General features: G+C 35.1%; 54 protein-coding genes and 1 riboswitch (1 of these 55 running past the window's edge). Of the genes, 14 read left to right on the top strand and 40 right to left on the bottom strand.

What is annotated here, in order from left to right:
• Positions 1 to 119 precede the first annotated feature (119 nt).
• The 3 genes from EPA86_RS07630 to EPA86_RS07640 all read right to left on the bottom strand — a co-directional run bounded on the left by EPA86_RS07630 (position 120) and on the right by EPA86_RS07640 (position 2,503).
• On the bottom strand, positions 120 to 953 hold the full coding sequence (locus tag EPA86_RS07630; RefSeq protein WP_140602843.1) for a LytR/AlgR family response regulator transcription factor: 834 nt from the start codon (positions 951 to 953) through the stop codon (positions 120 to 122).
• A gap of 14 nt (positions 954 to 967) precedes the next feature.
• Entirely contained in the window at positions 968 to 2,032 is a 1,065-nt protein-coding gene (locus EPA86_RS07635) for a sensor histidine kinase (RefSeq protein WP_140602844.1), read from the bottom strand.
• Between the two features lie 120 nt (positions 2,033 to 2,152).
• Positions 2,153 to 2,503: an HIT domain-containing protein gene (locus EPA86_RS07640; protein WP_140602845.1), complete on the bottom strand. Its 351-nt coding sequence runs from the start codon at positions 2,501 to 2,503 to the stop codon at positions 2,153 to 2,155.
• Between the two features lie 236 nt (positions 2,504 to 2,739).
• Here EPA86_RS07640 and EPA86_RS07645 point away from each other — a divergent pair, with 236 nt between their 5' ends.
• The gene (locus tag EPA86_RS07645; protein ID WP_140602846.1) at positions 2,740 to 3,813 is read left to right on the top strand and encodes a M14 family metallopeptidase; all 1,074 of its coding nucleotides are present in this window, start codon (positions 2,740 to 2,742) and stop codon (positions 3,811 to 3,813) included.
• A 97-nt stretch (positions 3,814 to 3,910) separates the two neighbouring features.
• On the opposite strand, the gene EPA86_RS07650 is transcribed toward EPA86_RS07645, so the two are convergent.
• Together EPA86_RS07650 and EPA86_RS07655 are read right to left on the bottom strand one after the other, a co-directional pair.
• The gene (locus EPA86_RS07650) at positions 3,911 to 5,089 is read right to left on the bottom strand and encodes a cystathionine beta-lyase (protein ID WP_140602847.1); all 1,179 of its coding nucleotides are present in this window, start codon (positions 5,087 to 5,089) and stop codon (positions 3,911 to 3,913) included.
• Between the two features lie 142 nt (positions 5,090 to 5,231).
• On the bottom strand, positions 5,232 to 7,643 hold the full coding sequence (locus tag EPA86_RS07655) for a DNA polymerase II (protein ID WP_140602848.1): 2,412 nt from the start codon (positions 7,641 to 7,643) through the stop codon (positions 5,232 to 5,234).
• A 123-nt stretch (positions 7,644 to 7,766) separates the two neighbouring features.
• Between EPA86_RS07655 and dinG the strand changes: the two genes are divergently transcribed.
• Complete coding sequence (dinG, locus tag EPA86_RS07660) at positions 7,767 to 9,899, top strand: ATP-dependent DNA helicase DinG (protein ID WP_140602849.1); 2,133 nt, start codon at positions 7,767 to 7,769, stop codon at positions 9,897 to 9,899.
• Between the two features lie 73 nt (positions 9,900 to 9,972).
• Here the strand turns inward: dinG and EPA86_RS07665 are convergent, their stop codons facing one another.
• The 5 genes from EPA86_RS07665 to pdsO all read right to left on the bottom strand — a co-directional run bounded on the left by EPA86_RS07665 (position 9,973) and on the right by pdsO (position 16,588).
• Complete coding sequence (locus EPA86_RS07665) at positions 9,973 to 11,586, bottom strand: di-heme oxidoredictase family protein (protein ID WP_246058305.1); 1,614 nt, start codon at positions 11,584 to 11,586, stop codon at positions 9,973 to 9,975.
• A 95-nt stretch (positions 11,587 to 11,681) separates the two neighbouring features.
• Positions 11,682 to 12,830: an imelysin family protein gene (locus tag EPA86_RS07670; protein WP_140602850.1), complete on the bottom strand. Its 1,149-nt coding sequence runs from the start codon at positions 12,828 to 12,830 to the stop codon at positions 11,682 to 11,684.
• 36 nt (positions 12,831 to 12,866) lie between these two features.
• A complete protein-coding gene (locus EPA86_RS07675; protein ID WP_211664915.1) occupies positions 12,867 to 14,207 on the bottom strand; it encodes a hypothetical protein in 1,341 nt (446 codons plus the stop codon).
• Between the two features lie 245 nt (positions 14,208 to 14,452).
• A complete protein-coding gene (locus EPA86_RS07680) occupies positions 14,453 to 15,484 on the bottom strand; it encodes a tetratricopeptide repeat protein (RefSeq protein WP_140602851.1) in 1,032 nt (343 codons plus the stop codon).
• A 324-nt stretch (positions 15,485 to 15,808) separates the two neighbouring features.
• Positions 15,809 to 16,588: a sortase-associated OmpA-like protein PdsO gene (gene pdsO / locus EPA86_RS07685; RefSeq protein ID WP_170309594.1), complete on the bottom strand. Its 780-nt coding sequence runs from the start codon at positions 16,586 to 16,588 to the stop codon at positions 15,809 to 15,811.
• 209 nt (positions 16,589 to 16,797) lie between these two features.
• Between pdsO and pdsR the strand changes: the two genes are divergently transcribed.
• Entirely contained in the window at positions 16,798 to 17,490 is a 693-nt protein-coding gene (gene pdsR / locus EPA86_RS07690; RefSeq protein ID WP_140602853.1) for a proteobacterial dedicated sortase system response regulator, read from the top strand.
• 1 nt (position 17,491) lies between these two features.
• Positions 17,492 to 19,711 carry a proteobacterial dedicated sortase system histidine kinase gene (pdsS, locus tag EPA86_RS07695; RefSeq protein WP_140602854.1) on the top strand — a complete coding sequence of 740 codons (2,220 nt, stop codon included), beginning with the start codon at positions 17,492 to 17,494 and terminating at the stop codon, positions 19,709 to 19,711.
• Between the two features lie 15 nt (positions 19,712 to 19,726).
• Here pdsS and EPA86_RS07700 read toward each other — a convergent pair whose 3' ends face one another.
• Positions 19,727 to 20,269, bottom strand: a complete 543-nt coding sequence (locus tag EPA86_RS07700; RefSeq protein ID WP_140602855.1) for an XRE family transcriptional regulator — start codon at positions 20,267 to 20,269, stop codon at positions 19,727 to 19,729.
• A gap of 247 nt (positions 20,270 to 20,516) precedes the next feature.
• Here EPA86_RS07700 and EPA86_RS07705 point away from each other — a divergent pair, with 247 nt between their 5' ends.
• Positions 20,517 to 20,705 (top strand): hypothetical protein, encoded by a 189-nt coding sequence (locus tag EPA86_RS07705; RefSeq protein ID WP_118958777.1) that lies wholly within the window; start codon positions 20,517 to 20,519, stop codon positions 20,703 to 20,705.
• A gap of 92 nt (positions 20,706 to 20,797) precedes the next feature.
• Here the strand turns inward: EPA86_RS07705 and EPA86_RS07710 are convergent, their stop codons facing one another.
• The 5 genes from EPA86_RS07710 to EPA86_RS07730 all read right to left on the bottom strand — a co-directional run bounded on the left by EPA86_RS07710 (position 20,798) and on the right by EPA86_RS07730 (position 25,639).
• Positions 20,798 to 21,706, bottom strand: a complete 909-nt coding sequence (locus EPA86_RS07710; protein ID WP_246058306.1) for a kinase — start codon at positions 21,704 to 21,706, stop codon at positions 20,798 to 20,800.
• Between the two features lie 56 nt (positions 21,707 to 21,762).
• On the bottom strand, positions 21,763 to 23,034 hold the full coding sequence (locus EPA86_RS07715) for a DUF3300 domain-containing protein (RefSeq protein ID WP_140602856.1): 1,272 nt from the start codon (positions 23,032 to 23,034) through the stop codon (positions 21,763 to 21,765).
• A 166-nt stretch (positions 23,035 to 23,200) separates the two neighbouring features.
• On the bottom strand, positions 23,201 to 24,580 hold the full coding sequence (locus EPA86_RS07720; RefSeq protein ID WP_342777395.1) for an ATP-binding protein: 1,380 nt from the start codon (positions 24,578 to 24,580) through the stop codon (positions 23,201 to 23,203).
• Positions 24,581 to 24,633: 53 nt separating this feature from the next.
• Entirely contained in the window at positions 24,634 to 25,311 is a 678-nt protein-coding gene (locus EPA86_RS07725) for a response regulator transcription factor (protein ID WP_140602858.1), read from the bottom strand.
• A 1-nt stretch (position 25,312) separates the two neighbouring features.
• Positions 25,313 to 25,639: a PepSY domain-containing protein gene (locus EPA86_RS07730; RefSeq protein ID WP_140602859.1), complete on the bottom strand. Its 327-nt coding sequence runs from the start codon at positions 25,637 to 25,639 to the stop codon at positions 25,313 to 25,315.
• A 229-nt stretch (positions 25,640 to 25,868) separates the two neighbouring features.
• On the opposite strand from EPA86_RS07730, the gene EPA86_RS07735 reads away from it, so the two are divergent.
• Together EPA86_RS07735 and EPA86_RS07740 are read left to right on the top strand one after the other, a co-directional pair.
• Positions 25,869 to 26,792: a choice-of-anchor H family protein gene (locus tag EPA86_RS07735; protein WP_140602860.1), complete on the top strand. Its 924-nt coding sequence runs from the start codon at positions 25,869 to 25,871 to the stop codon at positions 26,790 to 26,792.
• Between the two features lie 82 nt (positions 26,793 to 26,874).
• Complete coding sequence (locus tag EPA86_RS07740) at positions 26,875 to 27,825, top strand: DUF808 domain-containing protein (RefSeq protein WP_140602861.1); 951 nt, start codon at positions 26,875 to 26,877, stop codon at positions 27,823 to 27,825.
• Positions 27,826 to 27,841: 16 nt separating this feature from the next.
• On the opposite strand, the gene EPA86_RS07745 is transcribed toward EPA86_RS07740, so the two are convergent.
• The 12 genes from EPA86_RS07745 to EPA86_RS07800 form a co-directional block, all read right to left on the bottom strand.
• Entirely contained in the window at positions 27,842 to 28,849 is a 1,008-nt protein-coding gene (locus tag EPA86_RS07745; protein WP_140602862.1) for an NAD(P)H-quinone oxidoreductase, read from the bottom strand.
• 29 nt (positions 28,850 to 28,878) lie between these two features.
• Positions 28,879 to 29,703 (bottom strand): substrate-binding periplasmic protein, encoded by an 825-nt coding sequence (locus tag EPA86_RS07750; protein WP_140602863.1) that lies wholly within the window; start codon positions 29,701 to 29,703, stop codon positions 28,879 to 28,881.
• A 113-nt stretch (positions 29,704 to 29,816) separates the two neighbouring features.
• Positions 29,817 to 30,497 (bottom strand): peptidylprolyl isomerase, encoded by a 681-nt coding sequence (locus tag EPA86_RS07755; RefSeq protein ID WP_140602864.1) that lies wholly within the window; start codon positions 30,495 to 30,497, stop codon positions 29,817 to 29,819.
• Positions 30,498 to 30,557: 60 nt separating this feature from the next.
• Entirely contained in the window at positions 30,558 to 30,914 is a 357-nt protein-coding gene (locus tag EPA86_RS07760; protein ID WP_140602865.1) for a HopJ type III effector protein, read from the bottom strand.
• 19 nt (positions 30,915 to 30,933) lie between these two features.
• Positions 30,934 to 31,194: a DUF2999 family protein gene (locus EPA86_RS07765; protein ID WP_140602866.1), complete on the bottom strand. Its 261-nt coding sequence runs from the start codon at positions 31,192 to 31,194 to the stop codon at positions 30,934 to 30,936.
• An 88-nt stretch (positions 31,195 to 31,282) separates the two neighbouring features.
• Complete coding sequence (locus EPA86_RS07770) at positions 31,283 to 32,329, bottom strand: CNNM domain-containing protein (RefSeq protein WP_140602867.1); 1,047 nt, start codon at positions 32,327 to 32,329, stop codon at positions 31,283 to 31,285.
• Between the two features lie 117 nt (positions 32,330 to 32,446).
• Positions 32,447 to 33,568, bottom strand: coding sequence for a PD-(D/E)XK nuclease family protein (locus EPA86_RS07775; protein ID WP_140602868.1), 1,122 nt, complete (start codon positions 33,566 to 33,568; stop codon positions 32,447 to 32,449).
• A 44-nt stretch (positions 33,569 to 33,612) separates the two neighbouring features.
• A complete protein-coding gene (locus tag EPA86_RS07780; RefSeq protein ID WP_140602869.1) occupies positions 33,613 to 34,164 on the bottom strand; it encodes a hypothetical protein in 552 nt (183 codons plus the stop codon).
• A 26-nt stretch (positions 34,165 to 34,190) separates the two neighbouring features.
• Positions 34,191 to 35,024 carry a hypothetical protein gene (locus EPA86_RS07785; RefSeq protein ID WP_140602870.1) on the bottom strand — a complete coding sequence of 278 codons (834 nt, stop codon included), beginning with the start codon at positions 35,022 to 35,024 and terminating at the stop codon, positions 34,191 to 34,193.
• A gap of 89 nt (positions 35,025 to 35,113) precedes the next feature.
• On the bottom strand, positions 35,114 to 35,374 hold the full coding sequence (locus EPA86_RS07790) for a hypothetical protein (protein WP_140602871.1): 261 nt from the start codon (positions 35,372 to 35,374) through the stop codon (positions 35,114 to 35,116).
• A 57-nt stretch (positions 35,375 to 35,431) separates the two neighbouring features.
• The gene (locus EPA86_RS07795) at positions 35,432 to 36,175 is read right to left on the bottom strand and encodes a hypothetical protein (RefSeq protein WP_140602872.1); all 744 of its coding nucleotides are present in this window, start codon (positions 36,173 to 36,175) and stop codon (positions 35,432 to 35,434) included.
• Positions 36,176 to 36,189: 14 nt separating this feature from the next.
• Positions 36,190 to 37,170 carry a helix-turn-helix transcriptional regulator gene (locus tag EPA86_RS07800; protein ID WP_140602873.1) on the bottom strand — a complete coding sequence of 327 codons (981 nt, stop codon included), beginning with the start codon at positions 37,168 to 37,170 and terminating at the stop codon, positions 36,190 to 36,192.
• A gap of 552 nt (positions 37,171 to 37,722) precedes the next feature.
• Between EPA86_RS07800 and EPA86_RS07805 the strand changes: the two genes are divergently transcribed.
• Positions 37,723 to 37,917: a hypothetical protein gene (locus tag EPA86_RS07805; RefSeq protein ID WP_140602874.1), complete on the top strand. Its 195-nt coding sequence runs from the start codon at positions 37,723 to 37,725 to the stop codon at positions 37,915 to 37,917.
• 30 nt (positions 37,918 to 37,947) lie between these two features.
• Here EPA86_RS07805 and EPA86_RS07810 read toward each other — a convergent pair whose 3' ends face one another.
• The 7 genes from EPA86_RS07810 to EPA86_RS07840 form a co-directional block, all read right to left on the bottom strand.
• Positions 37,948 to 38,976, bottom strand: a complete 1,029-nt coding sequence (locus tag EPA86_RS07810; RefSeq protein ID WP_140602875.1) for a hypothetical protein — start codon at positions 38,974 to 38,976, stop codon at positions 37,948 to 37,950.
• The gene (locus tag EPA86_RS07815; protein WP_140602876.1) at positions 38,969 to 40,954 is read right to left on the bottom strand and encodes a DUF2779 domain-containing protein; all 1,986 of its coding nucleotides are present in this window, start codon (positions 40,952 to 40,954) and stop codon (positions 38,969 to 38,971) included. The genes EPA86_RS07810 and EPA86_RS07815 overlap by 8 nt, the downstream gene beginning before the upstream one ends.
• A 76-nt stretch (positions 40,955 to 41,030) precedes the next feature.
• Positions 41,031 to 42,200, bottom strand: a complete 1,170-nt coding sequence (locus tag EPA86_RS07820) for a WYL domain-containing protein (RefSeq protein WP_140602877.1) — start codon at positions 42,198 to 42,200, stop codon at positions 41,031 to 41,033.
• Positions 42,193 to 42,513, bottom strand: a complete 321-nt coding sequence (locus tag EPA86_RS07825) for a hypothetical protein (protein WP_140602878.1) — start codon at positions 42,511 to 42,513, stop codon at positions 42,193 to 42,195. Before EPA86_RS07825 ends, EPA86_RS07820 begins: the two co-directional genes overlap by 8 nt.
• A gap of 83 nt (positions 42,514 to 42,596) precedes the next feature.
• Positions 42,597 to 42,902 (bottom strand): hypothetical protein, encoded by a 306-nt coding sequence (locus EPA86_RS07830; RefSeq protein ID WP_140602879.1) that lies wholly within the window; start codon positions 42,900 to 42,902, stop codon positions 42,597 to 42,599.
• Positions 42,903 to 42,911: 9 nt separating this feature from the next.
• The gene (locus EPA86_RS07835) at positions 42,912 to 43,625 is read right to left on the bottom strand and encodes a MazG nucleotide pyrophosphohydrolase domain-containing protein (protein WP_140602880.1); all 714 of its coding nucleotides are present in this window, start codon (positions 43,623 to 43,625) and stop codon (positions 42,912 to 42,914) included.
• 44 nt (positions 43,626 to 43,669) lie between these two features.
• On the bottom strand, positions 43,670 to 44,233 hold the full coding sequence (locus EPA86_RS07840; RefSeq protein ID WP_140602881.1) for a hypothetical protein: 564 nt from the start codon (positions 44,231 to 44,233) through the stop codon (positions 43,670 to 43,672).
• A 164-nt stretch (positions 44,234 to 44,397) separates the two neighbouring features.
• Here EPA86_RS07840 and sbcB point away from each other — a divergent pair, with 164 nt between their 5' ends.
• Positions 44,398 to 45,849, top strand: coding sequence for an exodeoxyribonuclease I (gene sbcB, locus EPA86_RS07845; RefSeq protein ID WP_140602882.1), 1,452 nt, complete (start codon positions 44,398 to 44,400; stop codon positions 45,847 to 45,849).
• Between the two features lie 502 nt (positions 45,850 to 46,351).
• Here sbcB and EPA86_RS07850 read toward each other — a convergent pair.
• Positions 46,352 to 47,215 carry an NAD(P)-dependent oxidoreductase gene (locus EPA86_RS07850; protein ID WP_140602883.1) on the bottom strand — a complete coding sequence of 288 codons (864 nt, stop codon included), beginning with the start codon at positions 47,213 to 47,215 and terminating at the stop codon, positions 46,352 to 46,354.
• Positions 47,216 to 47,362: 147 nt separating this feature from the next.
• On the opposite strand from EPA86_RS07850, the gene EPA86_RS07855 reads away from it, so the two are divergent.
• On the top strand, positions 47,363 to 47,848 hold the full coding sequence (locus tag EPA86_RS07855) for a glutathione peroxidase (protein ID WP_140602884.1): 486 nt from the start codon (positions 47,363 to 47,365) through the stop codon (positions 47,846 to 47,848).
• A 76-nt stretch (positions 47,849 to 47,924) separates the two neighbouring features.
• Here EPA86_RS07855 and lysC read toward each other — a convergent pair whose 3' ends face one another.
• Positions 47,925 to 49,298, bottom strand: coding sequence for a lysine-sensitive aspartokinase 3 (gene lysC / locus EPA86_RS07860; protein ID WP_140602885.1), 1,374 nt, complete (start codon positions 49,296 to 49,298; stop codon positions 47,925 to 47,927).
• Between the two features lie 115 nt (positions 49,299 to 49,413).
• Positions 49,414 to 49,619, bottom strand: a riboswitch (Lysine riboswitch).
• Positions 49,620 to 49,759: 140 nt separating this feature from the next.
• Positions 49,760 to 50,215, bottom strand: coding sequence for a DUF4124 domain-containing protein (locus tag EPA86_RS07865; RefSeq protein ID WP_140602886.1), 456 nt, complete (start codon positions 50,213 to 50,215; stop codon positions 49,760 to 49,762).
• A gap of 417 nt (positions 50,216 to 50,632) precedes the next feature.
• On the opposite strand from EPA86_RS07865, the gene EPA86_RS07870 reads away from it, so the two are divergent.
• The gene (locus EPA86_RS07870) at positions 50,633 to 51,214 is read left to right on the top strand and encodes an ElyC/SanA/YdcF family protein (RefSeq protein WP_246058307.1); all 582 of its coding nucleotides are present in this window, start codon (positions 50,633 to 50,635) and stop codon (positions 51,212 to 51,214) included.
• A gap of 24 nt (positions 51,215 to 51,238) precedes the next feature.
• Here the strand turns inward: EPA86_RS07870 and EPA86_RS07875 are convergent, their stop codons facing one another.
• Positions 51,239 to 51,997, bottom strand: a complete 759-nt coding sequence (locus EPA86_RS07875) for a Nif3-like dinuclear metal center hexameric protein (protein ID WP_140602888.1) — start codon at positions 51,995 to 51,997, stop codon at positions 51,239 to 51,241.
• 308 nt (positions 51,998 to 52,305) lie between these two features.
• On the opposite strand from EPA86_RS07875, the gene EPA86_RS07880 reads away from it, so the two are divergent.
• Positions 52,306 to 54,891: a TonB-dependent receptor plug domain-containing protein gene (locus EPA86_RS07880; RefSeq protein ID WP_140602889.1), complete on the top strand. Its 2,586-nt coding sequence runs from the start codon at positions 52,306 to 52,308 to the stop codon at positions 54,889 to 54,891.
• A 48-nt stretch (positions 54,892 to 54,939) separates the two neighbouring features.
• On the opposite strand, the gene EPA86_RS07885 is transcribed toward EPA86_RS07880, so the two are convergent.
• The gene (locus tag EPA86_RS07885) at positions 54,940 to 55,704 is read right to left on the bottom strand and encodes a class I SAM-dependent methyltransferase (RefSeq protein ID WP_140602890.1); all 765 of its coding nucleotides are present in this window, start codon (positions 55,702 to 55,704) and stop codon (positions 54,940 to 54,942) included.
• A gap of 105 nt (positions 55,705 to 55,809) precedes the next feature.
• Between EPA86_RS07885 and gloB the strand changes: the two genes are divergently transcribed.
• Positions 55,810 to 56,607, top strand: coding sequence for a hydroxyacylglutathione hydrolase (gene gloB, locus EPA86_RS07890; RefSeq protein WP_140602891.1), 798 nt, complete (start codon positions 55,810 to 55,812; stop codon positions 56,605 to 56,607).
• A gap of 136 nt (positions 56,608 to 56,743) precedes the next feature.
• Positions 56,744 to 57,671, top strand: the 5' portion of a protein-coding gene (locus tag EPA86_RS07895) for a lytic transglycosylase (RefSeq protein ID WP_140602892.1). It continues 710 nt past the right edge of the window; the window shows 928 of its 1,638 coding nt (coding positions 1–928); its start codon is at positions 56,744 to 56,746; the stop codon falls past the right edge of the window.

Consider the following 57,671-nt stretch of genomic DNA (forward strand, 5'->3'; position numbering starts at 1 on the left):
CTCATATGGCCTTAAAATACAAAACGCCTGATGAAATTCATCAGGCGTTTTAGAAAAAAAGTGTCAACCTATATCAGGACAACACACTTTAATTTTATATTTCTTTTTTAACAGGCTATTTAACTATTTATGGCCTGTTTCACTTTATCTTTGTAACTTCTACTTACTTTTAACTCTTTACTATTTTTCATCACTAAAAAGTATTCACCATTAACCTGGCTACAAAACTTATCAATAAACGCTTTATTAACAATAGTTGAGCGGTGATTTCTTATAAATTGCTTTGGATCAAGAGCTTCTTCAAGCTCTTTCATTGTCTTACGTAGAATGTGAGTTGTTTCATTTTTAGATGTATCTAGCGCATGAACACACATATAATCACCTGCAGCATCAATCCATAGAATATCTTTAACAGGTACTCGACTGACTTCACCACCATCTTTAATCGGCAAAATATCTGAATAATTCGACATACTCAATTCTTGATTATTCGCTAGTTCAGATAAAATTTGCTGGTAATCATTGCCAGTAACGTCACTAACCAGCTTAACGAGCTTTGTTTTATGTGCTCTATCAGTTGAGCCTTGAAAATGTAGTTTTATTTTATCAATAGTTTGTGCAAGTCTTTCTTCATCGGCAGGCTTCATTATGTAATCTAGGGCATGAACATCAAATGCTTTAATGGCATATTGATCAAAAGCGGTAACAAAGACAACAACGGGCATTTTCAAACCTTGATCAATGATACTTTCAAGTACTTCAAAGCCATTCAATCCAGGCATTTGAATATCTAAAAACATCAAATCAACTTGATATGCTCTGATAGCTTCTATCGCTTCACGTCCATTTGAGCACTGGGTAATTAAATCTATTTCTGGGTGCTCTTGTAAACGAACAGCCAATCCTTTTCGAGCAAGGGGCTCATCATCAACAATAATGGTTGATAACAACATGCATATTTCCTTTACTAAGTTAATTCAAACGGCATACGAATATTAACTTTAACACCTGAAGGCTTATTATGGGAGACAACTAAAGAATATTTTTTATTATATAGGGCTTGCAGTCGCTCTTTCGTGTTAACTAAACCTACACCGCTTTCTCGATGTAAATTTCCATTAACTATTTCTGCGCCGGGGCCGTTATCAGCTACTTCAATTAACAGATCATTAGCAAATTGTGACACTGTAATTGCTATTTCCCCCCCCTGCTCTTGTACTGCCACTGCATATTTAATGGCATTTTCCGCAAGTGGTTGCAATATCATACTAGGTACAAGCGCTTTTTGGCATGCTTCATCGATATTAAAGGTTACCGTTAATCTATCTTCAAAGCGTACTTTTTCGATGGCCAAGTACAATTCTAGTGCTTGAATTTCACTTTCTAATGGTACTTTTTTCATCGGATCTTTATCTAGAGAATATCGTAAAAATTCGCTGAGCTTTGTCACCATACTATTGGCTGTTTTATTTTCCTTAACTAGAATTAACGTTGAGATAGCATTAAGGGTATTAAATAAAAAGTGAGGATTAAGTTGATACCTTAACATTTTTAATTGTGCTTGATGAGCAACGGTATTTGCTTTCAGAACATTTTGTTTTTCAACTTGCAGCATTTGATAATACTTAGTACCAAAATATAAACAGCTCCAACTTAATACAATGTAAAAAGACCATAAACTCGATTGAGTATACATTAAGAGAAAATCTGGTTTATAACCGTGCTTATAAATCTCCCAATAATTAATATTTTTAACAATTTGCCACAATACACCTGTGACATAAGATGAAATGATAACAACTAAAGCAATTTTAATCGGAGAGAAATTCCAGACACGGCGATATATATAACGAAGCGGAACGGTGAATAACCAACCAGCGTAAGCATTTAAAAATATAATCACTACAAAGATATCACGTAGGTCATGTAATAATGACCCTAGGTAGTGTACCAAAGCAAACCCAAACCAGCCTGCTGAATGTACAAACCAAAAAAGTCGTGTTCTATCTTCTAAAAATTCTTTCCAGTTCACTCAATATATCCATTTAACTATTACATAGGTAAGTATGAGCTAGTAAAAATATAAGTCATTGCCTTTAATCGTATCATTCCATCCACTTATCGCATTTTAGACAAAACGATATGTAGAAAATTAAACATTTAGCATAGAGCCCAATGGTTGACCACCCAATAGGTGCATATGTATGTGAAATACTTCCTGACCACCATGTTCATTACAATTAATAATTAATCGGTAGCCATCTTCATCAATACCTTCTTCTTTAGCTAATCGTTTTGCCACAGTTATCATACGACCTAATGTCAACTCATCATGTTCAGTAACATCATTAATTGTTGGGATTAACTTATTGGGTACAATAAGAATATGTGTTTCAACACGAGGAGATATATCGCGAAATGCAGTCACTAAATCATCTTGATAAAGCAATGGGGTTGGTATTTCTTGACGTATTATTTTAGAGAAAATTGTTTCATCTGACATGGCTGAGCCTCTCAAAGTATAGTTTTGAATAAATTCATTTTACCTAAAAAGCTATTTAAAAGTATAAAAACATGATCTAAAAACATAATTTTGAAGAAATAAATGAATAACTTCAGTTTGTTGACCTTAATCAAAAACTTTTTATAAAGACTTAGTCATGCTAGCTATTAGCACAGGATACGCACATAGCGCATAGCGCATAGCAACAAATATTGACAAACTAATTAGGCAAGACGATGGATATAGATTTTAGCGAAATCATTTATTTAAAAGATCCACAGTGGCAAGAACTACATGCTGACTATGTACAGTTTTTACTATCAATGACAGGACCCACCGTTATTGATGTTACTGGCAAGGATACCAGTAAAAGTCGAGTATTTATCACTTTGATGCAAGGCGATGAACCTTCAGGTTTAATAGCTATGCATCGCTGGTTAACTACTCGTGACGAAGATGAGCTTCCACAAACGAATATTCGCTTTATTATTTGTTCTGTAGAAGCCGCTGCAGAGCACCCATTATTCAGTACTCGATATACTGAAGGTGGCATGGACATTAATCGCTGTTTTGGTAAAGCTTGTGATACAGAGTGTCATACAGAACTTCAAAAAGGCTATTGCCAGCGTGCTGGTTTAATAGAAAATGCGATTCGTGAAGTAAACCCCGAAATGATTATTGACCTTCATAATTCGTCAAGTCCAGGTCCTACGTTTGGTGTTAGCTCGGTAATTACTACAGATACTTTATCTTTAGCCTCATTCTTTTGCCAAACATTAATCTTATCAGACTTGCATATTGGTTCGATTATGGAGCAAGAGTTTGATTGTCCTTTTATTACCGTTGAGTGTGGCGGTCGAAAAGATGAACAGGCACATGAAGTCGCTTATGCTGGCATCAACCATGTTACGCATTGTGAAAACATTGGCTATATTCATCAAGAAAAATCTGTCGATGTAATATATAGACCTCTTCGTTTGCAACTCAAAACAAATATTAAGCTATCCTACGCTGCTCACGATGAAGGCTATAGAGGCGTAACATTGAAAGAAAATATTGAGTTTTTTAACTATGGCAGTGCCCATCAAGATGAAATGTTAGGTTGGGTAGACTGTAATGGATTAGATAACTTACAATTACTGAATAAAAGTGGTGAAGATGTAATAAACGATTACTTCTATACAAGGGATAATCAGTTAGTTTGTAGACATAATTTGAAGTTATTTAAAGCAACTACTGATGTTAATCGAGCTAAAAATGACTGTTTGTTCTATGTAGTAAAATTAACAAACAGTGAACACAGTCACTAAAGTAATCATATCAACATAACTCAGTAACTTACGTTATTAATAAAAAACAATAAAATGTTTCACCCTGATACTATTAAAACAGGGTGAAACAACAAAGCTATTGCGCAACCGCATTATTCAAACGTGCAAAAGCTTTTTCTAAATCTTCAATTAAATCATCCGCGTTTTCTAAGCCTATATGTACTCTAATTAGAGGGTGCTCAGCTTGCCATGTTGTTGCACTTCTTAATGAGCCGACATTTGCAATACCTAAAATTAAACTTTCAAAACCGCCCCATGAATAACCCATCTTAAAATGCGATAAACCATCTAAAAATGGCTTTATTGTTTGCTTATCACCACGATTTAACACAAATGAAAATAAGCCATTCGAACCATTAAAGTCTCGTTTAAAGAACTCATGGCCTGGGCATGACTCAAACGCCGGGTGTAAAATAGTTTCCACTTCAGGACGATCTGCTAACCATGTAGCCACTTTCATTGCATTTTCTTGATGCTGCTTTAAGCGTACGCCAAGTGTACGAATTCCACGCAAGGCTAAATATAAATCATCAGGTGAAGTACATTGTCCCATTAAATAGCTGTTATCTCTAAGCTGTGGCCAATATTTCTCGGTGGCTGTTGCAGTACCTAACATTACATCTGAGTGCCCAACAATATATTTAGTCGCCGCTTGAATGCTAATATCAACACCATAATCAAACGGCTTAAAGTTAATACCTGCTCCCCAAGTATTATCAAGCATGACAATACAATTATGTTGATGTGCAATATGGCTAATAGTGGGGACATCCTGCACTTCCATCGTAATAGAGCCTGGCGATTCTAAAAAGACAATGCGTGTATTTTCTTGTATTAAACTTTCAATATCTGCCCCAATTAATGGGTCATAATAAGTGGTCGTCACTCCCATATTGGCCAATATTTTATCGCAATAATCACGTGTTGGTTCATAAGCAGTATCAACCATGAGAATATGATCACCTGATTTAACAAAAGCAAGAATTGCATTGGTGATGGCCGCAGTACCTGATGGATACAAGGCACAACCTGCCCCACCTTCTAAAGAGGTCATGGCATCACTAAAAGCAAATGCGGTTGTTGTACCTCGACGACCATATACCATAGTGTCATTAAATCTATTGGCGACAGCATGATTCATTTCATCAACGCTATTAAAGACAACAGTTGATGCTCTGGTTACTGATGGGTTAACCACACCTTTCGTCCATTTATCATTGCGTCCTGCAGTAACTATTTTCGTTTCTTGTTTCATTTATTCTACCTTTTGTCACTCATGTGGTATTAACACGGTGTGTAAAGTTTAAATTTAAAATGCAGCTATCTAGCCATCTAAACGTTTATTGTTAGTTTATACCGTGAATTGACAAATGATGCACGTGATATCTTACATAAAGTTAAAATAAGCCTAACTGTCTGGTAGTTATTTGATGAAAGTTTTTATTAATAAATGGCAGGATAGCATCAGCAACTGCACAAAGTTGCCTATCTATATAAAACTGATAATCAAGCGTAGTATTTAACTGCTCTTTTACTTGAGGTCCATTGAGAGTAATATAATATTCAATCCAACCTTTTCCTTGATACCTTAATGGCTTTCCTTGTTGTGCATTATGTTTATCGGCTAAACGTGCAGCTTTAACATGAGGCGGTACATTCTTAACATAGGAAGATAGTTTTCGTCTGATGCGCTTTCGATAGAGTAACTTTTCATCATATTCCCCTGCTAAGGTTTTGCTAACCGTCTCTCTGATATACTCCTCGACATCTTCATCATGAAAAACTTTATAATAAAGTGCTTGTTGAAACTCTTTAGCCAATTGAGTCCAGTCTGTTCTTACACTTTCTAGCCCTTTAAAAACTAGATTATGTTGGCCTATATCATTAATGATCATACCGGCATAACGCTTTTTAGTCCCTAATTCACTACCTCTAATTGTTGGCATAAAAAATTTACTAAAATGTGTCTCAAACTCAATTTCCAGATCACACGATAAGTTATAACTTTCTTCAATATGCTGATGCCATCTATCATTAATAAAGCCCTGCAATTCTTGACCTAGTGCTAAGCTTTCAGCTTTAGTGCTGTCCTTAATATGAACAAAAATCGAATCAGTATCACCATATATTACTTGGTATCCTTGCTCATGTATCCATTGTTTAGTCATTTTTAGAATGTCATGACCACGTTTAGTAATCGCCCCTGACAAACGCGGATCAAAAAATCGACAGCCTGTAGAGCCTAAAACCCCATAAAAGCTATTCATGATGATTTTTATCGCTTGAGATAAAATGGCATTACCTTCTTTTTTGGCTTTATCTCGCTCTCGCCAAAGTGAAGTTATGATGTCAGGCAGAAAATGCATTTTGCGTGAAAAATACGCATCATCATAGGCAGGAATTGCTTGAGAGTTAGCTTCATTTTGCTCAAGTAAGCCTTCAATGAGTCCCATAGGATCTATTTTAAAGGTACGAATAATACTGGGATATAGGGACTTAAAATCTAATACCAGTACGTTATTGTATAACCCGGGGATTGAATCCATAACAAAACCACCCGGTGAAACCAACTCAGAATTACCATCGCCCATATTCGGTGCAATATAGCCACTACGATGTAATTTAGGCAGGTATAGGTTGGTGAAGGCGGCAACTGAACCACCAACACGATCTATAGAAAGCCCTGTCAATTGTGCTCTTAACTGAGCAAATGCTAACAGCTGCTCTTGAGAAAATATTAGCGAGACTAATCGACAGTCTTCTAAGTTATATTTTGCTAGGGCTATTTTATCATGATGAAAATTATCAATGATTTCCTGGACTCTATTATCCACATCACTAACTTTTTTAGACATACCCAATAACGTATTAGCAACATAATCTAAGGAAAAGCTTGGAAAGCTGTAGGTAGCCGTTTTGAGTAAATCAATACCATCAAGAATCACCCTACCAGCAACAGATATATAGTATTGTTCATTGTTTTGATTACGCCATCTGACCTTAGAATTGTCTCTTCCCATAACAAAAGGAATAGATAAGTGATCGCAGCGTTTTTGTAACACCCTAAAGTCAAAATTAATAACATTCCAACCAATGATGATATCAGGGTCAACATGTTTAATTTCATTGATAAAGTGCTTTAATAAACTCGCTTCATCTTCTAGCCAAACAATATAATCTTCATCACAAGTTTGTGGCTGACCAATCATAAAAACTTTTTTATAATCTTTATTATCAACAGATTGATGTTGAGTTGATAAAGAAAACAAGCCTATTGAGAAAAGCTCCCCCTCCATTGAACACTCAATATCGATTGAAAGCATAGATAAAAAGCTATCAGCTGTTTTATCCGCTTTCTTACACTTCACCTGAGTAAATAAATTATACTGCTTATTCTTTTGTAACTGACCGGTGAACGCTAAATCAGCGGTAATAAAGCGCTCCATTAAAAAGCGCTCTTCTGGCCTTATATCATCTTCATAGCATTTTATGCTTTTCGATTTAAGTAAATCTCTTGCAAGATAGAAATTATTTAAAGAATGAAAATAAATACCTGCTACCTGATTCTGATTAAACGCCTTTAACGCAAGTACTTTACGCTGGGCAACCAAAATATGGTTTTCTTGCAATAAAAATAAGGCATCATCAAGTAAATCGACTTCAACAAACAATAAAGCAAGTTCATCTTCTATGATGAGTTTTGCCACGCTTGTTGCAGTTTTAACCCATACATTAATTTGCAACTTGTTGTTTACATCGAAAGCACTTCTAGAGAGCACAAATCCACATTGTAAAAGTTGATTGGTCACTTACTTTGTCTTTTAGTTAATTGAGTCATGATTTATCGTTAACATTTCTAGGTCAGACCTAAAAAACCTGTTAATATATACAGCAGTGTACTGTATTCTACTTTCGATGGAAATAGCCAACTCATGCTAACAGATAAGTTAAAACAAACCATACGCCAAGCACATAAAGCGATTGGTGAAAATTTGCCAAATTATATGCCGCGAAAACAGCAAAACTTATTAGTTGCAGAGATAGCAAAAACCTTGGCTGGCGAATACTCAAAAGACAGAAAAATTATTACTATTGAGGCGGGAACAGGCACAGGTAAATCTTTAGCCTACTGTTTAAGCACCATCCCACTCGCTTTAGCTCAAAGCAGAAAAGTATGTATATCTACTGCAACAGTTGCCCTCCAAGAGCAATTAGTTAATAAAGATCTACCCTTCTTAAAAAGGCATGCAGGTCTTAATTTCGACTTTGTACTAGCCAAAGGAAGACAACGATATGTATGTCGTCAAAAGTTAGCACAAGCTGTGAGCACAGATTCACCACAGGCGGGTTTCACCTTTGCTGAAAAGCCAAAAGCAAGTGATATACGCACCTTAAATGCAATGCATAAAGCCCTCTTAGATGGTAGTTGGCAAGGAGATATTGATTCATGGGAATCAGCCTTACCCCATCATATATGGCATCAAGTTCAAAGTGATAAACATAGCTGTTTGAAACATTTATCTGAGCATAGTCATTGCCCGTTTCACAAAGCTAGGGAGACAATGGAACAAGCAAATGTATTGGTCGTCAATCATGGCTTATTGCTTGCTGATCTTGAACTTGGTGGAGGCAGAATCCTCTCAACCCCAGAAGATACCTACTATGTAATAGATGAGGCCCATCACCTCCCCAAAGTAACGCGTGACCACTCAAGTGCTAATATCACCTTAAAAGGTGCTATTGATTGGCTGAAAAAGGTTACAGAAGTCGGCGATAAAATGGCAAAGCTCATCAAGTCGCAAAAAGCTATTTCTCCTGCTTTAAAACTCGCTGATGATTGCCAAGATTTACTGATAGAAATGCAAAAGGTACTCACCTTTGTTGAAAACAATAGTGCAAGCTATTTTCCTGCAAGGCATGAAGAAGGACAAATAAACTTCAAGAAAGATGATGAACAAGTGTACCGTTTTGAAAACGGCATTATTCCAAAAACACTTAAAAATTGGTCACACGATATTAAAGAACTAAGTAAGAAAAGCCTTAACAGTTTAAATAAACTTTACAATAGTTTAATTGAAGCGGTTAAAGATGGTGATACTCAAATGTACCTCGCTGAGCCACTGCTTGCTGAAGCCGGTTTTTTAATACAACGTTTAGAAAACTTAGAAGCATTATGGGCTATGTATGCCAAAACGGATAGCGAAAATGGCGCTCCTATGGCTCGTTGGTTAGAAAACCTATCGGCTAATGATAAAAGAAAACGACAAGATTATATGATGTGTGCATCCCCTATAGATGTTGGCTTTGCTCTTGAAGACATGCTCTGGAGTCAATGTGCTGGTGCAGTATTGTGTTCTGCAACGCTCATGGCACTAAATTCTTTTGATCATTTTCGTTATCAAGCAGGCTTACGCAACGATGATGGTAGTCAATATCAGCACGTAAATTCCCCCTTTGATTATCAAAATAATGCAGAGTTAATTATTGCAAAAATGGACAATGAACCCAACTCGCCAGATTTTACCGATGAATTAATCAAAAAGATCCCAACACTATTAAAAAAATCAAATAAACACCGTTCAAGCTTAGTTTTATTTTCCTCTTATTGGCAAATGGAAAAAGTCGCCAAAAGCTTAAGAGACGAGCACCAATTAACACTGTTAGTTCAAGGTGAGGATTCAAGACAATATATAATCGACAAACATAAAAGTAATTGCGATAAAGATAAAGACAGCATTATTTTTGGTACACAAAGCTTTTCTGAGGGTCTTGATTTGCCAGGGAAGTATTTAACCAATTTAATAATTACCAAACTACCCTTTTCTGTACCTACTTCACCAGTAGAGCAAGCTCAAGCCGAACATGTTACAGCCAAAGGTGGAAATCCCTTTATGACATTGTCCGTACCTGATACCTCGAAAAAGTTGGTACAAGCATGTGGGCGTTTGCTCAGAAATGAAAAAGATTCAGGGCAAATTGTCTTACTAGACAAACGTGCGGTCACTAAACGTTACGGTAAACAGCTTTTAGATTCATTACCACCTTTTAAGCGAATTGTTGAGTAATATCAGCACTTTCCACTGATAAAAAGCCACACTCTTGAGCATGGCGATTTTTATTAGCTAATGACGTTTCTGCTTACAAAGACATCACAAAAGCAATTAACGCAGCTCGTTCAGTCTGTACTAACTGCATAAAGTCATGCTTACTTGTCTCAGCTTCACCGCCATGCCAGAGTATTGCTTCTTCAATGCTAGCGGCTCTACCATCATGTAAAAAACCTGCAGCGGGGTTAACTGTTTTGGTTAGCCCTATTCCCCATAAAGGTCGTGTTTTCCATTCAACACCTGAGGCCATAAAGTCTCTTCTGTTATCTGCTAGCCCTTCCCCTAAATCGTGAAGTAACATGTCAGTAAACGGGTAAATGGTTTGATTTTTTAAGCCCTCGGGCGCGTCTACACCACCGATGGTTACTTGGCCACTTGAAGTAATAAAGCTCGGTTGGTGACACCCTGTACAATTGACTTTATCAAAAAGCTGAGCACCTTGAACCACCTCAACATCTTCAACATTTCTTCGTTGAGGAACAGCTAAGGTTTCGGCATAGAAAACAACATCATCTGAAAATTGCTGATTAGCTTCAGTTTCACCATTTTCATCACTACCCGTATCAACGAAACCTGTTCTGGCAAGATAGTTTTCATGTAGTAAGGTATTTGCCACACTCTCTTGTGGAAAAAGTGGATTTGTAATACCCATATCCCCTCTTAATGCGCCTAGAGATTGAACACGAACACTTGGTGTACTCGCTTTCCAACCAAAGCGTCCTAGTGATACAGGGCTTGTGTCTCCTTGTTGTGCCTTAACAGAGTCAAATACCCAGTTTGCTCTACCTGAAATATTGTCATTATTCTCATCATCTTCATCTGCTAAAGCTAAGATAGCTGCTTCAGGAATTAACTCTAAAAGGCCTAAGCCAAATATGGGCATACCGTTTCGAGGACTATACCTGACATCGCTTTGTAAAATTGCACTGTCATTACGATTTTCACTTTGCACATCATAGGGTTTCTGGATGTCAAAAAGTGGCTTTTTCAATACCACCTCACTACCATCGGGATAAACAACCGTTGAATATTCATAAGACAAGTAAACATTTGCTTGACCAATGAAAGGGTTTTCTTGCCAGTCTTCACGGGCTTTTAATACACCACGGTGAAATAATTGCGTACCAAAATCAGGGACTGGCTTATTTTTACAATAATTATTTTCCATTGTTGGATAATCACATAAACCATTTTCTATACTCATACGCAAGAAAATACCAGCTTCAGCACCAAGTAAAACGTTTTCTTTATCTACCGGTACTGTAATAGTTGATGAGCGCCCATCTCTTTGATGACATGAATTACAGTCTTGATTATTAAAAACAGGTCCTAAGCCATCTAGTTCAGGGTGTTCTTCATTAGGCGCTGTAGTGAATGAAGTTTCAAAAAATGCATCGCCAGAAAGGTGTTGTGCAAGTTCACTTTCGGTTAGATTAGGCATAGGTGTTGAAAAGCCATGACCAGAGTCACTAGCTCCTATGGCAGAGGCATCACCACCTAAATTAACAATATGAGTATACTCAACTAACTCATCTGCTTTTTTATCTTGAGAATCACTCGAGTTACAACCAGACAAAACAGCTAAACTCACAAAGAAACTCACCATCTTAAAATGGTAAGCTTTGGGAATAATTGACTTTTTCATTTAAAATTCCAGGACATTAGATAGTAGTTAATTAGCTATCGTATTGATAAAAGAGAGGCAGAACACATCTATTTCTACCTCATATTCTGATAAAATTATTGTTGCCAATCTTGTAATAATGTAAGCACATCACTTTCAAGGGAAGTTTGAAGAGTAGTTAACGCGTCAATCGCGCTTTGAATTCTTGTACGAGCTTCTACATCGGTAATCGCTTGTCTAAAAGGTAAGTTATTATCACCAGCTATTGCTCTTATTTTCGTAATTGCATCGACAATTTCATTATCGACTCTTGTTGCTAATTCAGCATCGGCTGCATTTACAAAATCGATTAGACCTGTTTTATCTGCCTGGTTTGGGAATTCACCACGATATACATTTTGGACACCTTGAATGTTATCAGTGAAGTCTGTTAATGAATTCCAACTATATTGCGACTCTACTTTTGAAGTATCACTAGTCTCTACACTTGTACCATATGGTTCAGCAATCTTTCCATTACCCACCTCATCAACAATACCGATCATGCCATTTATTAATTCTTCGATAACACCTAACTGAGAAGAATAAACTTCATTATCAGGAGTTAAAAGTAAGTCTTTATAAGCTGGAGAGTTTTCAATATTTGGATCATTAGTAACAGTCCATGCATCAAATAGTGTTTGAGTATGCTTTTTAAATACTTCAGCTGACGCTGCTAAATATTCCCTTTCAAGTGCCGTCATTTCATCAATGGTTTTGTTATTATCAATAACACCATCGCCGAATAATAAAAATTCCATGGTATGAAAACCTTGCACATCATCATTCCAACTGCTTAACTCATCAGCTGAAAAACTAGTCTGAGTAGCAAGCAACTCTTCTAAATCACTAGTATTTAAAGGCCAAGTATCTAAATGCGGATCTATAGATAACGCATCAACAGGGCCAAAAATGTGTGCTTCCCCTTGCTCCCATGGAACACGTACATCTTTCCACGCTTGTTGAGCCACAGCTAAATTCTCAGCCGTTGGCGTATTGACTAAGTTTTGTGTGCTCAACAAAAATGTTTCAGCTTTATCGTTAAGTGATTGATAACCTAAGACAATGATATCGTTTGTTAAATTAGTAATTAACTCTGTCGCTTCAAAGGCAAAGCCAGATGGCTCAGGCTCAACAACGGTTTCATTAGAAGAGCTACTGCTACCACAACTGGTGATGAACATAGCTGAAACAGCAACTGCGAGTATTGATTTGTTAAATTTCATTAAATATTCCTTTTAGAAAAGTAGTGATGATTGTTTTTAAATTGAAAAGTAATAGCCCATCGAAAAACTAAAGCTTCTCGTGTTTTCAAGGTTTTGTTGAACATAAGCTTGTTCAGATACTTGTGCTTTAAACACTAAGTTATTATTTGGTAAATAGTTGAGCCCAAATGAAAATTCTTGAATATCAAAGCGCGAAGTAGGATTTCCTTGTTCAACTTCTTTGATAGGATTAGCATGTTCATAAAGGCCAAAAACATAAAGTGGTGAAGATAAATTGAAAAGGTTTTGGCTGTTATAGGCTAATTCGACAAATGATGATTCTGCTTCACTGCCTAGCTGAGAAAAGTTACCGGGTTTAAGTCCAGGTGTTGTTTTATTAGCATTGGTTATTTCTTCACTGTCATTAAGTTTACCGAAGAGATACTGACCTCTAATTAACCAGTCATCTAATTGGTATGAACCATGAAGTCCAATAATGGTTAAGTTACCATCACCAGATACTTTGTTACTATTATTACGATTACCTGTGGTATCACCGGTATAAAAACTTACACCAGCATATCTACCGATTTTCACATTGCCGTAGTCTAGTCGTAGTGTGAGTGCCAGATCATCAGAATTTACTTGTTCAAATCGTTTTTGATGACCTGTTGCAACCCAATTATATGTACGAAAATACTCAGAATTTAGCCCTGTCGTCACTAGTGTCTGTAATGTAAAGTCTTGCCATTTAGATATTAAATTTAACCCTGTTTCATGCCAAACCTGAGGTATTAAGCTTGCTTCACTCCAATGACGCTCAGTAGAAAAATATTCTTGTGGCTTATGGTTGTCAGTTCCTAAGCCAACAGGTACAAATATCCTGCCCATTTTTGCAGTAACATATGAGTTAACTACATATTTAACTTGTAGCTTTTCAACAATAATTTCACCACCAGCTTCAATTTCTGACTCAAATTCACCAAATTCTTCAAAGCCGTCATATTCGAGAGCTGCACCGGTTCCACCATGCTCATATTCAATTTCTGCTTCCACCTGCCATTTATCATCAATGTCATAAACATATTCAAACACAACACGTTCAACATCAGTTTTCGCTCGTCTTTCTGGCGAAGTATCCTGAATATTCCTAAAAACCTCTTCACTTTTATATAAAATGCTGCCATAAGAATTTATATGCCAATTTTTAGCTGAATTAACATCAGATTTAGAAGTCGTGTTTTGCTTTGAATTTTGTAAAGAAGCAAGCTTTTGCTCAATTTCTTGTAGTTTCTTCTGCTGTATTTCTAATTGTTTTTCTAAGGTCAGTTCCTGAGCAGTACTTACACCGGTCAAACTCCACAGTATCATTGAAGTAATTATATTGTTGAATTTCATATTATTTGTTACATGTTATAAATTTGTAACGAATGATAATCATTATCAATCGCAAACACAACACTTAATGAGAGTTATTTTTATTAAGGTTAAATAAAAAAAAGATAAGCAGTAAAGTACATGCTTGCAGTAACGGGTTTAAGAAGAAACTTGGATTAAACTAAGGAGTTTGCGTGAGGAATTATATATAAAAAAAAGCACTTAAATTACTTTAAGTGCTTTTTTGAAACGAATTAGTTATGTAATTATTTAGGTGCAGTGGCTGCTTTAGAAAACTTAATATTTACACCCGATTTTACAAGATCTTGGTAAAAGTCTTCTACTGTACAACTTTCTACTTGTTTACAGATTATTGTGTACTTTAAAACAGCTGGCTCATGTGCCTGAAGTGCTGCTTGTTTTAAAATTGCTAATGCTTCAATTTCATCTTTAGAAACACCCTTACCTGTTAAGTATAATTGTGCAAGATTAACTTGGCCTGGTGCATAGCCTTGCGCAGCTGAATTAGAGAATTGCTTATAAGCTTGCTCATCATTCATTACGCCACCAAGTTTCAACAACTCTTCACCTGCAGCATTTTCTTTTTTACCTGGAATAAATAATTTATTCTTACTTTCGAATTGCTTATCTGGAATAACAACGTTGCCATCAAGCATGTTTCCATCAGGACGACGTGCTAAGGTAATCGCGCCAGAGTCGATCATCGATTCAAGTTCTGTAATTTTGTAATCATGCCTTCTTTCTTGGAAGAAACGACCAAATCGTAACTGTCCGTATCGAATTGCTTCACCTAGTTCATGCTCTTGTAGGTAGAAATAACTACTAAATTTCAGTGTAACAACATCGCCAGTAATATCGGTAACTTTAGCCATTCTGAATTTTTCAGATGGACGTAAATTATCTTGCATCAAGCGGAAATCAAGGTAATACAAATCACCAATAACCGGATCGGCTATATAACTTCTAGTTTGAGTATCAAGAACATGCTTTTCATAAAAAAAGTTACCTGCGATAGCCCCAACCAACAAAATAACAAAAGCAATAAGTTTAAAACGATGTTTCACTAACCAAGGATCAGGATCTGACTTATCAATTGTATATCGATAGTATTCACCTTCTTTCTGGTTTTTATTCTTTTTTCTTTGCTTTCTAGACATCTTAGCTGGTGCTTGTTCTACACTGCTTTCATCTACAATCTTTTCGGGCGCTTGTTGAGAAATTTCACCTTCAGGCAATACTTCTTCTTCTTCGTATTGGCGAATTGCTGCTTGTGGCATAACCGCTCCTTATATTTATTTTCGTCCATTAATACCATTCGTGTACAAATTATACAAGCGTTAATTTCGTGTTAAGAAAAATTAATGTATTCATTATGTTAGTACAGCATTTTTCGTAGTTTATATAAACCACTTATTATAATTTCCTATGCATTCACAAAATAAATACTATCAACAACTTATTAAGGTATAATGTATGCAAACGGTAAAAATAAATACGAAGCTGATAAATTCTAAACAGCCTCGTATTTTTTTCTTATATTTTTGAATTGGTTATTCTACCTCCATTTTTTAATTAGTACAATTGTTTAATTATCCTACAATTTACCTTTTCGCTGTTTGCATGTTTTCTTGATGAATTTTTAAAACGACTCTTCTATCATAAAAGCTTCTTTCTTGCTTTTTATTAGCAACTATTGGCGCTTTTTCGCCAAAAGCAAAGGTTGCAATTTGTTCTTCTTTCACGCCTTGTGCCATTAACAAATTTTTAACACTGTTGACTCTTGCTATCGATAAAAGTTGATTTTTCGATTCTTCACCTAGCATATCGGTATAGCCAGAAAGGTCTATTTTCATCTCTGGTTTACTATTTAATAGCTCGGCAACACCTGCAATTTGCTCTTGGTAATGTGGAGCTATCTCACTTGAGCCAGTAGAGAACTGCAAACTCATTAAAATATTATTAATATGAGTATAATTTTGGTCTTGCTCGCTAAGATTCAAAGATGCTAATTGATCTTGAAACTCCTGCTCTATTTGTCTCATTTCTCTTTTATACTGAGATATTTGAATACTATTTTTTTCTTTTTCTTTATTAAGGCTAATGGCCAAACTTTCTGCTTCATTCGATACATTAATATGTTTCGCAATTAATGTTCCTGTAATACCAGCCACAAAAGCTCCAATTGGGCCTGCCACAACAGCACCTATTACAGCACCAGTACCAAAACCAATATTTTCATTATTCACTTTCTCTCTATGTAACTGTTCTTTTGAAAGTTGCTTTACTTCATTGTTACTGTCAGCTGCATATACTGGTAAATTTATTAAACTAACCATCAATATTCCAACTACTACATTTTGTTTATTTAGAAATGTTTCCATCATTTTTCCTTTTACTCTGTTTGATATTTCATTGAATTGTTTGAACAGTCTTTATTAAACAGCAACAATCCGTTCTTCAAATGTTTTAAAAATGGCAATATGGGGAACAAATGTGGCAAGAATATGGCAATTTCAAAAATGTGACGCACTATCGAAAGTTTTTCGTTATAGTCCACAGATACAATATATAGGTTGGTTGTTCAGGAACTATGTCAAAAAGAATTGCGATTGTTGAAGATGAATGTGCTATTAGAGAAAATTACGCTGATGTTTTACGTAATCAAGGTTATCAGGTTCAAACTTTTGCTAATCGTGAAGATGCGACACAATCATTTAACTTGCGACTTCCTCATCTAGTTATATTAGATATTGGATTAAATGATGATTATGATGGTGGCTTTATTCTTTGTCAGCATTTAAGAAGTTTATCTGCGACTTTACCTATCATATTCTTAACCGCTAGAGATAATGATTTTGATACTGTATCGGGCCTGAGAATTGGCGCAGATGATTACCTCACTAAAGATATTAGTTTACCCCATCTCACTGCTCGAATATCTGCATTATTTAGGCGTCAAGATGCGCTTAAAAAACCCATTAATAATGATCATATTTTAAACTGCGGCGAATTATCAATTGACAGTCAACGTATGTCTATCAGCTGGTTAAAACAGCCTATTGATTTAACAATTACGGAGTTTTGGCTTGTGCACGCTTTAGCAAAACATCCAGGTCATGTAAAAAACAGAAACCAATTAATGACTGATTCAAAAATATTTGTTGATGACAGTACAATAACGTCTCACATCAAGCGTATTAGAAAGAAGTTTGCTTTAATAGATAAACATTTTGACTGTATCGAAACTGTTTATGGTATGGGTTATCGCTGGGTAGCAAATTAGTATGTTGTTTCGTGGTATTCGCTTTGGTTTACGTGGCAAATTATTACTTCTTTCTAGTTTTTTGTTCGTAATTCCTTGGTTTGGTTACCAATATGTTTGGGAAATGGAAAAATATTTACGCTATGGACAAGAACAAACCATTGTTGGTACTGCCCGTGCCCTTGCTACTGCCCTTCATGAACGTCCAAAGTTATTTGAGAATCAAGCCAGTTTTTTGCCGAGTGTGGAAAAAGGTAAAGATTTATATGGATATCAATTAAATGAGCCTATTCAATTAGATGGCCTTAAACAAGATTGGCCAAAGTTTGAGCATGGAACATTTTACTATACAGATAAACATTTGATAAAAAATGACGCCAATAACGAATTATTACAGCCATCAATTAGTTTCAGTGCAAGTGTAGGTAAATATGACAAATATCTCTATTTATTCTTTAGTGTCATAGATAACAGCACCACTTTTAGGGGAGAAAATGCCCGTAGTATAGTTAAAAATGATCATTTATTACTGTCATTTATTAATGAAGACGAACAATTTAAACGCTTTATCATCAGTAATAAAAAAGCTGGCTGGCTATCGGCATTTGAAGTAATTGAAGAAAGCACAATTGATGGACAAGCTACTGAATCATTAATCCCCGCCCCTAAAATTCAAGGTCATTGGTTACCGACTAATCAAGGCAATAATATTGAACTTAGGTTGCCCCTAACGGATATTGGCGACAAGATAGCTTTTGCTATTGCTGATGTCGATGAAGAAAATGGTAATGTATTGAGCACTATTGGCTCTGCAAACCCCGAAAATTTAGCAAGTTTAGGCACTATACTAGTACCCTCTCCCGAAATAGAAAGAATTGTAAACGGAATGAGTCATACAAACTCAAGTATTTGGGTGATAGATCACCACCACAGAGTACTGGCAAGTGCTGGTTCATTAAAAACAGCAGGAGGGTTTTGGCAGAGCAACCGTTTACCAAACGATCTCAATGACAACAGTCTATGGCAACAATTTAAATCAAAAGTATTGTTACCTTTATACTACAAGATATTAACTAAACCACCGACAAATTTTATCGACAAATTATATGATGCTCAAAACTTAACAGGGAAACATATCGTCAAGGCATTGTCAGGAAAAGCCACTTCACAATGGCGTTTAACGACAGATCAACAAGCACTGGTTCTATCCGCGGCCTACCCTATTTTTATTGAGGGTGATGTAAAAGGTGCTGTTATTGTTGAAGAAACAACAAATGGCATCCGAACACTAAGAAACCAAGCGCTAGAAAAGTTATTTAGTGTCATTCTAGCAATTATGATTTTAGGCGCCCTAACTTTCTTATTATTTGCCTCACGCATTACATCTCGTATTCGAGCATTAAGTAACCAAGCAGAAATGGCCATTGATGAGCATGGTCGAATTACAGGCGATATTGTCACTTCTTATACTAATGACGAAATTGGAGATCTCTCTAGAAGTTTCTCTCGGGCAATTGAACGTTTAAAGCAATATAATCATTACTTAGAGAATATGTCTTCACGGTTATCACATGAATTACGTACGCCCATCGCTGTAGTAAAAACATCACTAGAGAACCTAAAATTTCAACAACAAAATGACAATAACAATTCAAGTCAGTTATACATTGAACGAGCTCAAACAGGAATTAATACCTTAAACCAGATTTTAACCAACATGAGTGAAGCTACAAGGTTAGAACAAATTTTAACGAACACGGAGAAATCTGTATTTAACATAAAGCAAGTCATTGCTGGTTGTACTTTAGGTTATCAAGAAGTGTACAAAGGCGTGAATTTTAAGCTTAACTTCATTAAAACAGATGATAATGAACCGTTAAGCATCAATGGCTCTCCTGAGCATATTGTTCAATTACTTGATAAAGTGATCAATAATGCCGTAGATTTTAGCGAAGATCAGCTTATTTCAATAGATGTTATAAAGTATAAAGCCCATATAGAAATAAGAATCAGCAATAATGGTATTCCTTTACCTGAGGCGATGGTTAATGGTTTGTTTGATTCGATGATTTCAATTCGTACTCAAGGTAAACACAGCGAACCTCACTTAGGTTTAGGGCTATATATTGCAAGACTCATTTGTCACTTTCATCAAGGAAACATTAGTGCCTCAAATCACGACTCCCCAAAAGGCGTAACTATTACCATTGAATTGCCATTATTCACTAAAGCTCTTAATTAGTAATCCTTCTAAAACTTAGGTCATGTAAACTACTGCAATGGCATGCACAGGTTTAGCCCCATCATTACCGTAACAATGGGGTAAGTGGCCATGAAAATAAATTAAGTTTCCTGATTCTACAGCATATTTTTCCCCTTCAACCTCAACGGTTGCAGTGCCTTCTAAACATAAAAATAATTCATGGCTACCTTCTGGGTGAGGTACACCTTTACAATAACAGCCCGGCATCATACTGATGTCATTAATATGAATATTCTGTGAGCTTATTGGGCTAGCTTTAGTACTTAAAAATTTTCCATCATCTAAAGTTAAGATACGCATATCTTTCCGATCAATCTGTGTAACATGAACAGACTTTCGTTTGCTAATAAGATCATCAACGGTAACACCTAAAGCTTGGGCAACTTTTACTACAACACTGATACTTGGATTGGCAGTATCATTTTCCATATTAGCGAGTGTCGCTCTCGGTATTTGAGCAAGTTCAGCTAACCTTGTTTGCGTTAATTTATGTTGATTGCGTAAACGCTTAATCCCCTCACTGATAGGGTTAGTCATACTTTGTCCTTCTATAACTGAAAATTAGCAAGCATCAATAAATGTTATTACAATATATCAACATAAAAAGCACACCAGTTCCAATATTTAAACATATTTCTATTTTTTTGTCATTTTAGGCTATTTCTCCTAGACATAGATTAAATATTATTTAAAATGCCGATATCTTAGCAGTACGCTTGGATGGCTATCTGATTTATGAAATAAGTAGCCAAACCTTGAAAATTTATTGACCTGGAGAAGTAAAATGAATGTTGATCAACATATTAAAGTAGCACAGTGGCACTTAGAACAAGCTCGTTTACACAATGTAAGTGAACATACTTGTGGTTGTCCACCAAACAAGCACGACCAACGCGCAATTGACGCTGTTGAAGCAGGATTAATCGAAGAAGAAAAATCTTGTACTTTAGAAGCTAAAGAAGCTCGCGCTTAATTAATTTAGCTATGTTGGTAATACCATGGTATTGCCAACATAATCAATCTTATTTCCCTCCAATATACAGCTCAAAATAATATATCTTTGTATTATCTATCAGATAATATATTTCTATTACAATCAAGCTCAAAAACCTTATCGGCTTCTGTTGGCATTGTCATAAATGCATGTTCTGTTAATCGCTGAAAAAACAATATGAATCTCGCAACTTGAGTTTCATTCATAATCTCTTTAGGTAAGCACGTTTTAGCACTTTTTTTAGTTTTAAAAATCAACTTTCTTTCTTGCTCTAATCGCCATTGAAAGACATGTTCAAAACTTGGTGCTTTGATATATAGCCAGTAATTCATTGCTGAATACAGTGGTTGATATTGTTGCTTTAAAAAACGATTGACTGCTTGGCGCCATAAACTTTGGGAGTCCTCTTCTAGTTCAAGCGAGTTGACTGCTTTAGAAAGTTTTTCACTTGGTTGCGCGTTGACTCCCCAGCACCAGCCCTCAACTATTACAATATCCACGGGTTCGTTAATTACTTTCCATTGATTCACACCACAAGGTTCATCAGTTGCTTTATCAAACCTAGGAATTTTAAAAGGTTCATTTACTGCATTATTCTTATTGAGCAAAACTAATGTTTTTGAAAATAAAACCGTATCATGTGTTCCTGGTACCCCCCTCGTTTCAAATAATGGATGAACGTTTACTGCTAATTGCTTACGCTCATTCTTGCTTAAATAAAAATCATCTAAAGACGTAGCTACCACTCGAGTTTGGTATTTAAAAAACAAATACCTTTTCATAAACTGACTTAATGTAGTTTTTCCTGACCCTTGGCAACCATTCACTCCGACAAAAAATGGTAAGTTATTTTTATTATTTGCTAATTGATATATCTCTTCACAAAACGGAATAAAGTGAAGTTTTATCAAAGTAAAATAGTGTTTAGGTAAACTATGCTCTCGCACAAATTTACCTATAAAAACAGTTAGCTCAGTCATAAGTTTTTCAAGTAATTAGCTTTTCAAACAGTTTAGCTACAAATGACTATATTTACTCACTTTTCTCTTGTTTTTGAACGTGTTTTTGTTTTGTTATATGCCGTATAGGTTTTGTGTTTTACCTTATTATGTATGGGCTTTGAAGCCGTATGATTGGGCTTATGAATAGTACGCTGCTGGAACTGCTTAGTTTTTTTCTGCTTATTTTGAGCAACCATTTCTTTTTTTTGCGTTATATACTTTACCTGTTTTTTAGTATGCTGCTTATGCGCTCTCGAATATTTCACCTTTTTTTTATTTGCTAGATTCTCTTTCTTTGTATTGTGAACTGTTTTGTTAAGGCCTTTATGAGGTTTGTTCAATTTAGCCTTAATATGACCATGATGAGGTCTAACTTTTGTAATTCGGCTTCTTGGATGATATTTATGCTTAACACTAGAGTGAGCATATTTCACACCTCTTCTATGTGATGGCTTATGATGCCAGCGTTTTGAACCTGAACTTTTTACCACCTTTACTCTACTGTAATCTGGATAGTGAATTCTTTTTGGATATGGCGTTATAACAACGTGTTTCTTGTGCCAATGAAATGCACCAAAATAAAAGTGAGCTGAAATGTGAACTGCTTTATGCCAATAAAAAGGACGATATCGACTATATGAATAATGTCTTACATAGATATGACTTGGTATATGCCAATATATGGGTGGATAGTGTGCCCACCCCCAATGACCATAAACAATGCGAGTATCGTAATAAGGCACATAAATAACTTTTTGCTCAACAGGCTCTATCACAATATTATTTTGATCATAACTAACTGTCATGTTTGACATATTATCTAAACTACCCGATGCGCGCGCTTGTCTTCTAAGTTGCTGAATACTGTCTAATACTCGAGCTTCATCTAATAAAAAAGCATCACCAATTTTTTGTGTCCAAGTTAAATCATCGTTTAAACGCTTTAATACACTAGGAAAACTTACTAAGACTTTGACACTTTCATCCCATTCTTTGTTTTTGAGTTTGTTGGAAATTTTCTTTTGTGAGTACTCAGAGTGATTCGATAACCAGCGATTCGCATGTACTACTTCTAAAGGATAAGTTGATGCAATCAAAATATGAGTAAGTAAAGTGTCTGGATACAAAGCGATAGGAGCCAATAATTGCGCTAATTCCCCCTGCTCTATCTCATCACCATAATAATTTTCACCTTCATGATATGGTGAAGCATCATATCGTAAATTCTCGGAAACTATCCCTTTAGCAAAACCTATTGATTGGGTTAATAAAATCACACTTGTGATAAGACATGTAAATTTGTTCATAAGCCACCTCCTGCTTTGTATATCCAGAATAAAACAAGGTAACTGAACAAGGGCTGAACATTAACTTATGTTCTATTTTTGGGATCACAGGAAATTAGCTTACACCTATATTCTAGTGGGTATTTCAACGCTGAAAATTAAAGCTATAAGATAAGATTAATTCTACTTAATGAGTTTTATGGTGGCTAAACAAGATGGTAAATTTAGCGCCAACAAGTTTTTCTGATTCACAAATCAATAAATCACCTTGATAGCTATTCACTAAATCTCTGACAATGGCAAGTCCAATACCGTGTCCTTGTTGATAACTATCAATGCGAACACCGCGTTTAAAAATTTGTTCTCGCAGGTCTGATGAAATGCCGCTGCCATCGTCTTCTATGATTATTGATAACCGTTGCGCATTTTGTTCAACAGATATAGCAATGTGCTGTTTACAGGCCTTACAGGCATTATCTAGAAGATTACCTAATATCTCTAATAAATCAGATTCATCTCCCCTAAATGAAGCATTTTCATGACATTGGAGATCAAACTGAACGTTTTTATCTAAATAGATCTTTTTCAATGTTGATATTAATTTCTCTAGCACATCCTTCACATTAATTGCTAAATGCCAAGATGCTTCCCCTGCGCTTTGAGCTCTTTTTAATTGATGATCGATCATATTATTAATAATAGCTAGCTGCTCTTTAGTGCTTTGGTGTTCACTATCTTGGCTTTGAATAACAGCTAGTGGCGTTTTTAAGCTATGCGCTAAATCTGATAGAGCATTTCTATATCGTGTTCGCTGATTTTGTTCAGTTTGTAAAAGTAGATTAACCTGATTTGTTAAGGGGTGTAGTTCAACAGGGTAATCTCTTTCCAATGTCGCTATATTTCCTTGCTCAATCTCATGAACCTCTTCTTTTAACTGTTGCAACGGCTTAAACATCCAGCGCAGCCAAAACCATTGCATAACACCAATTAGTGTCATTAACAGCAATAACCATTGCCAAAGTGATAAAGTAAACTCACTAATGGCATCATTAAAATCTGCTTTGCTTTTAATTAAATGCAAGGTTACTGGAAATTCAATAGCCTCATTTTCACCAAGATTTTTAGTAAAACTCACAGAATAACTATATATAAAGTGTTCTTGATTATTTAAAGTGATGGTTGAAAAGTGACTTTTACCGATCTCAGGACTCTTTTGAAAAACGGGTAGCTCTATAGTTAGTAATGATTTTGACTGCCAAAGAATTGAATCAGTGTTGTTCGAGTTCTTGCTTTTTACCGTCGATATTGCGCTATAAAGACCTGAACGGCTTACATTAAATAGATTTTCTGTTAACTGCTCAGGCATATAAAGCTCATTATTTTCAACTTCACTCACAGCCAAAATTGAATAACTATAGGCAGTTAATTCTTTTTCAATTGCTTTAATTAGTCGTGCTTCAAAGGAATTGGTTAATATAAAACCTATAATGGGCAATAAAACAAGTACTACTATGCTGGCACTTGCAAGCATACGAAGTTTTAATGAATTTTTCGTTAAATTGAGCACAGTGAAAACGAGTTATCTTAAAAGAAACAGTGAAAAGAAATAATATAGATTAATCATAGATCGAGCGCTCTTAATCGATAGCCTGCACCGCGGTGGGTTTCAATAAAATTAAATTGCCCCAAAGGATCAAGCTTTTTACGAAGTCGCCTGATAAAAACTTCTATAACATTTGAATCCAGATCAAAATCTTGATCATAAATATGTTCTGTAAGTTCAGATTTAGACTTCACTTGGTTTTGGTTAAGCATTAAGTATTCAAGTAATCGATATTCAGAACTACTTAAAGAGATAAGCTCACCATCAACTTTGACTTCAAAACTGGTCGTATTAATTGACAGTACACCATTGGTGATTATTGGACTTGCTTTACCCGCAGCGCGTCGAATTAGAGCATTTAAACGTGCTAATAACTCTTCATTATGAAAAGGTTTTGTCAAATAATCATCTGCGCCTGCATCTAAACCAGATACTTTATCTTGCCAGTTATCTCTTGCAGTGAGAATTAATACAGGGTAACTAATATCTTGCGCACGAATCGCCTTGATGACACTAATTCCGTCAACTTTGGGTAAACCTACATCAATAATAGCTGCATCATACTCATATTCAGTTGCTTGAAAGAGGCCTTCTTCTCCATCATTAGCCACATCAACTGAATAACCACTTTTTTCTAACGCTAGTTTTAGATTGCTCTGTAAATTAATATCATCTTCAACGAGTAACAAACGCATGTTATTTCCCTTTTATTTGGCCTGACTTTGCATCAACAACGACTGAAATAACATGACCATTATCCCTGACCAGTTTAACTCGGTATGCGGGGCTATTTTTACTATTAAGTTTTTTTACTTTTAATACCTTACCACCATAAGCACTTTTAACCACTTTAGCCGCATGTTGTGAATTTTTTATCACATATTGATTCGACTTTTTTGAGCTACTAGTTGCTTGAACACCACTCACTATGTTCTGAGTAAAACTATAAGCATGTGATAATGATGTAAAAGTAAAGCTACACAATAATAAAACTACTGCGGCTTTTGGTCGTAATAATTTCATTCACACCTCCTAAATCACTAAACGTATCAAGCTAGTGTAAAAGATCAACCAAGCTAAAGAAAGCCAACTTAAACAAGTTATTTACAATAATTGTTGATAAACCATTTAACCATAAACTCACTGAACATTTGCTGAACATATACAAATCAGGTTCATTCCATGTTCAGCTTTCATTCAGCTACAGAATGGTTAACTCAACTTAACCATAATTAAGCATATAGGTACCACTATGAACAAATTGCTTTCAAGAACTATTGTATTTACATCACTTTTATTAAGCTTTATTAACATTGCAAATGCTGAATCATTCGTTGCATCAACTAATACGACAAATTCTAATAGCGAGTTAACCTTAAAAGCTTATTCAAAAGGGAGTTTTAAAGGGAAGGATAAACAAACCAAGGATTCACCTTTTGCTGCAACCAATGTCATAAAGTCAGAATTGATTAATGGAGCAAAGACAGCTGAAACAACAAACACTAAAAATTCATCTAAAGAAACAAACGCAACAGGGCTGATAAGAGCTGACCATATAAAGATTAAGTCTGCTCGCAGAAATACTCTGAGTAACTCTCTGATTAACTCTACTACGCCAGATGGTATGGAAAGTCATTACACTATATCAGCATCAAATAGCGCTACCCTCTTACATCATGATAGCTACAGCATATATGATGCATATAGCTTTTTATTAGATGATGTGGATTTTGATGGGTATTATCAAAGCTTTTCCATAACCTTTGACGCAGATTTTTATCCATATAGTTACATCAGTTATGTCAATGTGTATGCCGAGTTATATTTAAGTCACAATGGCGGCCCTTGGGTACATTATTACTCCACTGATGTATTTACACTCTATGGCCAATCTGAAGAAGATGAATATGAAGTTATCACTACGCTACAGCAAGGCTTTACCCCTGGCTCATACGATGTACTCATCGACTTATACGATGCAGATTATGAAGAGTTAGTTGTAAGTTATAGTGCAGATGATAATAACTCACTGTATGCTCTACCATTAGAAAGTACTGAGTATGATCAAGTGTATGAAACCGAAGTTATATATAGCTCCGGCGGTAGTTTTAATTTTATTGTTATTTTAACCTTAACATCGCTATTGCTATTTCGTAATAAATTTATAACTAGTTAAAATGTAAAAGCCATTGACCATTGAAAGTATGCTCCATATAGTATTGATTAATATATATTTACTTGCTCAATAGGAATAACTAATGGCAGGAGCTAGCTTACTTACTTTATTAGACGATATTGCATTATTACTAGATGATGTCGCATTATTGTCTAAAGTAGCAGCTAAAAAAACAGCAGGTGTACTCGGAGACGATTTGGCCGTGAATGCCGAACAACTTTCAGGTGGGATCAAAGCAGATAGAGAGCTCCCCGTGGTATGGGCAGTATTCAAAGGTTCATTACTTAATAAGTTTATATTAGTTCCAATCGCGTTATTACTTAGTTTTTTTCTTCCTATAATTATTACACCACTACTCATGATTGGTGGTGCTTATTTATGCTACGAAGGATTTGAAAAGGTATGGCATAAATTTAACCATAAAGATGAAGTAGAAAAAGACCATCAAAAGCTCGTCGCAGCGCTACAAGACTCCGAAGTAGATATTCAAGAATTTGAAAAAGATAAAATAAAAGGAGCCATAAGAACAGATTTTATTTTATCCGCTGAAATCATCATTATTGCTCTAGGGACTATTGCGGATAAGTCCATAGGTATGCAAATCATCGTCTTAAGTTTTATTGCATTAGCCATGACTGTGGGGGTTTATGGATTAGTGGCAGGCATAGTTAAAATTGACGATGGTGGCTTACTGCTTTTGAAGGCTAAAGGAAATAACCTCTGGTCTAAATTTCAACGACTATTAGGTCAAGCAATGCTAAGTTTTGCACCTAAGTTAATGAAGTTTTTAGCCGTGGCTGGGACTATTGCGATGTGGTTAATAGGTGGTTCTTTAATCAGCCATGGTGTTCATGCGATAACCCCATACATTGGCCTATTGAGTGATTATGCCGCTCATGTTCCATTAGTTGGCGCAGTGCTTAAGCCTATAACACCTATTATTATAGATTTGATCATAGGTTTTACTTTAGGTGCTATTATCGTTTTTACTCAGATAATGCTTAACGCGATAATTAACAAAAAAACAAATTAGTCAAGGTAATATAGAGTTAATCAACGGTTAAGATTACTTTACCCATAGTTAGATTGTTTTTAAGTTTATCATGAGCCTGTTCCACTTCTTGCCAAGAAAGACAAGAGTCAATAATGGGCTTAATTTGCTTTTTAGATAACATTGTCATGAAATCTTTCTTAAAAGCATTTATCAGCTCTGTTTTATAGTCGTCTGAGCGATTTCTTAAGGTAGAAGACTTTATAGTTATTCTTTTACTTAGCAACTTGGCAAAATCAACGGGATCACTATAACGACCTCCTAGCATAGCTAACATAACGATACAGCCATCAAGTGCACATACATTGATATTCTTTTGTAAATAATTACCACCAACCATATCAATAATAACGTCATAACCACTATTAACATGCGCTTTACTGTAACTAACAAAATCTTCACTGTTGTAGTTGATGGCATGATCAGCACCAAGATTTAGACAAGCGTCTACTTTCTTTTGAGTACCTACTGTAACAGTAACAAAGCAGCCAATTGCTTTAGCTAATTGAATGGCGGCTGTGCCAACACCACTTGCTCCTGCATGAATCAATACATTACATTGTTGTTGATTTTGTTTTTTATGGTGAATAACAGAGTTTAAGTTCGCCAGTGTGAATAAGCTTTGGTAAGCAGTTAAAAAAACTTCAGCTAATGCAGCCCCTTCTATAGCAGAAAAGCCATTAGGTAAAAGCATAATATGCTCTGCTTTAACTTTGACATACTCTGCATAACCACCACCAGGCACCAAACAAAATACTGTAGAATTTGCAGGGAAATTAGATTGTTCGACTAGGCTTCCGCAAGCAACAATTGTTCCGCAGACTTCAAGGCCCAATATGGTGGATTCACCTTTTGGCGCTGAATATTTACCATGTCTTTGTAACAAGTCGGCACGATTAACGCCAATGGTTTCTACTTTTATTAGGCATTCGTCTGGCGCTATAGTTGGTTTAACAGTGGTTTTTATGCTGAGTGAAAAGTCTGATTCTACAGCAATATACTTCATTGGATTGTTCTCATGGCAGTGATCGTTTTTTAAAAGATACCATCATCGAATATTCGCCATTTCACTTTTATCTCAGCTAATTCGCCGCTTTCTTCTAATTGCTTAAAAGCTGCTTGAAAGCGTTTAACTAAGTCAATGTCAGACGTTTTACTAAAGGCAATATCTAGAGAATTGTCAAGTTCTGGTGCACTTGCAATAGGCATTAATAAACTTTCTTGGAAGCCTAAATCAATCGCTTGGCTTTTAATAATTAAGCTATTACCTAATATCATATTTACCCGATGATTATATAACATTTGGATTGGCTGATTATTATTGACAACACGATAAACGTTATTAAAACCATGCTCTGTTAAGTATTGTTCAGAATTATGTTCATTGGTCGCAGCAACAGATATGTTCTTTAAAAGTGGTAATTCACTAATAGGTTGAGAAAAATTAGTTTTTAGTCCCCAAAAATGAAACTGCTCGTACCGCAAAGAACCAACCCAATGAAATAATTCATGCCTTTTTTTAGTATGAGAAATCGAATAAATTAAAATATTCTTTTCATTTAGTGCCCTATCATATGCTCGAGCCCAAGGAATAACCTTAATGTCAGCTTCATCTTGAGTGATCTCAAATAAACGATGTATTACCTCTGTTGCATACCCACCGAGAGATCCATCATCATTTTGTTGTTGAAAAGGTGGCAAGTACTCAGTTAAAACTTCAACAGTTTGAGCTTTAATAGTAAAACTCAAACAAGCTAAGCATAAAAGCACTACTCTTAAAGCTATTCCATTACAAAATAGTGCTAATTTGGCTGATAGATTAAATGACATAAACATAGCGGTTAACTTTGAAAAATACATGCTACAACATAAAACAGAATTTTAAAGTAACAATATATTAACATAGACAAGATTATGCAATCATTAACACGCTATTTTTTGTACGTAAGTGTAAAAAGACTGTAGTGTATTATTTACTTAGTTTTCGTGTTGTCATTTTCTACGGAAATCGTCGCCTTTATTATCTTAATTTCCTCAGTAGTTCTGCCACCTCTACTACCCAGTTTTTCAATAGCCTTCAACGTGGTTTCTAATCCTTGAGTGACTTCACCAAAAACAGTGTGTTTACCATCTAAAAACACTGTTGGCTGAAAAGTAATAAAAAACTGACTACCATCGGTGTTAGGGCCAGCATTAGCCATACTTAGCATGCCTGCTTTGGTATGACGCGCATCACCGTCAAATTCACCAGCATATTTATAGCCGGGATTACCACGACCATTACCTAGAGGATCACCACCTTGAGCCATAAAGCCTGGTATAACACGGTGAAAAGTTAAATCATCGTAGAAACCAAGCTTCGTTAAATACATGGTACTAGAAACATGCATTGGGGCATCTTTATGTAGTAGTTTAATTTTAATCGCACCGGCTGTTGTTTCTAAATTCCAAAAGTATGCTTTTCCTTGAGTGAAAGGTAATAGTTCAGGTTTGACTAATTTAGTCTTCCATCTAGTATCTGTTTTATCAATATTTTGTGATGCTATAAATTGTTGTACTCGTTTAATAGCGAGGTCGGGACCACAACATGCAGCCAGCATAAATATTAAGCAAAAGGGTAATAAAACCCGGCGCTTTTTAACTATATGATTCATATTTTTCCTTATTATTTTTGTTTCATCATTTCTTTAAAAGGTAGATATTTAAGTCTTATTTTAATTCTCAGCTAGCGCTTGTGATGTAAATGAAATACCTGCCCAGCCCGTTTTCATAAAATTACGAATATTACCATGATCTTTACCCTCAGGGTTCTCTAACACATCTTTGCGATAATATTCACCAAAGCACGCTAAAGTTTGTTGTTCAGATAAGTTAAGTAATTTTGCGAAATAAAATATCTTACAAGAGCCTTCATTCATACCCTTTTCATTTATCAGATCACCATTAGTAAATGCGCTTCCAGCATAGTTATAATGACTTTTTATTACTTCCATAACATCTTTAAACTGAACACTTTCTGGCTGTTGTGATAATTTTATAATTAACTGCTGTACTGTACTTTCACTATTCATTCTAGTTAAACCTAATTCATTACGATTGCTGATCTTTTAATTTTTCTTTGGCTGCTTCAACTTTTGAAAAGTCCAAGCCTAATTCTTCAACAGCTTCTTTGATTAAATGCGGCTGTGTCATAACTAAGCCCATTAACGCTTGTAATTTTTCTGCTGGAATACCAAGTTCGCCAATAATAGTCATAGCCATCATTGGGTTTTCAGTTAATGTTTGAAACAATTGTGTGACTTTTTCGTCAGACACATTGTGCTCTTTTAATAATTGGATAATTGGGTTCATTAATAATACTCTCTGTAAAATGATAAAAGTGCCGCAAACTTAGCACTCTCTTAATAAAATATAAATCCGGATATCTAAATAGGTTTAATTATTCAGAGTTATTAGGATTTTTCTCTTTTAATCTTTTTCGATAATTCGACTTAGCTAGTTTTTGTAAATCAGCAACTTCATCACTTTCATCTACAATCTCACGGCCCAAAAAAGTTTCAATTGCATCTTCTAAAGTCACAACGCCAGCGGTTTGACCAAAATGATCTTCAACAACAAAAATATGCTCATTACGTTTAATAAACAAATCTAATAGATTTAGTACGGGTAAGCTCTCTGAAACCCGACCAATTGGCGATAAAATAGTACTTATATCTTCACTGCCCTTTCCTTCTCTATCTTGTTGATACAGCTTCCCCTTAATTACAACTCCAACTATGTTATCAATAGATTCATCATAAATAGGAATTCGGGTAAAAGTTGATGTTTTTTCATTGGTAATAGCATCACTGATACTGACATGTTTCTCAAGTGCGTGCACTACACTACGCGGCGTTAATATTTCTTCAGTTTTTGTATCACGCATTTGAAGAATATTGTCTAAAAGCAAACTTTCATGGTTGTCCAAACTACCAGACTTTTTACTCATGGCTGCAAGCGTTTTCAACTCTTCCCGACTATTAATTGGCTGACCTTTTTTACTAAATAACTGAGTGACTAGGGAAGAAAGCCATACCAACGGGTAAACTAATTTGATTAATAATGAAATAACATAAGAAGACGGAATAGCCAGCGCTCGCCAAAAAGTAGCCCCTAATGTTTTAGGTATGATTTCAGAAAGATACAAAATGGCTAATGTTAATAAAAAAGCAATTAAAGTTTCTTTTTGTTCACCAAAAACCTTAATAGCTTGCGCACCTACGCCTGCAGCACCCATAGTGTGTGCAAAGGTATTTAAAATGAGAATACTTGAAATAGACTGATCTAAATTATCTTTGACCTTCGAAAGTACTTTTGCCCCCCGAGCTTTTGCTGCTGTTTTTTGCGCCACAAATGTGGGTGTAACAGATAATAAAACCGCCTCAAGAATCGAGCATAAAAAAGAAACGCCGATGGCAACGACCAGATAAATTATAAGCAGAGTCATAGGGTTATTTGATTAACCATCAATTAAGAAATATAAAAAGTGAGTACTATGATATCAATTGTGACACAGTATTTGATAGTTATATTTGATAGTTAATAAAATTTTACGAGTTAAACGCTAAGATTGTCCTCTCAGTCTAGTAGCGCTTTTAATGTCACTTTCTATCTGTTTAATTTGATTTATAAAGTGTTCTGCTACCAATTCATGATCATAATAATCATCACCCGTAATACTTATTGTCTGCTTAGTACGCTTGCCTATAGGTAAGTATTTATTTAACAAATTACATTCAATAGATCTAATCCCTAAATCGTAAGGTATATAAAACCCTAACCAATAACTTCCTTCATATTTGTCTATACAAAATCGAACACAACTACTCGTTTTTATATTTTGTAATTCGAAAGCTTTCGAGACATCAAACCAAACCAACCTATTTTTATCGTCTAAGTGAACATCTATTCCATGTTCCTTTATATAGTTCACTATTTTAGGTAGCTCAGAAGGTCGATATTTCAACAGAGTGTCTAGAGCTTTTCTATTACTAGTATCATCCCATATAGATTCACAGATTTCTTTTAGCTCTTGATTTGGCACAATATTTTCCTTAACTAATAACTCTAAATAACTTTCTATTAATAACGTTGTTTTACTGCAACTAGCGGTTAAGTTACTCAATACATTATAAATGCTTTGATACGATCCAAGCATCCAGTGCTCATTTCCCCCCTTGGCTGGCTCTAAAGATGGAGTCAAAAAAATAAAAAAATGTTGAAATGATGAAAAGTGTGCTTTTACAAAATCCTCATACTTTTTAAGTTGTCCGCCGTCACTTCCATCCGTGCGTTCACCTGCCCAAATTTTATTTTCTATAACCGTCACAACTTGATTAGCTCTATCAACAATTAATATGTCAATATCGCCTAATGATTCTCGGTAAACCGTCATATCTAATGGAGTTCTTCCATTATGCTGGCATATTTTATCAACATAAGTTTGCAAATTTGAGTTTACATGTGCCTGTTCATATATAAAGCCTTGTAAGATTTGAGCGAGTGCCTGATGGCAGAATTCATGATCCTTACTATCAATTAACCAACCCAATAAGTTGGAATGTTTAACCTCTTGAGATCCTAAACCAATAACCTGTAAAAGATTGAATTTTTGATAAGCTTTCTGGTTTAAGCTTGTAATTATTTCTGGAAGATTTTCTCGAAATAGTTCGACTTCATTTTTCATTATTAATGTCCCAAAGTTGAATCAAAAAACTAAAATAAATCATACTACTTTATATATAGATACAGTTCATAGTCGTTCAAATATTCTCTGATAAACTCTTCTGTAAATTCTCTATCTCTTGGAGTTACTATCACTTTACAACCTTTTGGTGCGATGACTTTTTTGCTTTTCTTTTCAGTACGCTGTATATCAACGTAGGTATGTAGATATGATTCAACTTCTTCTGAGTTGCTTAGGAGCTTAAAGTCTTCATCAAGGCTAATAATGTGATCGTATGCCGAGTTAATTTCTGTGATTGTTGTCAGTTTGAGCGGCTCAGGTGTGAAGTTTCTGCCTTCAAAACCTACCAATACAATACGCTTAGCTTGCCATAAACCATGATTGCCAAGTGCAGTAACCTTTATCCCATCACTATCACGATTGTTTCTTCTAAAAGACTCAATGCGATGTATTTCAAGTAAGCCCTTAACAAACTGAGGAAGCAATGCAATGTTATAAGTATGTTTTAGGCCAAAGTTTTCAAAAATATCTTTTAATATCATGAGTATTTCTTTTTGATTAAACAATAATGAAATACTAATGCTGTTATGCGACATGATAGATCGCAGTGTAAAAGTTAATACTATTGAATCCAGCCGATATGTTTTGCTCTTTCAATAATCAATTCATCTTCCTTAAGAACTTCAGGTATATAGTCAAATGGGCTGTTATCGTCAAAATCATAAGTCCCCATTAGCTGATAATCTTCACTCATCGCTTCTAAGCACATCTCTCGATCACGAAACTTTGACGGAATGGCACCTAAATTAATCATATTAACCCAAGAAAAGCATAATTCTCGTGTTAAATACTCTTCAGGGACTTCATAGAAATTCCAGGGGTAAAAACCAATATACTCACGACATAACGCTTCATTAATTAAGATTTCTGGCACATCACTAAGCGCTGATCCTGTTTTCATCGCTTCTAAGCAGAGCTTTTCATCTCTATATTGAGCAGGAACATCTTTGAGGTTTGATTTATTCATTTGCATGAGATTTAGAAAATCATCATAAGATTCAGCTTTAAATAAATCAATTTGATAATATATTTTAAGGATTTCATTGACTGCATCATCGGTTACAATCCGTTGACGAGCATCTAATAATGATGAATTATTAGATCTATCTAGCTCAACCGCCTCAACTATGTCGTTCTCTGGTTGCTTTTCTTCCTGTAAGGCTTTTAACAGAGTTGTTGCCTTTTCTTTTATGTTGAGTAATAACAACATTCTTTTTTCTTCCATAGCTTTATTACGGTTTTTAATAAATTTTTGAACATATTCTAAAATAAAAAAATACGCTCCAATAAATGCCAAAATAAGCAAAGGCTCTTGCCAAAAAACAATACATATTAGTGCGATATATAAAATGGTAACTATTACTTTAAGTGTCCACTTTGCATTTGTTGAGAACATAAAAGTCTTCCTTAGCAATATAAGCTTGATCTATCTGTTCAATGTATAAATAGTAACTAAAAGGTACGACATAATGAATCGCACCAATTTTAATCAAGTAACCAAAACTTATTATATTTTTCAGCTAAATCAATACTGTCAGGGTTATTGAACACCTTAGCTACTTCACCCCAACTAGATTTTCGGCTTTTATCCCTATCAAAACAATCACAACTATCATCATAAAAAACATTGCCTTGCCTAAACATAAAATAAAAAGACACATCACATTTAGCACAGCTGTTTACTGGCCATGCTCGGATCTTTTTTATTTCTACTATTTCCATAAAATCGTCTGGTAATTTAGTCATGTTTTTCCCTAATGAATTTTCAATATATTCTATTCAGATTTAGGTTTATTTATTTATTTATTTATTTAAGTTATTAAAATTTTTAATTATTTGGTCAGCAATATATCGATTTCTATCTTTCCTCGTTTTTCCATGGATTCTAGCATTAGGGTGAAAGGTTCTATACGAGATAATATGATGGTATTGCTCTGGAAATAGTACCTGAGCTATCTCTTTTTTACTCGTAGAATAGCCAGCATATAATAAATTCACCTCAAATCGCTCTTTAAGTAAGTGATCTCTATTATTACCGGTATTAAAAATAATAATGTCTGGTTTTAATATCTCTATCTCTTGTAAATGAACACTAAAGCTTTCAGTTTCTAAATGATTAATTTCTTCAGTCACTTTACCTCTAGAGTTTTTCCCTATCTTTGATAGGTTACTCCAAACAAAACCTATATTTTCTTTGCCAAATTCTCGCTCTAATCTTCCCTTAAAGTATTTGAAATTTTTCCTATTCCAAAATGCTCTTCTATTAATTTCTTTATGCTTTCCAATTAATACATTCTGAAAATAACGAAGATAACAATTCATTAAGTCGTCAATTGATAAGTTGTTTTTAACAAGTAAACCATGCCATTTATCTGTTTCTTGGCCAACTACCATCACTTTAATTTTCGCATTTTCATATTTTTCATTAACTTTAATAAGTAAAGGGTAACTCGGCTGTAGTTTGCTATTTTTATTATTTAATACTGCGGCATTACTCAGTAAAGTTGTCCAATGCGCTTTATATAAGTTCGTTAATTGTTCGTTCATAATACTTTTCCCGTTTACTGCTCGTAAAGCAATGACATTTTTTCAGCCATAGTTTTAAACTCTTGACGTAATGAAACGGGTGATACGACTTCAACTTGAAAACCAAAGCCTAACAACCACCACCTTAAATCTTGTCGATTTTCTACAGTTGCCGTGAGAAGATTCCATTTTTCATCAATTTGGCTAATCACCTGACTCTCATTAATAGGTGTTTCGATTAGGTGTTCACAAGCTGCAATGGTTATTTTAATTTTTAAACTAATTGGCTCCTCAGAAAGCACTATATTTGCTTGGCCATCTTTAATAAAGCTATCTAAAGAAAAGCCGTGAGGTGCTTTAGATTTCTCCTCCATGACTTTAATTGACTTTATTCTATTAAGTGCAATCTGAACTGGCTTTTCAAAGCGCCAAAATGTACATACAAGATAAATATGTCTTTCTTTTAAAATAATTCCTAAGGGGTGAACTTCTTGTTGTAATTTATCTTTGTAATCAATAATTAACTTTTTATCATGTAATAAACCATCGTAAACATTCTCAATTACAGATTTTTTAATGTTTGCCTTTTTAAGATTAAACCCTTCAGAAACAAAGGCAATTTTGTCTAGCCATTTCTTTAATTTTTTATTTTGATATGGCTCTAAAGCATCTGCTGCTTGGTACTTTTGATAAAACAAATAATCATTTAGTGATGAGGGTAAGCTGTCACTAAGAAACTTTCCTGCCATTAACATTGTTAATGCCTCATAAGGATGAAGCGATGGCATACTTGTTTTAGCCGTTGACATAAACGACCAGCCATATGGTTTACTTCGTGTATCGACTTCAAGCGGAAAAAGCTCACTGAGTTTTTCTAAATCACGCTGAATCGTTCTATCTGTTACCGTTAAGCCTAACTCAGCTAAATAATTACGAATATCTCCTAAAGCAACTTTTCTAGGTGATCTTGGTATTTTTTGTAATATTGCAACAAGTCTTAATGCGGAGTCTGCCATTTATCATCTCCAATATATTGATATAACATAAAATCTCATAGCTATGCGACATAATTGATCGCACAAAATGTCATTATTATCAAGGTTATTTAACAAATATATAGCTCTAAGGAAATACGCTTATCAACTTCGTTTCTTATTTCTAACTATTTTGCTGAGCTTGTTCTTTTGTGCATTTATTGCTGCGATATCATCTTGCCATAATGCGGAAAGATACCATGTATATAATACAAGAAAACATATATTCATAATAATCCACGGCACATCCATTTGGTCCATCAAACATAATAAGATTATTACATTCATACCCAACCACGACATAATCGTTGACGTTATAACATCAAACCAATGAACTCTACGTCTATTTTTTGGTGCAGTAATAATGTGTAATGCCGCAAATATAGCAGTAGTAGTAATAGTTTTATTGGAACAATCTTTCAAAGTTCTCACCTTAAATAATGAATTGTAAGTACAAATAGCCTAACGAATAACTGAGACATTAAGTGTCTTTAACAAAGATTAAACTAATGCTTTTAAACTGGAGAATTAGCTATGAATAGAGTTCAACTACGTAATAACAAAGGTAACTTAATTGGGTGGATTGAAACAGTACACGGTGGTCGAAAACAAATTAGAGATAGCAGAGGCACATTGCTTGGCTGGTATGACGCTGATAGTGACAAAACGACCTGTGCAAAAACAGGTCGTTGGATTGGTATGGGTGAGCAATTAACAGCTTTGTTATAACTTAACTGTTATATAACAGAATCAAAACTGTTATGCGTTTTCTTTGGAAGCTCTTATATTTTGATAATAAGTTGAAGCTCCAGCCTTTGTTAAGCCTACAACCTCCTGAAATAAAGGTAAAATATATTTCCTAGACTTGTCCTCACTTTGCTCATAAAGCGCTTCAGCTTGTTCTTTTTTAGTCTGTTTTTTAATGTACTTGTTTGGATTAACGTTTACATTAATATTTGAAGATTTAGCATATTGAGGGAAATCATATCCAATCATAAATAGGGCAGCTTCAATTTGCCTTATATCGTCAAAATGGGTTGAATGTTCAACCTTTTTGAAAGCAGAGTATAAAATCCAGTTCGCCTGAACATTAGAAATAGCGTGTTTCTTTTGATTATTTCCCCACTTAGAAAAAAGATAGCCTTTTTCTTTTATTGACGGATTTCTACAGGATTCTCCTTGAGCATCTGCTATGGAAAAACTCAACTCAAGTGGTACATTTGAGAACCCTTCTTGAACACAATACTTGGTTACAAGAAATGCTAAAGCAGCTGCAACTCTTGAATCATATATAATGAATGTATCAGGAGACATAAAAGCATATATTTTAGTGAATCCAGCATTCATTCTGTATTTTTCACCAAACTCAGTAAAACACGGTGATTCTGAATTTAGTACCTTTAAGGCTTCATCTAAATTAGCTTTAACATTCTGGGACGTCCCAAGTTTATTAAGCCATTGGGAGTTATTAGTATATAAAGACAGACCTTTATTTCCAGCCCCCCACTCTAAGGTATCCAAGCAAGCTTTATAAAATAAATCAGAATTGGCGTTCGAATTAGTAAACCCATCTACAAGCAAGTCAATTTTGTCACTATTTGCATTGTAACCCTCATTATTCCAATGATATTTTTCAAAACCTTCATATAAAGTGCTAAAGACAAATTTCTTATTCTTTTTTCTGTCTATATATGTATGATCTATTTCAGAGTCACCATTAATTACTTTCGATAAATAAACAATAAACCCATTTACAACAGGGCTATTCAAATAACTTGTTCTATTCATTAATCATTTCCTTCCATCCAAGATACAACAGCACCATTGCCCACGTATCAGTTTCGCAATAACACAACAGTGCCTTCTCCAATTCTTCACGTTCATAGTCACTCATGTGAGTAAACTGTAGCCTTGCATAAGCAGTTAACGCTAAACCACCATTATTTAATTCATCGCCCTCTGACAGCAATTCAACATCATGGTTTGAAATATCAGTAAACATTTTTGGTAAATGTTTGTACGGGTCTTTTACTTTACCTTGCTCATCAACTTCAATCCAAACTTTATCTTTAAAGTTCAAGCTGTTAATTGAACCAGTACTTACATTACTCCCATAAATAGGCTTGCTATATTTGTCTTGTAGATACTGAGAGCTATTTAAAATGGCTGGTAATACATACTTAATAGAGTTTGAACCATTCGTTGCAGGGTCGTAGTAGTATTTTTTTACCAGCTCTAACATATCCACCATACAACGCTCACCATGCCAATTTTCTTTACTGCTATGAGTAGAACGAGTGATAGTTTTGATAAACTCACAAAGCTTTTCCTTATCTAACTCATTTGAGTCATTCAATTGCCTATAAATCATATTTAAGTATGAGTTCTCATGAGAGGAGTACATAAATATGGTGCCCTGATCATTTTCAAGTTGGGATTTTAATGCCCGTACAAATTCAAAATTAGGAAACTCACCTTTAGCGGTATTTAAAAATTCGCCAGCATGTTCAACATGTCCATCAGCATTAACTATATGATGTGAAAATTGAAAGGCAATGCCTTCATAAGGACTCATTCCTTTATAAAAAGGAATCGCAACCGCGCTGGTTTCAAAGTCAATAAAATGCAATGGAAATGTCCAACTACCCATTTCTGATTGCATGCTTTCAGCATCAAAATAGATGCTCTTATCATTATTTTGCTCTTTTTCAACTTGTAACCATTGGCGCTCTTTTGGCGCTAGTGCAGCATTTTTTGTTTCTACTTCACCAATATGTTCAGGTTCAACATCAATAAGCTTAATAACACCTTGCTCTATACATTTATCAGCACCTCTAAAGTTCCAAATATCCAGCACCGTTTTATCATTGAAGTCTTTATCTGACCAACGTAACTGCTCTTGCCAACAAGACTTAACACCACTTAACTTACCTTGCTGTTCGTCTTCTACAGAGCATCTAAACTCACAGGTTTTACATTTTTTCCCTATAACAGGTGAGATTTTTTTATCTTCTTGATAGTGCTTGGCTAATGCAGTGATATTGTCTTTAAATGAATGTGCAGGCATGCCTGTATGTAATTCGGTTTCATAAACAAGCTCAACGACTTTATCTACATTAATTTTAGTAAGTAACTTACTTGAAAGATCTTTAGCATCAAGGCTAGAAGATACTGTAATGCCTTTTCTATTATGCTCATCTTTTTCTAAAATGAATTTTTGATTTAAACCATCTGTTACACAAGTAGCCGATTTATCAACGAGCATTAAATAACTGCTTACGGATGATTTTGGAAAGGCATTCTTTAAAACATGCTTTTGAAAGGCGACATCATATATATATGCTTTCCACGTTGAGTCCACTTTACCTTTTGTATTAATAAAATCGTTATTTTTTTGTCTTGAATAAGATTTTGCTTTCACTTCAATCAACTCAAAGTGATTGCCCTTTTTAACTAAAATATCAACACGAATAAACAAATTATTAAATCGAATAGCTGGTTCAAAAATAACAACTTCTTCAAGCTTTAATAACTCTAATGTTTGCTTTTCAGCTTGACTATAATCAAGTGTAGTAATATCAAAGCCATTAGGATAATACTGCTTGGCTAATTCACCTACTTGATGGCCGCCATCAGCAAGAGCTGCCAAAAATGGGTCGTCAAGCATAGTGTTTGGGTATTCATTTTTTCCTGTGTAATAAAGCTTAGTTGGGCATTCAGTTGCCATTTTAAATCGAGATTTAGTTAAGTAACGTGGTTTATTCATTTGTACATCCTTTTAAAAAAGTATTCAGGAATAATTATTCCTAACAACCAAGACAGCATTTGTCTCAACCTTAACGCTACTTCTTATCGTTTATTTGATTGAGCTTTTTTAAATTACCCGTTTGCTCATGAGGACTTTTACTAATTACAGGTACACTCTCAAAATCATCTGAATACAATTTCCATAGGTTTTCTGATCTACGTTTCATTTCATCTCTAAGAAAGTCTGGCTTAATAACCTCCATAGAATCACCAAACCCACATAAAAAGTTAGCTATAGCGAATGGATCAGGTTTCCCTCTCTTTGACTCAGAAAAATGATCAGGTACTTTAATGGTTGCTCTAATTAACCAAGAATCACCTGATTCATACTCAGCCTCTTTGAAATTATGGCCAAACCTTACGCTTTTAAAATAGTCTTTTACACTGACGTTTACTCTTGCTTCAAACTTATAATTTTTTTCATAAGTGTTGTAGTCAATATGTTCAAATGAATAATCAGAAGATTTTTCAATATCTTTCAATCGAGCAACTTCAAATGTTTTTACAGAATTTAATTCATGTACAAATGCTAAAACCATTACTTTGTGATTGATATATTGAATTTTTTGCAATGATAAAGAAACGGTATTAGGTACTAGTTCTTTATGCAAAGTTTCATAATTTGCACGAATAACATATTGTTTATTTAAAGCATCGTAAGTTTTATCCCAGTCTTTCTCATTTCCTAAGACAATTTTAGGGTTTGGGGCAACTTCAAACCCTGAAGGATGAAATTGCAATTTTTTCTGCCAAAATTTACTCACATGCAAATCATCGTTTGCCTCATCCATATCCGCTTCAAGACTTGCTATAATACTTGGCGGAAGAAACTCTTTTAGGTATTCGTCGACAAATTGAAACGCAATTGCCCTTGCCATCAACCTATCTTCTGATATTTCTTCACGACCAAGAGCTACATTTTTTAGGGAACTACTTGTCCAGTAGTAATACGCTTGTTGCCCCCTTCCTCTGGGTTTTTCTTCGACTAAGATCTGTGAGCCCGTTTCAAAATCAGTTCCAATTTCTTCAATCAAGCGACGAACTTCTCGTCTAATTTCTTTTTTAAAGTCAGCCACTTCCAAATGATTATCTTCGCGGACAAAACATGGATGTTCGATAATTTGGGCAATAGTAATTTTATTTTCTTGTCCTACTTCAATAATCTTTTTTATCGCATCATGATAGCAAGCGTAGGTTCTAGGCATTTTGCTCTCCGTTGTTTTCAAATGTCTTCATGGCTGAACATTTCGCCGATTTTTCTGTTAAAAGCTTATGTACTCGTGCGTAAGTGATTATAGATAAGACTATACCTATGCCACTGCCTAGTGCAGAACATAAATAAGTCAGCATGAACTCATCACTCATGACAAAAACTTTGATATAAAGCATATTCGATAAGGATATAAACCAAGCTAGTGAAAAAGCACCAATACAATTTTTATCACGAACCAACTGAGAGTTTATGCCAAGTAGATAAACTGTTAATAATGAACCGAAAAATACTGTTAAATATTCCATATCAACCTCAACGATAATAAGTTATAAATGCATTGTAAACACCAACTGAGACAATATCTGTCTCAAAATTATATCCGTTAGCTTTAATGTGTTAATTCATTATTAAATAAAAAAGATTGAAGTTGAGTTATTTCATTGAAGATTATGCCAAGTTCATCATATTCAAAATCATCAGCTTTTTTCATTAAATTGAGTATCACTTCTAATACGCCATTGGTTAACTCCTGCACAATATAATATTCACGTTCATTTAATTGATATGATGTGTTACTGAGCTTATTAGTAATAACTATAATTTCTGCATAAATAGACTTATCGTGCCACATAGTTGGTGCTGCCCATAAACTTAATGTGTTTATGGCTTTTGAATAATTTAAAGTACTTCTCATGTACTCCTCCTATTTCAATTTACTGTTATTTACATGGCGATTTCTGTCACGTTTATTCTTTTTATTCATATTTTCATTAAATGCTTCATCTAAATTGATACCAAGCTGATTAGCTAAACAAATAACGATAAACAATACGTCAGTGAGTTCATCACTTATGGCGGCTTTGATACACTTAGGTTGCTCACCTTTTTTAAAGCTTTGCTCGCCAAATTCTCGACCTATTAATCTAGCAAGCTCTCCAACTTCCTCGATTAAATTAGATAAGTTAGTTAACTCACTAAAGTAACGAATACCCGTTGTGTTGATCCAATCATCTATTTCTTGCTGAAGTTGCTTTAATCGAGATGATCTACATTCACCACTATCTAAATCGTCTGGGTACAAATTATCATGTTGATGTAAATAAATTACGTCGCATTCTTGGCTTATAATGTTTTCAAATTGATGGACAAAATAATCAAAACATTGATTTGGAGAACCTTCACAGACCAACGTTTTGACTATTTCGTTATCTTGACTTACCACTAATGCTTGATACTTACAGTGTTGAAAGTTTATTTCAGATGAAATTGTAGGTGCTGTTGAGCAATGAGTAATTACTAATGTGTATGAACCGAGTGCACTTTTGAGTACGCCCGTTGTCGCTAATAGTAAGTTTGCCTCTTTTTGATAAGAAGCTTTAATTCGATGTAAAAAGTAATCTTCAGTTATGTTTTTCATAAGAGCCTTTAATACTAAGTTAATTAAGATCAGTATAAAGTTAGCTAAGACAGATCTTGTCTTAGCTTTCTAAAGTATCTAAATCGATCTGTACAATAGAGTTGCTCTGATAATAGGGGCAAATTATTTTCTAGCTCATATAAACGAACTAAATCATGGAAGTAATCAATATTATATTCGCTAGGAGGGAATGAATTACGCCTTGTTTTTAACAGCATTTCATCGGTTATTGCATATACATAAAATTCATATTCAGCAATTGAACCAAGCCGTTTAAATTTATTAGGCAAATTAGCAATATGTGACTCTACTATTGACTTTGTTTTACCTTCTATAAAGAAACCTATGTGGTTTTGCTCTAGTTCAAATCTTAGGTTACTTAACTTGCTCGGCAAGTTATGTTTTATTTCATAAAGTTCAACAGCAGCCATCCAAGTAAGGTACTCGAATTGTCCCCAGTTATTCTTATCTAAAACATTAAGGTGTTGTACAATAACTTTATATAAATACCTTTCATATTCTTCTTTATTACGAATTTCTTTACCGTCTGCCCTTTGACAAAAATATACTACTTTTGCTGTTTTAGCAGCTGCCATCGTAATATTCATGATATTGCTCCATACAGAAACCAAGTATTAGTTGCCCATTATCCTTCAGCAAAAGACATTAATTGCCTTTGTTAAATAATGTTAACTTTAAAATGATTTAAGCTTTGGATATTGCTAATATTTACCCCTATATAAATGGTTATAATAAACAACGGAAAATAAACTTGAGCCAAAACATACAAACAATTTTGTGGCACGATTATGAAACCTGGGGTGTATCACCTAAATTTGATAAACCGTCGCAATTTGCAGGTATTCGAACTGACTTGGATTTAAACATTATCGGTGAACCTGAAATGTTTTATTGTCAGCCTCCTAAAGATTACTTACCTCACCCAGAGGCTTGTATTATTACAGGCATAACACCGCAAAAAGCTCAAAATCATGGATTAACAGAAGCGCAATTCGCCGCTCGCATACACAACTTATTTAGCCAACCAAATACCTGTGTAGCTGGATACAATAATATCCGTTTCGATGATGAAGTTACACGATACCTCTTTTATCGAAACTTCTATGATCCTTATGCAAGGGAGTGGCAACATAGCAACAGTAGATGGGATATCATCGATATGGTTCGTGCTTGTTATGCACTAAGGCCTGAAGGAATAAACTGGCCTACAGTCGTTAATGAAGAAACAGGTGAAGAACGTATTAGTTTTAGACTTGAATTATTAACAGCAGCTAATGGCATTGCACATGAGGCTGCACATGATGCTATGAGTGATGTGTATGCCACTATTGCTATGGCTAAGTTAATTAAAGAGAAACAACCTAAACTCTACGAGTTTATTTTTAACCTGCGTAATAAGAAACAAGTTGCTGAATTATTAAATGTTGCAGAAATGACTCCCGTTGTACATACCTCATCAAAAATATCAGCAGAGCATGGTTGTACTAGTTGGTTTTCACCCGTTAGTTATCATCCAGTAAATAAAAACGCAGTAATATGTGTTGATCTTGCAAAAGATCTAAGCCCGTTGTTTGAATTAACTACTGATGAACTTAAAACTAGGCTTTATACTCGATATGATGATTTAGCGCCAGATGAGCTACCTGTTCCTATTAAACTAATACATATTAACAAGTGTCCTATAGTGGCACCCGCAAAGACGTTATTACCTGAAAATGCTGAAAGATTAGCGATTCCAAGAGAACATTGTCTCGATAATCTAGCTTTATTAAAAAAGCATTCTGAATTACGAGAAAAACTCAGCGATATTTTTATTTCATCACCTTTTGAAGATGACAATAAAGTTGATGCTGAACATGCACTTTATGGCGGGAAGTTTTTCAGCCATAGTGATAAAGCGCAAATGGAAATCCTACATTCATTGACTCCTGAGCAACTTGCTTCTCATCCCTTTACGTTCGAAGATGATCGTTTATCAACACTTCTGTTTAGGTTTAGAGCTAGAAATTACCCGCATACTTTATCAAGTGATGAGCAGCATACATGGCAACAATATTGTCAAAATAAAATAATGTATGGAGGAAAAGGACAATTAAGTGCAGATGAATTTATGATGAAAGTTGAGAACCTAGCTCATGAGCATGAAGAAAATAAAGAGAAAATTGCTATTTTAAAATCACTCTACGAATATTTACAAACTTAACGCTTACCAAGATCTAATTATGTTAGCTTGCTAAATAAATTTGCAAGCTAACTCTCTACAATTAACTATTATTAACCAGAAGATTTGCACGTTTTACGTCGTATATTCGATCCCGTTTTTCTTTTTTCTTTAGAGCACGCTTTTTCCTGCTTTTCTACATTTGTTATTTTCTCACTACTTTCTGGTGAAGTGCTTGAACAAGCAGTTAATGTAAATAAACTAATTGATAGAATTATAATTGAAATGAATTTCATAGATTCCCTTCTCATACTATTGTGGTTAGTGAATTTAATAGCAACATCGTGCCATTGGTTAACATAAAGTTAACACAAAAATAACAACACTAGCAATATCAATAATGAGAATCATTAGCAAAAATATTGTGGAAGAAAACTATTTTTAATAACAGCAAGTGTTTGAACTGTACGCTAAACTAGTCTTGGATAAATATAGCCTCATAAGATCTGTATGAGGCTTTACACATAATGACAAGTCGTAAAGACTATTTTTTAAAACGTGCAATCAAACTGGAAGTGTCCCAACGGTTACCACCATTATCCTGAATCTCTTTATAAAAACCATCGACCATTTTAGCAACAGGTAACTCAACTCCATTTTTTTCAGCTTCGTCAAAGGCAATAGACAAATCTTTTCTCATCCAATCGACTGCAAAACCGAAATCATACTCACCTGCAAACATTGTTTTATAACGATTTTCCATTTGCCAAGATCCAGCAGCACCTTTAGAAATTGTCTCAACGAGTGCATCAGGATCTAAACCGACTTTTTCTGCAAAACTAAACCCTTCAGCTAACCCTTGAACTACACCAGCAATACATATTTGGTTTACCATTTTAGCTAACTGACCTGCTCCTACTTTTCCCATTAGCTGGCTAAATTTAGCGTAAGCAGCCATAACAGGCTTTACTTTATCAAAAATATCTTGTTCACCCCCCGCCATTACTGTTAGTACACCATTTTCAGCACCAGCTTGTCCGCCAGAAACAGGGGCATCCATAAAGTATTTACTCTGCAACTTAGCAATAGATTCTATTTCTTTAGCCAGTTCAGCTGATGCAGTCGTGTGATCGACTAGTATACTCCCTTCTGGAAGTCCTGCTAAAATACCCTGCTCACCAAGAGTTACCTCTCTAACATCATCATCATTACCCACGCAACAAAAAACAATATCACAATTTTGTGAAGCTTCCTTTGGCGTCAATGCTTTACTACCACCAAATTCATTTTGCCAAGCATTGGCTTTTGCAGAGTTTCTGTTAAATACACAGACATCTAATCCAGATTTAACGAGGTGACCAGCCATTGGATAACCCATTACCCCTAAACCAATAAACGCGACTTTCATTATTTAAAACCTTATCAAGCATGAGAATATTGTTTAAGTGTACTTAACTTTTGGTATATGCTCTAGAGATAACCACAGTAACTAAAATATTTTACAGTGACTGTTGAGCGTTTCCAGCCTCAGATACAAAGACAATAAGGAAAACATGTGAGTAATATTTATCAATTCAATGCGATTAATTACCGAGATGAAGAAATTCAACTAAAAGATTTCCAAGACCAAGTATTACTTATCGTCAATACGGCAAGCGAGTGTGGCTTTACTCCGCAATATGAAGGGCTACAAAAGTTATTTGAGCAATATAACAGTCAAGGCTTTAGTGTATTGGCATTTCCATGTAACCAATTCAAACAGCAAGAAAAAGGTAGTAATCAGGAAATTAAACAATTTTGTGATTTGCATTTTAATATCTCATTTCCATTATTTGCTAAAGTAGACGTAAATGGTAATAACACTCACCCACTCTATGAGTATATGAAAGAACATGCGCCCGGCATTTTGGGCTCAAAAAGTGTTAAGTGGAATTTTACCAAGTTTTTAGTTAATAAAAATGGGGAGGTCGTGAAGAGGTTTGCTCCTACAACTAAGCCTGAAAGTATTTCAAGCGCTATTGAAGCTTTACTTGATGAATAATTAACTTATAGATATTAAAAAAGCCAATAACTACATTTATTGGCTTTTTTATTATAAGTTCTTTAATCAAGATTATTTATGCAAACAAGGTATTATGTAATTTCTCTACAACGCCGTTAGCGTCGCGTTCACTCACCAAGAAACATAAATTATTACTGCTTGCCCCATGGCAAATTAAACGAATATTAGTTTCATTTATCGTTTCAAATATGGTTTGTCCGATCCCTTTTGCGCAATTTAAGCCATTACCTATCACAGCTACTAAAGACAAGCCATGTTCAACGGTAACTTCACATAATTGCTCTAATTCTTCAACAACACTGGTGGTAATTAATGCTTGAGTACTTCCGCTTGGATTATCAAAAGTTAGCGCAACGCTAATTTCACTGGTAGTAACCAAATCCACACTTAGCTCATACTTGGCTAATATAGAGAAAACTTGAGCAAGGAAACCACTGGCGTGTAACATCGCAGGGCTTTTCACGGTAACTAATGTTTGCTCTCTTCTAAGAGCAATGGAACGATAAGTTGGAGTTGATTCAACTTGCTTTTTAATTTGTGTACCACCTTTTTCAGGTTCCTTACTAGAACCAACAAAAACAGGAATATTACAACGCATAGCCGGAATTAAAGTCGCTGGATGTAGGATTTTAGCACCAAAGGTTGCCATTTCAGCCGCTTCACCAAAACTGATTTCTTTTATTGCTTTAGCTTGCGAAGTAATTCTAGGATCAGTTGTAAAGATGCCAACTACATCTGTCCAAATTGCAAGACGTTCACTGTCAAGGGCTTCTGCCAATAGTGCAGCACTGTAATCAGAGCCACCACGACCTAATGTGGTCGTATTACCTAAACCATCTTCTCCAATAAATCCTTGGGTAACAATAACCTTATCGGTTAATTTAGGTAATAATAATGATTGGCTAGATTGCTTTAATTGTTGTTCATCTACTACAGCCTTGCCATAAAGGCTATTCGTTTTCATCACTTGCTGAACATTAAAGTATTCGCCCGCAACATCAATACTTCTTAGAACTTGAGCAAAAATTCGTGAGCTAAACTGCTCACCAAAAGACAAAATTGCATCCGCATTTTTAGCGCTATATTGATTCGATTGTGATAAGGCAATATTTGCTAATTCATCAAGCAATTCATGAATACTCAGGTTTAAACTTTGCTCAATTTCTGTTGGAAAATTTTGAGTAATATTAAGTTGAATAGAAGCAATACTAGCAATAATACTTTCTTGCTCTTCTTGTGGCACATTTTCTTGTCCTAAACGAACAAGGTGATTAGTTACACCAGCACTAGCAGAAACGACTACAAGGCGAACACTTGGATCATTCTTGATGATATTTGCACAACGTAGCATAGCAGTGTAATCAGCAACGCTGGTACCACCAAATTTTGCTACAGTTAGCGATGGTAAAGATAGGTTATTCGAATTCAAAAAAATTTCTCCCAATTAACATATACTTTGCTTATTCTTTTTAGCTAAAGTATTGGAAGAGCATGACTGAGCAGTTTGATGAGCTAACCTGATATGAAACAGATATGAAACTTTTTCAGCCAGAAGCTCTCCACCTTTTGTTATAAAAACAATTACGTCAGGTGACAGCCCTAAGGATTCAACCTTAGTGACCGAACATGATATGCCACACATACCTATGTCCTCGGCGATAGTCTCCCTCAATAACGCTTATTAGAATGTGGTTCCAAATACCATAAGATATGACGTTATTTACCTAGCTATCGCACCTCTTCTGGTGCAAATTAATAATAAAGGTACTCTTTATTATTAATAGCGGCGTTATTTAACCTTATTTATGTCAAAAAATCAATAGCCTTTTAGACGTCTATTAATAATAAATGTTGCATGGTCATTTTTTAATGAACTTTATCTCAACTTATTTATTTACAGATTCGTTTAATAGTTTTTTCTAAATCTTTAATTTTTTGGTTTCGCTCTTCATCAGATATATATGTTTGTTTGCCATCGGCATCAACATTGACTATACGCCCAATATTCTTCAAGGTATTTAAGTCACTTTTATAGCTATTACAAACTTCTTTCTTCTTGGCATTTTGTACATTGAGCTTTTCTTGTGCCTCACGATTCACTTCTTTGCTTTTATTATATTCTTCCTGCCATTTATCGGCACGGGTCGAATCAAAATTATTATTGTTACTTTTTACTTCTACTTCATTGCTCTCAGCATTAGGGTTAGGTTTGTCGCTATAGTGAACAACACCATGCTTATCAACCCATTTATATACCCTAGCGTCTTTATATTCCTTAGCAGTTAACGACAAAGGCACTAATGTCAAAGTGACAAGTATTGAAGAATAAATTAATAGTGATTTCATAATAATTCCGTTTTTGAAAAAACAAGGCTAAAAATAATAGTCATGTGCGCTGAAATAAATAAAGTAAAAGTAAGCATTTATATCATAGCACTACTTTCTACTCTTTATATTTGTTTAATATTGCTCATATTTACTTATTTTGTATACCTTTACAAGTAAAAAACAACTGCTTCATTAGGGAATTATTGTTATAGTGATTTTTACAAATTTCCACGTAATATCAAAAGCCTTATGTTAGATGTATTTCTTTTAAAGAAAATATTAACTGTTTTACTGATGCCAATTAATATTGTGATCATTCTATTGCTCACAGGATTAATATTTAAAAAATGTAAAGCAAAATTTAGTACAAACAACATAAAAATAGCTGTAATTTTACTCGTTATTTGTTCATTAGCGCCTATATCAGATCGACTAATGCATACATTGGAGTCAACTCACCCAACCTACAGTAAAACAACTAAACAAATTGATTATATCGTGGTGCTAGGATGTAGGCACACATCATCAAGTTTTATGCCAGCAACAAGTGAACTTGCCACCTGCTCTTTACAAAGAACAGTTGAAGCATTCAGACTTTTTAAACTTCACCCTGAGGCAAGAATGATAACATCGGGACACGCATTTAATGATAAAGTCAGTAATGCGGCAAAAGTAAAAGAGGCACTAGTTTTACTTGGTGTCCCTGAGCAAAAAATAATACAAGAAAATTTCGCGAAAGATACTGAAGAAGAAGCTCAATTAATTGCACCTAGAATACAAGAAACTTCAGCTATTTTAGTTACAAACGCAAGTCATATGCCTAGAGCGATTAATTACTTTAATAGTCAAAATGTATATCCAATTGCGGCACCTACTGGCTTTTGGGTAAAAAATCTAACTGGCGATAAGGGCTGGCGTCATTACTTTCCTAGTACTCTTAAATTACAACAAACCTCTATTGCTTGGTATGAGTATTTAGGGTTAACCGTTCAATGGTTAAAAGCACTTTTTGCATAAGTGCTTTTAACAGTTTTTTTCAATTTATACTGGGTTATTTATATCTATAAATTTCACATCAATGCCAAATTTCTCATGAATAACTTCACCCAAAGCCTTAACGCCATAACGCTCTGTAGCATGGTGACCTGCTGCAAAAAAATGAACATTCATTTCATGGGCAATATGGGTAGTCTGCTCTGACACCTCACCCGTAATAAAAGCATCAATTCCTTGTTCTGCAGCTAGTTCTACGTAACCTTGCCCCCCACCACTACACCAAGCAACGGTTTTAATCACTTTGTTACTTGAAGGTGAAATATGCAAACATTGACGATGAAGTTTTGTATTCAATAGATTAGCCAATTCACTTCCTGTTAGCGCTTCTTCAAAATGGCCTTGCATTGCAACACTAACAGGATTCCCAAGCTCTAAAGGAGATGTTCCACTTATCCCTAATAACCTTGCTAGTTGTGCGTTATTGCCAACCTCTGGGTGAATATCTAACGGTAAATGGTATGCAAACAAATTTATATCGTTCATTAAAAGCGATTTAATTCGTTCATGCTTCATACCACGAATAACATAAGACTCATTTTTCCAAAAATAACCATGATGGACCAAAATTGCATCTGCATTTTCTTCAATTGCTTTATCAATTAATGCCTTTGAAGCGGTCACTCCTGTAACAATTTTATTAATTTCTGTCTTACCTTGTACTTGCAGGCCATTAGGAGCGAAGTCTTTTATTAGTTCTGGTTTTAAAAACTCCGTTAAAAACTGCTCTAGCTTTAATGATTTCATGTTCATTCTATTCACTTCAAATAACTGGATGATACTTCAACCTATCATTTAATTGTAGAAATATTAATAATGATTAAGCTATCCATCACTAACAAACAAATAAAGCATATTGAATACTAAATACTTTATCCGCCGCATATTTCGTTACTTTTTGCAAATATTTATTTGTTCCATGTTATAAAAGTTTTTGCTATAACTTTCATGCCTTGAATTTATATCGCAGCATCAGGCAGTTATCTAAATAACTTATTGGTTAGATAAATCTAGGTACAAAAAAACAATAAACATAATGATATAGGAAATATTCAATGAAAAATGTTAGAAGGAATAAGTCTTTACTCGCTCTAAGTATCACCACAGCGCTTTTCGCAACAAATAGCTTTGTCGCAAATGCTGCTGAAGATGTAGAGCGAATTGAAATTACGGGATCACATATTAAACGCACCAATATGGAAGGTCCTTCACCAGTAACAAGCCTTTCACAAGAAGATATTCAAAAAACAGGGGTAACTGACTTAATCAGTTTATTTACTAAGCTACCTATCTCTGGGCAAGGAACGTTTTCTACTCAAGCAAACAGTAGTGATGATACGGCTAATGGTGGCTCATCAGTTTCATTGCGCGGCCTTGGGGCAGACTCTACGTTAATTCTGATTAATGGTCGAAGAGTATCAGTATCCCCCTTCGCAAAAGGCATAGACACAGCATTTGTTGACATAAATAACATCCCACTTTCTGCGATTAAACGGGTTGATATTTTGAAAGATGGTGCTTCAGCCACTTATGGTTCAGATGCTGTAGCCGGTGTTATTAATGTTGTATTAAGAGATGATGTTGATGGCGCTGAAATTTCTGCAAAAATTGGTGATACTGCTGACGGTGGCGGTGAAGAACAAAGCTTAAACTTAGTTTTTGGTAATAACACTGATAATACTAATCACACATTCGTATTAGAGTACTTTAATCGTGAAGAAGTGATGTACTCAGATAGAAGCTATTCCGCTACCGCAAACCAAGCAGCTAGAACAGGTGATCCTAACGCAACAGATTTCAGAAGTTCTGCAGGTATTCCAGGAACAATTGCTTTAGCTTCTGATCCTTCAAACAGACGTATTGATCTATATGGCAATGATATTTGTGCTCCAGAAGATCAAGATTTAGCCAATAACTTATGTCGTTATGATTATGCACCGCATATGACCATGATCCCAGCTGCAGAGCGTTTTAGTTGGAATTACATGGGTAAATATGAAATAAATGATACGATTAGAGCTTTTGCCGAATTAAATGGTCAGAACTCTAAATCTACTGTCAGAGGCGCTGGTAGCCCGAGTTTCAATGAATTATACATGAGCGGCGATAACATTAATCACCCTTTCGCTAACATGCCAGATGACGAGTTTTACATGCAAGACCTAACAATGCGTCGTAGAACCGTTGATATTGGTAATCGTGAAAAACGTGTTGATTCTGACTACTATCGCGCTATTTTAGGCTTACAAGGTGAATTTAAAGATTGGAGTTGGGAAGCTGCTTATAGTTATATTAAAAGTAGCTCTGTTGAGCGTGGCGTAAATGGTTTCCCTAATTCACGTAGAACACAAGAAGCCATTGATAGTGGTTTATGGGACCCGTTTGAACCATCAAGCAATTCACAAGAAGCATTAGATTTTATTGAAACCACTACGACACGTGTTGGTAAATCAACAATGAAATCTTTCGACTTTAAAGTCTCTGGTGCTCTAATGGATATGCCTCATGGTGAATTAATGCTAGCGCTTGGTACAGAATATCGCGAAGAGTCAATTAGTGATAACCCTGATGACCAATTCCTTCGTGGTGAAGTGTTTGGTACAGAAGCAACTCAAGCCAACGGCTCTCGTGAAAACTTTGCTATGTTTGGTGAATTGGCTATTCCTGTTATTGATAATTTAGAAGTACAAATCGCTGTTCGTCATGAAGAATATAGTGATTTTGGCACAACCACAGATCCTAAAATCTCATTTTTATGGGCTCCTACTGAAGATTTAAGCCTACGTGGTTCCTACGGTACAGCGTTTAGAGCGCCATCTCTTCACCAGTTAGGTTTAGGCCGTACTGACGAGTCTCCAAATTTGGTAGATACTTTGCGTTGTGAAGCTATTGGCAATCAAGATAGAGCTTGTGAACCTCAAGAATACACAGCCGTTTTTGAAGGTAACCCTAACTTAGGCCCTGAAGAGTCAGAAAGTTATAACTTAGGTGTTATTTATAACATTACTGATGATTTAAATTTCTCAGTTGATTATTATAACTATGACATTACCGACATTATTGATTCTGACACTCAATTTGTAATGGATAATTACGGCCTAGACCAAACTATTGTTGAACGTCGCCCTACTTCAATTCCAGGTGACCCAGGTGAAGTAATCCAAGTAAATGACAGCTTCCAAAATATTGGTGATTTGCAAACTTCTGGTATCGACTTAGATATTAGGTACGCTTTAGATACAGAATCTGGCATGTTTAAGTTTGGTTATGTAATGAACTACGTGCTTAGTTTTGAAGACTACAAAGGTACTGAAGAAGGTGGATTTGAGCAACCTCAAATGCGCTGGACAACTTCGGTTGATTGGACCTTAAATGACTTTAGTGCAACAGCTGCCTTAAACTATATTGATTCATTTGAGCAAGAAGCTTCTTTGAAGCTTAACAAAAAAGTTGACTCAATGATGACACTTGATGCTTCTATTAATTACTTCGGTATTGAGAACACAGTGTTGACTATAGGTGCAACCAACTTAACGAATGAAAAGCCACCATTTGCATATCATGACTTTATGGGCTTTGCAGTAAATGTTCATAGCGGTCAGGGTCGATTTGCTTACTTACAAGCTAAATATAAGTTCTAATTTTAACTTGTACTAACTTTATTGTTATAAAAGCCGCTTTAGCGGCTTTTATTTTGTCTGTCGTTTAACTACTTTCCGCTCAGGAACTGGCATACTTGGCGCTTTCACAGGGTTGAACTCTGTACGAATTTTCCATTTAGGTTTAATCGGTGTTAATGGTAAAACCCTTTTTTTAGCGACAATGACATATACAGAACCAAGAGAGGTTAAACACTTTTCAGCAAAATTTTGCCAATACTTTGCCACAACGTTATCATTTAATTGTCCAACTAAAACACTGTGAATGCATCGCTGATCCGCTAAAATTTCAAAACCCATTAGATGTAACCAATCTTTTACCCGTACAGGATGAAAAAAACGCTCATTCCAAGGCATTGATTTTCTACGATAAGGTATAAGTTTATTTAACCCCGCTAAGCTTAGCGGATTAAAGCCAGTAATGACTAGATAGCCATTTGGAATCAATACCCGATTCGCTTCACGGATAACATGATGTGGATCTAATGAAAATTCTAAAGCATGACTCAACAAACAAACATCGACGCTATGCTCTTGTAGTGGTAAATCATCGATATCAGCAACAATATCACCACCACCTATTTTCGTTGTACAACTAAAATGGTTACTTATTTTACATTCTGAAGTATTAACTTGCTTACTTAACGCGCCAATTTTTGCTAAATGATAACCAAAGAACTTCTGCCACCACGGCTGCAATTGCTCTTCAATGGCCGCTAAGATAATATCCCCATTAGGTAACTGCTCCCATGAGTTTGGGTAATGAGGTTGACGAAACGCTAAAGCGGGTTTCATTTATAGTTAACTCCATAAAAAAGTAGATAAAAGTTAGCGGCTTGAACTAACACCTAAAATAACTTTTATAATTAAGTATATATCTAGAAGAGATTAGTTTTCCATATGAAAAAATTGCAATATGACATTCTGCCAATTAAAGCATTCAATGATAATTATATCTGGCTTATTAAATCCCATAAAAGCCAAAGTGTTACTTTAGTTGATCCTGGTGATGCAGAGGTTTGCATTGATTATATAGAGAAGAACAATTTATCTCTTAATACTATTTTAATCACCCATCATCATAATGACCATATAGGTGGAGTCAATAAATTAAAGGACTACTGTCAACAACATGGTTGGCCACTTACTGTACACGGGCCAGCTAAAGATAATATTGATTGTTTAACAAATCACGTTATCGAAAATGATAACATCGCTATCTCAGATTGCTCATTAGCACTTAAAGTTATTGAATTACCCGGCCATACTCACGGTCATATTGCGTATGTTGGAGAAAATGAAGTTTTTTGTGGTGATACCTTATTTTCTGGTGGATGTGGACGTATTTTCGAAGGAACACCTTCTCAAATGTTCACTTCTTTAAATAAGCTGACAGCGTTACCACCATCAACCAAAGTTTATTGCGCTCATGAATATACATTGGCTAATTTAACTTTTGCTTTAGCAACCAACAGTTCAAATAGTCAATTAATCAAATACTTTGAACAGGCTAAATCACTTCGCGAGAAAAATATCGCCACTATACCAACCACTATTGAACTTGAGTTACTTATCAACCCTTTTTTAAGATGTGATGACAGTGAAATCATACAATCAGTTGAAGCCTATTCAGATAAAGTACTCTCATCAACTGAAGCCGTATTTACCGAATTACGATCTTGGAAAGACAAGTTTTAACACTAAAGCATTTATGCTATGGTGCGTTATTCATTTTTAACCAAATTAGTATCAGTACTCGCTTTGCTAATACAAGTCGTTAAAAATTAATTTAATCTTCCCGTTATAAAAAGCATTTACGAATTGTTGGTTTTTCATGAAACATTATTTATTACCCGCGTTGTTATTAGTTAGCGGCTGTCAAAGCACTTTAAACACTGAAGACACACAACAGGAAAAGAGTCAGAACATCGAGGCTGCAAGTGTCGAAGAAATCAACTATGCCCTGCTTCACGATGAAAGTATTGATGTGTACCACCCTGTGGCCGATGTTGACTTCTCATTAAAAAAAGATGCAATCACTCGTCATGATGACATATGGCAAAGAATCAGAGATCAACTTCAATTTGATATTCCTGAAAATAAACGAGTTAAAGCACAAAGAGACTGGTATGTTAAACATCCTAACTACCTAAAGCGCGTAGCTAAAAGAGCTGAACCCTTTCTTTTTTATATTGTTGAAGAATTAGAAAAAAACAATATGCCCATTGAAATGGCACTTTTACCCGTCGTAGAAAGTGCTTTTGATCCCTTTGCATATTCCCATGGCCGAGCATCGGGTATGTGGCAGTTTGTCCCAGGTACAGGTAAACGCTTTGGTATGAAGCAAAACTGGTGGTATGACGGGCGAAGAGACGTAGTTGCCTCAACTCAAGGGGCGATCGCCTATTTAAAATATTTACATAAATATTTTAAAGGTGATTGGATGTTAGCACTGGCCGCATATAACTCAGGTGAAGGCCGTGTAAGCAGAGCAGTAAAGAAAAATCGTAAAAATAATAAGCCAACTGATTTTTGGTCACTGAAACTCCCTAAAGAGACGAAAGCTTATGTGCCAAAATTGTTAGCCTTAGCTGATATTGTTAAGCGTCCTCAAGAGTTTGAACTGAATTTATATCAAATAGACAACAAAGCAGTAATTAGCCAAGTTGATATAAAGTCTCAACTTGATTTAGCTAAAGCAGCACAGCTTGCCGACTTGTCTTTAACTGAATTACAACGACTAAACCCTGGTTTTAACCGAT

It is taken from the genome of Litorilituus lipolyticus (assembly GCF_006439335.1).
In the GTDB taxonomy this organism is placed as follows: Bacteria; Pseudomonadota; Gammaproteobacteria; order Enterobacterales; family Alteromonadaceae; genus Colwellia; species Colwellia lipolytica.

Coding starts and splice junctions, on each gene's coding strand:
- EPA86_RS07630 (WP_140602843.1), bottom strand. CDS start 953: ATGTTGTTATCAACCATTATTGTTGATGATGAGCCCCTTGCTCGAAAA.
- EPA86_RS07700 (WP_140602855.1), bottom strand. CDS start 20,269: ATGACTAACCCTATCAGTGAGGGGATTAAGCGTTTACGCAATCAACAT.
- EPA86_RS07835 (WP_140602880.1), bottom strand. CDS start 43,625: ATGAAAAACATAACTGAAGATTACTTTTTACATCGAATTAAAGCTTCT.
- EPA86_RS07850 (WP_140602883.1), bottom strand. CDS start 47,215: ATGAAAGTCGCGTTTATTGGTTTAGGGGTAATGGGTTATCCAATGGCT.
- EPA86_RS07675 (WP_211664915.1), bottom strand. CDS start 14,207: ATGAAATTCAACAATATAATTACTTCAATGATACTGTGGAGTTTGACC.
- pdsR (WP_140602853.1), top strand. CDS start 16,798: ATGTCAAAAAGAATTGCGATTGTTGAAGATGAATGTGCTATTAGAGAA.
- EPA86_RS07755 (WP_140602864.1), bottom strand. CDS start 30,497: ATGAATCATATAGTTAAAAAGCGCCGGGTTTTATTACCCTTTTGCTTA.
- EPA86_RS07650 (WP_140602847.1), bottom strand. CDS start 5,089: ATGAAACAAGAAACGAAAATAGTTACTGCAGGACGCAATGATAAATGG.
- EPA86_RS07730 (WP_140602859.1), bottom strand. CDS start 25,639: ATGAAATTATTACGACCAAAAGCCGCAGTAGTTTTATTATTGTGTAGC.
- EPA86_RS07680 (WP_140602851.1), bottom strand. CDS start 15,484: ATGCCACAAGCAGCAATTCGCCAATACGAAGAAGAAGAAGTATTGCCT.
- EPA86_RS07640 (WP_140602845.1), bottom strand. CDS start 2,503: ATGTCAGATGAAACAATTTTCTCTAAAATAATACGTCAAGAAATACCA.
- EPA86_RS07810 (WP_140602875.1), bottom strand. CDS start 38,976: ATGAATAGAACAAGTTATTTGAATAGCCCTGTTGTAAATGGGTTTATT.
- EPA86_RS07705 (WP_118958777.1), top strand. CDS start 20,517: ATGAATGTTGATCAACATATTAAAGTAGCACAGTGGCACTTAGAACAA.
- EPA86_RS07710 (WP_246058306.1), bottom strand. CDS start 21,706: ATGACTGAGCTAACTGTTTTTATAGGTAAATTTGTGCGAGAGCATAGT.
- EPA86_RS07790 (WP_140602871.1), bottom strand. CDS start 35,374: ATGACTAAATTACCAGACGATTTTATGGAAATAGTAGAAATAAAAAAG.
- EPA86_RS07740 (WP_140602861.1), top strand. CDS start 26,875: ATGGCAGGAGCTAGCTTACTTACTTTATTAGACGATATTGCATTATTA.
- EPA86_RS07825 (WP_140602878.1), bottom strand. CDS start 42,513: ATGGAATATTTAACAGTATTTTTCGGTTCATTATTAACAGTTTATCTA.
- pdsO (WP_170309594.1), bottom strand. CDS start 16,588: ATGGAAACATTTCTAAATAAACAAAATGTAGTAGTTGGAATATTGATG.
- EPA86_RS07805 (WP_140602874.1), top strand. CDS start 37,723: ATGAATAGAGTTCAACTACGTAATAACAAAGGTAACTTAATTGGGTGG.
- EPA86_RS07745 (WP_140602862.1), bottom strand. CDS start 28,849: ATGAAGTATATTGCTGTAGAATCAGACTTTTCACTCAGCATAAAAACC.
- EPA86_RS07785 (WP_140602870.1), bottom strand. CDS start 35,024: ATGTTCTCAACAAATGCAAAGTGGACACTTAAAGTAATAGTTACCATT.
- EPA86_RS07750 (WP_140602863.1), bottom strand. CDS start 29,703: ATGTATTTTTCAAAGTTAACCGCTATGTTTATGTCATTTAATCTATCA.
- EPA86_RS07885 (WP_140602890.1), bottom strand. CDS start 55,704: ATGAAACCCGCTTTAGCGTTTCGTCAACCTCATTACCCAAACTCATGG.
- EPA86_RS07765 (WP_140602866.1), bottom strand. CDS start 31,194: ATGAACCCAATTATCCAATTATTAAAAGAGCACAATGTGTCTGACGAA.
- EPA86_RS07870 (WP_246058307.1), top strand. CDS start 50,633: ATGCATACATTGGAGTCAACTCACCCAACCTACAGTAAAACAACTAAA.
- EPA86_RS07760 (WP_140602865.1), bottom strand. CDS start 30,914: ATGAATAGTGAAAGTACAGTACAGCAGTTAATTATAAAATTATCACAA.
- pdsS (WP_140602854.1), top strand. CDS start 17,492: ATGTTGTTTCGTGGTATTCGCTTTGGTTTACGTGGCAAATTATTACTT.
- EPA86_RS07830 (WP_140602879.1), bottom strand. CDS start 42,902: ATGAGAAGTACTTTAAATTATTCAAAAGCCATAAACACATTAAGTTTA.
- EPA86_RS07800 (WP_140602873.1), bottom strand. CDS start 37,170: ATGGCAGACTCCGCATTAAGACTTGTTGCAATATTACAAAAAATACCA.
- EPA86_RS07665 (WP_246058305.1), bottom strand. CDS start 11,586: ATGAAAAAGTCAATTATTCCCAAAGCTTACCATTTTAAGATGGTGAGT.
- EPA86_RS07670 (WP_140602850.1), bottom strand. CDS start 12,830: ATGAAATTTAACAAATCAATACTCGCAGTTGCTGTTTCAGCTATGTTC.
- EPA86_RS07715 (WP_140602856.1), bottom strand. CDS start 23,034: ATGAACAAATTTACATGTCTTATCACAAGTGTGATTTTATTAACCCAA.
- EPA86_RS07725 (WP_140602858.1), bottom strand. CDS start 25,311: ATGCGTTTGTTACTCGTTGAAGATGATATTAATTTACAGAGCAATCTA.
- EPA86_RS07815 (WP_140602876.1), bottom strand. CDS start 40,954: ATGAATAAACCACGTTACTTAACTAAATCTCGATTTAAAATGGCAACT.
- EPA86_RS07735 (WP_140602860.1), top strand. CDS start 25,869: ATGAACAAATTGCTTTCAAGAACTATTGTATTTACATCACTTTTATTA.
- EPA86_RS07645 (WP_140602846.1), top strand. CDS start 2,740: ATGGATATAGATTTTAGCGAAATCATTTATTTAAAAGATCCACAGTGG.
- EPA86_RS07865 (WP_140602886.1), bottom strand. CDS start 50,215: ATGAAATCACTATTAATTTATTCTTCAATACTTGTCACTTTGACATTA.
- gloB (WP_140602891.1), top strand. CDS start 55,810: ATGAAAAAATTGCAATATGACATTCTGCCAATTAAAGCATTCAATGAT.
- EPA86_RS07780 (WP_140602869.1), bottom strand. CDS start 34,164: ATGTCGCATAACAGCATTAGTATTTCATTATTGTTTAATCAAAAAGAA.
- EPA86_RS07775 (WP_140602868.1), bottom strand. CDS start 33,568: ATGAAAAATGAAGTCGAACTATTTCGAGAAAATCTTCCAGAAATAATT.
- EPA86_RS07795 (WP_140602872.1), bottom strand. CDS start 36,175: ATGAACGAACAATTAACGAACTTATATAAAGCGCATTGGACAACTTTA.
- EPA86_RS07880 (WP_140602889.1), top strand. CDS start 52,306: ATGAAAAATGTTAGAAGGAATAAGTCTTTACTCGCTCTAAGTATCACC.
- EPA86_RS07770 (WP_140602867.1), bottom strand. CDS start 32,329: ATGACTCTGCTTATAATTTATCTGGTCGTTGCCATCGGCGTTTCTTTT.
- dinG (WP_140602849.1), top strand. CDS start 7,767: ATGCTAACAGATAAGTTAAAACAAACCATACGCCAAGCACATAAAGCG.
- EPA86_RS07840 (WP_140602881.1), bottom strand. CDS start 44,233: ATGAATATTACGATGGCAGCTGCTAAAACAGCAAAAGTAGTATATTTT.
- EPA86_RS07875 (WP_140602888.1), bottom strand. CDS start 51,997: ATGAAATCATTAAAGCTAGAGCAGTTTTTAACGGAGTTTTTAAAACCA.
- EPA86_RS07820 (WP_140602877.1), bottom strand. CDS start 42,200: ATGCCTAGAACCTACGCTTGCTATCATGATGCGATAAAAAAGATTATT.